Annotated in this window: 53 protein-coding genes and 4 tRNA genes (1 of these 57 cut by a window edge); 15 read left to right on the forward strand and 42 right to left on the reverse strand. The window is 67.8% G+C overall.

Annotated elements, in window-relative coordinates:
• Positions 1-474: 474 nt before the first annotated feature.
• The 20 genes from EAD98_RS18870 to EAD98_RS18960 form a co-directional block, all read right to left on the reverse strand.
• Positions 475-843 carry a hypothetical protein gene (locus EAD98_RS18870; protein ID WP_121655375.1) on the reverse strand — a complete coding sequence of 123 codons (369 nt, stop codon included), beginning with the start codon at positions 841-843 and terminating at the stop codon, positions 475-477.
• Positions 844-937: 94 nt separating this feature from the next.
• The gene (locus EAD98_RS18875; RefSeq protein WP_121655376.1) at positions 938-4,828 is read right to left on the reverse strand and encodes a DNA-directed RNA polymerase subunit beta'; all 3,891 of its coding nucleotides are present in this window, start codon (positions 4,826-4,828) and stop codon (positions 938-940) included.
• A gap of 80 nt (positions 4,829-4,908) precedes the next feature.
• Positions 4,909-8,340, reverse strand: coding sequence for a DNA-directed RNA polymerase subunit beta (locus EAD98_RS18880; RefSeq protein WP_121655377.1), 3,432 nt, complete (start codon positions 8,338-8,340; stop codon positions 4,909-4,911).
• Between the two features lie 570 nt (positions 8,341-8,910).
• Positions 8,911-9,294 (reverse strand): 50S ribosomal protein L7/L12, encoded by a 384-nt coding sequence (gene rplL, locus EAD98_RS18885; RefSeq protein ID WP_007465324.1) that lies wholly within the window; start codon positions 9,292-9,294, stop codon positions 8,911-8,913.
• Positions 9,295-9,349: 55 nt separating this feature from the next.
• Entirely contained in the window at positions 9,350-9,895 is a 546-nt protein-coding gene (gene rplJ / locus EAD98_RS18890; protein ID WP_074314622.1) for a 50S ribosomal protein L10, read from the reverse strand.
• A 344-nt stretch (positions 9,896-10,239) separates the two neighbouring features.
• Positions 10,240-10,929, reverse strand: a complete 690-nt coding sequence (locus EAD98_RS18895) for a hypothetical protein (RefSeq protein ID WP_121655378.1) — start codon at positions 10,927-10,929, stop codon at positions 10,240-10,242.
• Positions 10,926-11,771, reverse strand: coding sequence for an ATP-binding cassette domain-containing protein (locus EAD98_RS18900; RefSeq protein WP_121655379.1), 846 nt, complete (start codon positions 11,769-11,771; stop codon positions 10,926-10,928). Before EAD98_RS18900 ends, EAD98_RS18895 begins: the two co-directional genes overlap by 4 nt.
• 85 nt (positions 11,772-11,856) lie before the next feature.
• Entirely contained in the window at positions 11,857-12,573 is a 717-nt protein-coding gene (rplA, locus tag EAD98_RS18905) for a 50S ribosomal protein L1 (protein WP_121655380.1), read from the reverse strand.
• Between the two features lie 77 nt (positions 12,574-12,650).
• Positions 12,651-13,082: a 50S ribosomal protein L11 gene (gene rplK, locus EAD98_RS18910; RefSeq protein ID WP_053653970.1), complete on the reverse strand. Its 432-nt coding sequence runs from the start codon at positions 13,080-13,082 to the stop codon at positions 12,651-12,653.
• Between the two features lie 188 nt (positions 13,083-13,270).
• Complete coding sequence (gene nusG / locus EAD98_RS18915; protein WP_121655381.1) at positions 13,271-13,993, reverse strand: transcription termination/antitermination protein NusG; 723 nt, start codon at positions 13,991-13,993, stop codon at positions 13,271-13,273.
• A 41-nt stretch (positions 13,994-14,034) separates the two neighbouring features.
• Positions 14,035-14,427 (reverse strand): preprotein translocase subunit SecE, encoded by a 393-nt coding sequence (gene secE / locus EAD98_RS18920; protein ID WP_121655382.1) that lies wholly within the window; start codon positions 14,425-14,427, stop codon positions 14,035-14,037.
• A gap of 211 nt (positions 14,428-14,638) precedes the next feature.
• Positions 14,639-14,711, reverse strand: a tRNA-Trp gene (locus EAD98_RS18925).
• Between the two features lie 128 nt (positions 14,712-14,839).
• On the reverse strand, positions 14,840-15,232 hold the full coding sequence (locus tag EAD98_RS18930; protein WP_121655383.1) for a MaoC family dehydratase: 393 nt from the start codon (positions 15,230-15,232) through the stop codon (positions 14,840-14,842).
• Position 15,233: 1 nt separating this feature from the next.
• On the reverse strand, positions 15,234-15,680 hold the full coding sequence (locus tag EAD98_RS18935; RefSeq protein ID WP_121655384.1) for a MaoC family dehydratase N-terminal domain-containing protein: 447 nt from the start codon (positions 15,678-15,680) through the stop codon (positions 15,234-15,236).
• 126 nt (positions 15,681-15,806) lie between these two features.
• Complete coding sequence (gene rpmG / locus EAD98_RS18940; RefSeq protein ID WP_007073056.1) at positions 15,807-15,974, reverse strand: 50S ribosomal protein L33; 168 nt, start codon at positions 15,972-15,974, stop codon at positions 15,807-15,809.
• A 132-nt stretch (positions 15,975-16,106) separates the two neighbouring features.
• A tRNA-Met gene (locus EAD98_RS18945) sits at positions 16,107-16,179 on the reverse strand.
• Between the two features lie 24 nt (positions 16,180-16,203).
• Positions 16,204-16,276 (reverse strand) — tRNA-Thr (locus tag EAD98_RS18950).
• A 93-nt stretch (positions 16,277-16,369) separates the two neighbouring features.
• Positions 16,370-18,898 carry a bifunctional diguanylate cyclase/phosphodiesterase gene (locus EAD98_RS18955; RefSeq protein WP_121655385.1) on the reverse strand — a complete coding sequence of 843 codons (2,529 nt, stop codon included), beginning with the start codon at positions 18,896-18,898 and terminating at the stop codon, positions 16,370-16,372.
• Between the two features lie 61 nt (positions 18,899-18,959).
• The gene (locus EAD98_RS31795; RefSeq protein WP_255421233.1) at positions 18,960-19,088 is read right to left on the reverse strand and encodes a hypothetical protein; all 129 of its coding nucleotides are present in this window, start codon (positions 19,086-19,088) and stop codon (positions 18,960-18,962) included.
• A gap of 693 nt (positions 19,089-19,781) precedes the next feature.
• The gene (locus tag EAD98_RS18960) at positions 19,782-20,972 is read right to left on the reverse strand and encodes an epoxide hydrolase family protein (protein WP_121655386.1); all 1,191 of its coding nucleotides are present in this window, start codon (positions 20,970-20,972) and stop codon (positions 19,782-19,784) included.
• Between the two features lie 212 nt (positions 20,973-21,184).
• Between EAD98_RS18960 and EAD98_RS18965 the strand changes: the two genes are divergently transcribed.
• Together EAD98_RS18965 and EAD98_RS18970 are read left to right on the forward strand one after the other, a co-directional pair.
• Positions 21,185-21,505 (forward strand): hypothetical protein, encoded by a 321-nt coding sequence (locus EAD98_RS18965; RefSeq protein WP_121655387.1) that lies wholly within the window; start codon positions 21,185-21,187, stop codon positions 21,503-21,505.
• Between the two features lie 182 nt (positions 21,506-21,687).
• Positions 21,688-22,161, forward strand: a complete 474-nt coding sequence (locus EAD98_RS18970; protein WP_121655388.1) for a hypothetical protein — start codon at positions 21,688-21,690, stop codon at positions 22,159-22,161.
• A gap of 368 nt (positions 22,162-22,529) precedes the next feature.
• On the opposite strand, the gene EAD98_RS18975 is transcribed toward EAD98_RS18970, so the two are convergent.
• A complete protein-coding gene (locus tag EAD98_RS18975) occupies positions 22,530-24,386 on the reverse strand; it encodes a DUF2075 domain-containing protein (RefSeq protein ID WP_121655389.1) in 1,857 nt (618 codons plus the stop codon).
• Positions 24,387-24,574: 188 nt separating this feature from the next.
• Here EAD98_RS18975 and EAD98_RS18980 point away from each other — a divergent pair, with 188 nt between their 5' ends.
• Positions 24,575-24,937, forward strand: a complete 363-nt coding sequence (locus EAD98_RS18980; RefSeq protein ID WP_121655390.1) for a nucleotide pyrophosphohydrolase — start codon at positions 24,575-24,577, stop codon at positions 24,935-24,937.
• A 17-nt stretch (positions 24,938-24,954) separates the two neighbouring features.
• Here EAD98_RS18980 and EAD98_RS18985 read toward each other — a convergent pair whose 3' ends face one another.
• The 8 genes from EAD98_RS18985 to EAD98_RS19020 form a co-directional block, all read right to left on the reverse strand.
• On the reverse strand, positions 24,955-26,391 hold the full coding sequence (locus EAD98_RS18985; protein WP_121655391.1) for a tyrosine-type recombinase/integrase: 1,437 nt from the start codon (positions 26,389-26,391) through the stop codon (positions 24,955-24,957).
• The gene (locus tag EAD98_RS18990; protein ID WP_030329852.1) at positions 26,388-26,573 is read right to left on the reverse strand and encodes an AlpA family transcriptional regulator; all 186 of its coding nucleotides are present in this window, start codon (positions 26,571-26,573) and stop codon (positions 26,388-26,390) included. The genes EAD98_RS18985 and EAD98_RS18990 overlap by 4 nt, the downstream gene beginning before the upstream one ends.
• Positions 26,570-28,324: a replication initiator gene (locus EAD98_RS18995; RefSeq protein WP_121655392.1), complete on the reverse strand. Its 1,755-nt coding sequence runs from the start codon at positions 28,322-28,324 to the stop codon at positions 26,570-26,572. The genes EAD98_RS18990 and EAD98_RS18995 overlap by 4 nt, the downstream gene beginning before the upstream one ends.
• Positions 28,321-28,863, reverse strand: coding sequence for a DUF2637 domain-containing protein (locus EAD98_RS19000; RefSeq protein WP_121655393.1), 543 nt, complete (start codon positions 28,861-28,863; stop codon positions 28,321-28,323). Before EAD98_RS19000 ends, EAD98_RS18995 begins: the two co-directional genes overlap by 4 nt.
• The gene (locus EAD98_RS19005; protein ID WP_121655394.1) at positions 28,860-29,048 is read right to left on the reverse strand and encodes a hypothetical protein; all 189 of its coding nucleotides are present in this window, start codon (positions 29,046-29,048) and stop codon (positions 28,860-28,862) included. The genes EAD98_RS19000 and EAD98_RS19005 overlap by 4 nt, the downstream gene beginning before the upstream one ends.
• 3 nt (positions 29,049-29,051) lie before the next feature.
• A complete protein-coding gene (locus EAD98_RS19010; RefSeq protein ID WP_121655395.1) occupies positions 29,052-29,318 on the reverse strand; it encodes a hypothetical protein in 267 nt (88 codons plus the stop codon).
• Positions 29,315-30,910 carry an FtsK/SpoIIIE domain-containing protein gene (locus tag EAD98_RS19015; RefSeq protein ID WP_121655418.1) on the reverse strand — a complete coding sequence of 532 codons (1,596 nt, stop codon included), beginning with the start codon at positions 30,908-30,910 and terminating at the stop codon, positions 29,315-29,317. Before EAD98_RS19015 ends, EAD98_RS19010 begins: the two co-directional genes overlap by 4 nt.
• Positions 30,911-31,085: 175 nt before the next feature.
• Entirely contained in the window at positions 31,086-31,481 is a 396-nt protein-coding gene (locus EAD98_RS19020; protein WP_091402451.1) for a transcriptional regulator, read from the reverse strand.
• A 153-nt stretch (positions 31,482-31,634) separates the two neighbouring features.
• Here EAD98_RS19020 and EAD98_RS19025 point away from each other — a divergent pair, with 153 nt between their 5' ends.
• Genes EAD98_RS19025 through EAD98_RS19045 form a run of 5 tightly spaced genes read left to right on the forward strand, consistent with a single transcriptional unit; the run spans position 31,635 to position 34,536 of the window.
• Positions 31,635-32,420, forward strand: coding sequence for a hypothetical protein (locus tag EAD98_RS19025; RefSeq protein WP_121655396.1), 786 nt, complete (start codon positions 31,635-31,637; stop codon positions 32,418-32,420).
• A gap of 32 nt (positions 32,421-32,452) precedes the next feature.
• The gene (locus tag EAD98_RS19030; RefSeq protein WP_147457441.1) at positions 32,453-32,746 is read left to right on the forward strand and encodes a hypothetical protein; all 294 of its coding nucleotides are present in this window, start codon (positions 32,453-32,455) and stop codon (positions 32,744-32,746) included.
• A gap of 11 nt (positions 32,747-32,757) precedes the next feature.
• Positions 32,758-33,567: a hypothetical protein gene (locus EAD98_RS19035; RefSeq protein ID WP_121655398.1), complete on the forward strand. Its 810-nt coding sequence runs from the start codon at positions 32,758-32,760 to the stop codon at positions 33,565-33,567.
• Positions 33,568-33,581: 14 nt separating this feature from the next.
• A complete protein-coding gene (locus EAD98_RS19040) occupies positions 33,582-34,067 on the forward strand; it encodes a hypothetical protein (protein ID WP_121655399.1) in 486 nt (161 codons plus the stop codon).
• 28 nt (positions 34,068-34,095) lie between these two features.
• Positions 34,096-34,536, forward strand: a complete 441-nt coding sequence (locus EAD98_RS19045) for a hypothetical protein (protein ID WP_121655400.1) — start codon at positions 34,096-34,098, stop codon at positions 34,534-34,536.
• Here the strand turns inward: EAD98_RS19045 and EAD98_RS19050 are convergent.
• The 4 genes from EAD98_RS19050 to EAD98_RS31615 form a co-directional block, all read right to left on the reverse strand.
• Positions 34,520-35,296, reverse strand: a complete 777-nt coding sequence (locus EAD98_RS19050; RefSeq protein WP_233583884.1) for a glycosyltransferase — start codon at positions 35,294-35,296, stop codon at positions 34,520-34,522. The two genes, EAD98_RS19045 and EAD98_RS19050, sit on opposite strands and share 17 nt — an antisense overlap.
• On the reverse strand, positions 35,284-36,096 hold the full coding sequence (locus tag EAD98_RS19055; protein ID WP_233583885.1) for a GntR family transcriptional regulator: 813 nt from the start codon (positions 36,094-36,096) through the stop codon (positions 35,284-35,286). Before EAD98_RS19055 ends, EAD98_RS19050 begins: the two co-directional genes overlap by 13 nt.
• 158 nt (positions 36,097-36,254) lie before the next feature.
• Complete coding sequence (locus EAD98_RS19060) at positions 36,255-36,500, reverse strand: precorrin-4 C11-methyltransferase (RefSeq protein WP_121655403.1); 246 nt, start codon at positions 36,498-36,500, stop codon at positions 36,255-36,257.
• Between the two features lie 91 nt (positions 36,501-36,591).
• A complete protein-coding gene (locus tag EAD98_RS31615) occupies positions 36,592-36,927 on the reverse strand; it encodes a hypothetical protein (RefSeq protein WP_233583886.1) in 336 nt (111 codons plus the stop codon).
• 549 nt (positions 36,928-37,476) lie between these two features.
• Between EAD98_RS31615 and EAD98_RS19070 the strand changes: the two genes are divergently transcribed.
• The 4 genes from EAD98_RS19070 to EAD98_RS30735 all read left to right on the forward strand — a co-directional run bounded on the left by EAD98_RS19070 (position 37,477) and on the right by EAD98_RS30735 (position 43,293).
• Positions 37,477-37,899, forward strand: a complete 423-nt coding sequence (locus EAD98_RS19070) for a GntR family transcriptional regulator (RefSeq protein WP_121655405.1) — start codon at positions 37,477-37,479, stop codon at positions 37,897-37,899.
• Positions 37,900-38,165: 266 nt separating this feature from the next.
• Positions 38,166-38,894, forward strand: a complete 729-nt coding sequence (locus EAD98_RS19075) for a hypothetical protein (protein WP_147457442.1) — start codon at positions 38,166-38,168, stop codon at positions 38,892-38,894.
• Positions 38,891-41,092 carry an ATP-binding protein gene (locus tag EAD98_RS19080; RefSeq protein ID WP_121655407.1) on the forward strand — a complete coding sequence of 734 codons (2,202 nt, stop codon included), beginning with the start codon at positions 38,891-38,893 and terminating at the stop codon, positions 41,090-41,092. Before EAD98_RS19075 ends, EAD98_RS19080 begins: the two co-directional genes overlap by 4 nt.
• Positions 41,093-41,172: 80 nt before the next feature.
• Positions 41,173-43,293: a hypothetical protein gene (locus EAD98_RS30735; RefSeq protein WP_147457443.1), complete on the forward strand. Its 2,121-nt coding sequence runs from the start codon at positions 41,173-41,175 to the stop codon at positions 43,291-43,293.
• Between the two features lie 261 nt (positions 43,294-43,554).
• On the opposite strand, the gene fxsT is transcribed toward EAD98_RS30735, so the two are convergent.
• The 4 genes from fxsT to EAD98_RS19105 all read right to left on the reverse strand — a co-directional run bounded on the left by fxsT (position 43,555) and on the right by EAD98_RS19105 (position 49,030).
• Positions 43,555-46,281, reverse strand: coding sequence for an FxSxx-COOH system tetratricopeptide repeat protein (fxsT, locus tag EAD98_RS19090; RefSeq protein ID WP_121655409.1), 2,727 nt, complete (start codon positions 46,279-46,281; stop codon positions 43,555-43,557).
• The gene (locus tag EAD98_RS19095) at positions 46,278-47,471 is read right to left on the reverse strand and encodes a trypsin-like peptidase domain-containing protein (protein WP_121655410.1); all 1,194 of its coding nucleotides are present in this window, start codon (positions 47,469-47,471) and stop codon (positions 46,278-46,280) included. The genes fxsT and EAD98_RS19095 overlap by 4 nt, the downstream gene beginning before the upstream one ends.
• 3 nt (positions 47,472-47,474) lie before the next feature.
• Positions 47,475-47,777 (reverse strand): CU044_2847 family protein, encoded by a 303-nt coding sequence (locus EAD98_RS19100; protein WP_121655411.1) that lies wholly within the window; start codon positions 47,775-47,777, stop codon positions 47,475-47,477.
• Positions 47,778-48,946: 1,169 nt separating this feature from the next.
• A tRNA-Tyr gene (locus EAD98_RS19105) sits at positions 48,947-49,030 on the reverse strand.
• A gap of 147 nt (positions 49,031-49,177) precedes the next feature.
• Here EAD98_RS19105 and EAD98_RS19110 point away from each other — a divergent pair.
• Both EAD98_RS19110 and EAD98_RS19115 read left to right on the forward strand, forming a co-directional pair.
• On the forward strand, positions 49,178-49,672 hold the full coding sequence (locus EAD98_RS19110) for a YajQ family cyclic di-GMP-binding protein (RefSeq protein ID WP_089018926.1): 495 nt from the start codon (positions 49,178-49,180) through the stop codon (positions 49,670-49,672).
• Positions 49,673-49,781: 109 nt separating this feature from the next.
• Positions 49,782-50,423, forward strand: a complete 642-nt coding sequence (locus tag EAD98_RS19115; RefSeq protein ID WP_121655412.1) for an SAM-dependent methyltransferase — start codon at positions 49,782-49,784, stop codon at positions 50,421-50,423.
• On the opposite strand, the gene EAD98_RS19120 is transcribed toward EAD98_RS19115, so the two are convergent.
• Positions 50,417-50,944 carry a dihydrofolate reductase family protein gene (locus tag EAD98_RS19120; RefSeq protein WP_121655413.1) on the reverse strand — a complete coding sequence of 176 codons (528 nt, stop codon included), beginning with the start codon at positions 50,942-50,944 and terminating at the stop codon, positions 50,417-50,419. The genes EAD98_RS19115 and EAD98_RS19120 overlap by 7 nt on opposite strands.
• A gap of 95 nt (positions 50,945-51,039) precedes the next feature.
• Between EAD98_RS19120 and EAD98_RS31620 the strand changes: the two genes are divergently transcribed.
• On the forward strand, positions 51,040-51,801 hold the full coding sequence (locus tag EAD98_RS31620) for a MerR family transcriptional regulator (protein WP_233583887.1): 762 nt from the start codon (positions 51,040-51,042) through the stop codon (positions 51,799-51,801).
• Between the two features lie 49 nt (positions 51,802-51,850).
• Here EAD98_RS31620 and EAD98_RS19135 read toward each other — a convergent pair whose 3' ends face one another.
• The 4 genes from EAD98_RS19135 to EAD98_RS19150 all read right to left on the reverse strand — a co-directional run.
• Positions 51,851-53,110 (reverse strand): MFS transporter, encoded by a 1,260-nt coding sequence (locus EAD98_RS19135; protein WP_121655414.1) that lies wholly within the window; start codon positions 53,108-53,110, stop codon positions 51,851-51,853.
• 142 nt (positions 53,111-53,252) lie between these two features.
• Positions 53,253-54,128: a zinc metalloprotease HtpX gene (gene htpX, locus EAD98_RS19140; RefSeq protein WP_121655420.1), complete on the reverse strand. Its 876-nt coding sequence runs from the start codon at positions 54,126-54,128 to the stop codon at positions 53,253-53,255.
• Between the two features lie 133 nt (positions 54,129-54,261).
• Positions 54,262-55,752, reverse strand: a complete 1,491-nt coding sequence (locus EAD98_RS19145) for an NADH-quinone oxidoreductase subunit N (protein WP_121655415.1) — start codon at positions 55,750-55,752, stop codon at positions 54,262-54,264.
• A protein-coding gene (locus tag EAD98_RS19150; protein WP_121655416.1) for a NuoM family protein crosses the window boundary here: on the reverse strand, positions 55,749-56,941 show its 3' portion. Its footprint extends 316 nt past the window's final position; 1,193 of the gene's 1,509 nt are visible here — the last part of the coding sequence; the start codon falls outside the window, past its right edge; it ends in the stop codon at positions 55,749-55,751. The genes EAD98_RS19145 and EAD98_RS19150 overlap by 4 nt, the downstream gene beginning before the upstream one ends.

Here is a 56,941-nt window from a genome sequence, read left to right on the forward strand (position 1 = left end):
CCGGCCCCCAGCCGGGGCCGTGCCCCGGCATCGGCTGCCCCCATCCCGCCGGCGCACCGTGTCCACCCGCCGGGCCGGACGACGGCTGACCCCAGCCGTGCGACACGGGGTACGGCTGACCGGACCCGGGCGGAGGCGCACCCCAGCCGGGGGGCGACGCGTCCCAACCGGGAGCGGTCGTCTGCGGGTTGCCCCAGTCGGGCGGGGACGCCGGCGGCGGCGTACCCGGGGCAGGGGAGGCCGCGGGCGAGCCGGGCTGCGCGCTCGGGTCGGGTCGCGCCCACCCGCTCGGCTCGGACGCGCCCGGACCGGGGGCCGGCGCGCCAGGATGCCCGGCCGGATCATCCGCCGGGGGGCGCGCCGGTTCCGTCACGAGGTCCTCCTGTCGACAGGGCCGCCAGCCGCCACGCGGCGACAACCGCCAGGCTACCGCCGGGGGCGCAGCCGCCCCCGCTGGGCGCGTACGCGGGCAACTCAGTCCATGTTCGAGGGGTAGTCGTGGCCGAACGGCGCGCCCGCCAGCCGGACCACCCCGATCACCACCGCCGCCACCACGGTGACCGCGACCAGAGCGAGACCGGCCCAGGCCAGCCGCTCCCCCCGCCGCAGCCAGGCGCCACCGGTCAGGAAACCCCCTGAGGCGTACGCCTCCCGGCGCGCCTGCCGCGCCAGGTGGAGTGCCACCGTGGCGGGCACCACCCCGCCGATGAACAGGCCGGTCAGCATGCCGAGCAGCCCCAGCGCGAAGACCGCCCGCGCCTTGGTGGCACGGACCGGGTCGGGATCGAGCGGGTGGCGCAGGCCGTGCTGCGCGACGGACACCTGCCCGGGTGCGGTCGTCATGCCTCCATCATGCCGAACCCGGTCCGCGGGTGGGCCGCTCCGGACGCGACGAGGCCCCCGGCGGATGCCGGGGGCCTCGTCGTGTGGTTGGTGCTTAGCGGTACGACCCGAAGTCGAAGTCGTCCAGCGGCACAGCCTGCCCGCTGGCCGGCCCGAAACCGTAGTCGGTCTCCGGGTACCCGGTCATCGAGTAGACCTTGGCCTTGGCCTCCTCGGTCGGCTCCACCCGGACGTTGCGGTACTTGCTGATGCCGGTACCAGCCGGGATGAGCTTGCCGATGATCACGTTCTCCTTGAGGCCGACCAGCGAGTCGCTGCGCGAGTTGATCGCAGCGTCGGTCAGCACCCGGGTGGTCTCCTGGAAGGAGGCCGCCGAGAGCCAGGAGTCCGTGGCCAGCGAGGCCTTGGTGATACCCATCAGCACCGGACGACCGGCGGCGGGCTCGCCGCCCTCCGAGACGAGCCGGCGGTTCTCCGACTCGAACAGCGCCCGGTCGACCAGCACACCCGGCAGGAACTCGGTCGAGCCGGAGTCGATGACCGTCACCCGCTTGAGCATCTGGCGGATGATGATCTCGATGTGCTTGTCGTGGATGAGCACGCCCTGCGAGCGGTAGACCTCCTGGACCTCCTGGGTCAGGTGGACCTGGACCGCGCGCGGACCGAGGATGCGCAGCAGCTCGTGCGGGTCGATGGTGCCCTCGGTGAGCTTCTCGCCGACCTCGACGTGACCGCCGTCGTGGGTCCGCAGCCGAACCCGCTTGGAGATCTTGTCGTAGACGATCTCGTCGCTGCCGTCGTCCGGCACCACGATGATCTTCCGCGAGCGCTCGCCGTCCTCGATCCGGATCCGGCCGGGGGTGTCGGCGATGGGCGCCTTACCCTTCGGGACCCGGGCCTCGAAGATTTCCTGGACACGCGGCAGACCCTGGGTGATGTCCTCACCCGCGACACCACCGGTGTGGAAGGTACGCATCGTCAGCTGCGTACCCGGCTCACCGATCGACTGGGCGGCGATGATGCCGACCGCCTCGCCGACGTCCACGGTCTTGCCGGTCGGCAGCGAGCGCCCGTAGCAGGCACCGCAGACACCCAGCTTCGACTCGCAGGTGAGCACGCTGCGCACCCGGACCGTCTCCACACCAGCGGCGACGATCTTGTCGACCCCGATGGAGTTGATGTCCTGACCCCGCTCGGCGACGACGGTGCCGTCCGGCCCCTTGATGTCGTCGGCCAGGGTACGGGCGTGCACGCTGGTCTCGGCGTGCTCGTGCACGACCAGCCTGCCGTCCTCCAGGCGCTCGCCGATCTGCATCGGGATCGCCCGGTCGGTGCCGCAGTCCTCCTCGCGGATGATCACGTCCTGCGAGACGTCCACCAGACGACGGGTCAGGTAACCCGAGTCGGCGGTCCGCAGCGCGGTGTCGGCGAGACCCTTACGGGCACCGTGCGTGGAGATGAAGTACTCCAGCACGGACAGACCCTCCCGGTAGCTGGCCTTGATCGGCCGCGGGATGATCTCGCCCTTGGGGTTGGCCACCAGACCACGGATCGCCGCGATCTGCCGGAGCTGGAGCAGGTTACCGCGGGCACCCGAGTTGATCATCTTCCACAGTGGGTTCTCCTGCGGCAGCGCGGTGTCCATCTCCTTGGCGACCTCGTTGGTCGCCTTGGTCCAGATTTCGATGAGTTCGCCGCGACGCTCCTCGGCGGTCATCAGACCACGCTGGTACTGCTTGTCGATCCGGTCGGCTTCCTTCTCGTACTTCGCCAGGATCTCCGCCTTGCGCGGCGGAGCGATGACGTCCTCCATGCCGATCGTCACGCCGGACCAGGTGGCCCAGTGGAAACCGGCCTCCTTGAGCCCGTCCAGGGTGGCGGCCAGCGCCACCTTGGGGAAGCGCTCGGCGAGGTCGTTGACGATCGCGGAGAGCTGACCCTTGCGGATCTCGTAGTTCACGAAGCGGTAGCCCTGCGGCAGCGTCTCGTTGAACAGCACCCGACCGAGGGTCGTCTCCACGGTCAGCGACTCACCCTCGACCCAGCCCTCCGGGGCGGTCCACGGCTCGGCGCCGGCGCCGTTGTCGACACCGATCACGTCGCGCAGACGGATCCGCACCGGCGCCTGCAGGTGCAGCTCGCCGTTGTCGAACGCCATCCGCGCCTCGGCGTCCGAGCTGAACGCCCGGCCCTCGCCCTTCTCACCGGCGGTGAGGTGGGTGAGGTGGTAGAGGCCGATGACCATGTCCTGGGTGGGCATGGTGACCGGCTTGCCGTCGGCCGGCTTGAGGATGTTGTTCGACGACAGCATCAGGATCCGCGCCTCGGCCTGGGCCTCGGCGGACAGCGGCACGTGCACCGCCATCTGGTCACCGTCGAAGTCGGCGTTGAACGCGGTGCAGACCAGCGGGTGGATCTGGATCGCCTTGCCCTCGACCAGCTGCGGCTCGAAGGCCTGGATGCCCAGGCGGTGCAGGGTCGGCGCCCGGTTGAGCAGCACCGGGTGCTCGCCGATGACCTCTTCCAGCACGTCCCACACGACCGGGCGCTGGCGCTCGACCATCCGCTTGGCGGACTTGATGTTCTGCGCGTGGTTGAGGTCGACCAGCCGCTTCATCACGAACGGCTTGAACAGCTCCAGCGCCATCTGCTTGGGCAGGCCGCACTGGTGCAGCTTGAGCTTCGGGCCGACCACGATGACCGAACGGCCGGAGTAGTCGACGCGCTTGCCCAGCAGGTTCTGGCGGAACCGGCCCTGCTTGCCCTTGAGCATGTCGGACAGCGACTTGAGCGGGCGGTTACCCGGACCGGTGACCGGCCGGCCGCGGCGGCCGTTGTCGAACAGCGCGTCGACGGCCTCCTGGAGCATCCGCTTCTCGTTGTTGACGATGATCTCGGGCGCGCCGAGGTCGATCAGCCGCTTGAGGCGGTTGTTCCGGTTGATCACGCGGCGGTACAGGTCGTTCAGGTCCGAGGTGGCGAAGCGGCCACCGTCGAGCTGCACCATCGGGCGCAGGTCCGGCGGGATGACCGGGACGCAGTCCAGCACCATGCCGAGCGGCGAGTTGCGGGTGTTCAGGAACGCCGCCACGACCTTGAGCCGCTTGAGCGCCCGGATCTTCCGCTGGCCCTTGCCGGACCGGATGGTCTCCCGCAGGCTCTCGGCCTCGGCGTCGAGGTCCATGTTCTGGACCAGCGCCTTGATCGCCTCGGCGCCCATGGAACCGGTGAAGTACTCACCGAACCGGTCGCGCAGCTCGCGGTAGAGCAGCTCGTCGGTGACCAGCTGCTTCGGCTCCAGCTTGCGGAAGGTGTCCAGCACCTCGTCCAGGCGGTCGATCTCGCGCTGGGCCCGGTCGCGGATCTGGCGCATCTCGCGCTCTCCGCCCTCCTTGACCTTGCGCCGGACGTCCGCCTTGGCACCCTCGGCCTCCAGCTCGGCCAGGTCGGCCTCGAGCTTGGCGGCCCGCTTCTCGATCTCGGAGTCGCGGCTGTTCTCGGACTGCCGCTTCTCGGCCAGGATCTCGTTCTCGATCGTCGAGAGGTCACGGTGACGCGACTCCGCGTCAACGCTCGTCACGACGTACGAGGCGAAGTAGATGATCTTCTCGAGGTCCTTGGGGGCGAGGTCCAGCAGGTAACCCAGCCGGCTCGGCACGCCCTTGAAGTACCAGATGTGGGTCACCGGAGCGGCGAGCTCGATGTGCCCCATCCGCTCACGACGGACCTTGGAACGGGTCACCTCGACGCCGCAGCGCTCACAGATGATGCCCTTGAACCGGACGCGCTTGTACTTACCGCAGTAGCACTCCCAGTCCCGCTGCGGACCGAAGATCTTCTCGCAGAAGAGCCCGTCCTTCTCCGGCTTCAGGGTGCGGTAGTTGATCGTCTCAGGCTTCTTGACCTCGCCGTGCGACCACTGACGGATGTCGTCGGCCGTGGCGAGACCAATGCGCAGCTCGTCGAAGAAGTTGACGTCGAGCACTATGTCCCCTATGTCGTCGTCTGTACTGCTAATACTCGGGCGAGGTCGGGGGCCGGCGAGCCGGCCCCCGACCGCTCACCTCAGACCTCTTCGACCGAGCTCGGCTCGCGCCGGGACAGGTCGATGCCCAGCTCCTCAGCGGCCCGGAACACCTCGTCGTCGGTCTCGCGCATCTCCAGGGCCACGCCGTCGCTGGACAGCACCTCAACGTTGAGGCACAGCGACTGCAGCTCCTTGAGCAGCACCTTGAACGACTCCGGGATGCCCGGCTCCGGGATGTTCTCGCCCTTGACGATGGCCTCGTAGACCTTCACCCGGCCGAGGACGTCGTCGGACTTGATCGTGAGCAGCTCCTGCAGGGCGTACGCGGCGCCGTACGCCTGCATCGCCCAGCACTCCATCTCACCGAAGCGCTGACCACCGAACTGCGCCTTACCACCCAGCGGCTGCTGCGTGATCATCGAGTACGGGCCGGTCGACCGTGCGTGGATCTTGTCGTCGACCAGGTGGTTGAGCTTCAGGATGTAGATGTAGCCGACCGCGATCGGGTCCGGCAGTGGCTCGCCGGAGCGACCGTCGAACAGCTGTGCCTTGCCGCTGGCGCCGATCAGCTGGTTGCCGTCCCGGTTGGGCAGCGTCGACGAGAGCAGACCGGAGATCTCCTCCTCGCGGGCACCGTCGAAGACCGGGGTGGCCACGTTCGTGTCCCCCTCGGACTCGTCGGCGCCGATCGAGCGCAGCTGCTTCTTCCAGGCCGCGTCGTCGCCCTCGACCTTCCAGCCGGTCTTGGCCACCCACCCGAGGTGGGTCTCCAGCACCTGGCCGATGTTCATCCGGCTCGGTACGCCCAGCGGGTTCAGCACGATGTCGACGGGCGTGCCGTCCTCAAGGAACGGCATGTCCTCGATCGGCAGGATCTTGGAGATGACGCCCTTGTTGCCGTGCCGGCCGGCGAGCTTGTCGCCGTCCTGGATCTTCCGCTTCTGGGCGACGTAGACCCGGACCAGCTCGTTGACGCCCGGAGGCAGCTCGTCGCCGTCCTCGCGGGAGAAGGTACGCACACCGATGACCGTGCCGGTCTCGCCGTGCGGCACCTTCAGCGAGGTGTCCCGGACCTCGCGCGCCTTCTCACCGAAGATCGCGCGGAGCAGCCGCTCCTCCGGGGTCAGCTCGGTCTCGCCCTTCGGCGTGACCTTGCCGACCAGGATGTCGCCGGGGACGACCTCGGCGCCGATCCGGATGATGCCGCGCTCGTCGAGGTCGGCGAGCATTTCCTCGCTGACGTTCGGGATGTCGCGGGTGATCTCCTCCGGGCCGAGCTTGGTGTCCCGGGCGTCGACCTCGTGCTCCTCGATGTGGATCGAGGTGAGCACGTCCTGCTGCACGAGGCGCTGCGACAGGATGATCGCGTCCTCGTAGTTGTGGCCCTCCCAGCACATGAACGCCACGAGCAGGTTGCGCCCGAGCGCCATCTCGCCCTCGTCGGTGCAGGGACCGTCGGCGATGACCTGACCGGCCTCGACGCGGTCGCCCTCGAAGACGACCGGCTTCTGGTTGACGCAGGAGCCGGCGTTGGAGCGGCGGAACTTGTGCAGCAGGTACGTCCGGCGGTGGCCGTCGTCCTGGTGGATGGTGACGTAGTCGGCGCAGAGATCCTCGATCACACCGCCGACCTCGGCGACAACCACGTCGCCGGCGTCGACCGCGGCCCGGTACTCCATGCCCGTACCCACCAGCGGCGCCTCGGCCTTGACCAGCGGCACCGCCTGGCGCTGCATGTTCGCGCCCATCAGTGCCCGGTTGGCGTCGTCGTGCTCGAGGAACGGGATCATGGCGGTCGCGACCGAGGTCATCTGCCGCGGCGACACGTCCATGTAGTCGACGGCGGCGGGGACCACGTCCTCGGTCTCGCCACCCTTACGACGACACAGGACCCGGTCCTCGGCGAACGTGCCGTCAGCCTTGAGCGGCGCGTTGGCCTGGGCCTTGACGAACCGGTCCTCCTCGTCCGCGGTCAGGTAGTCGATCTGGTCGGTGACCCGACCGTCGACGACCTTCCGGTACGGCGTCTCGATGAAGCCGAACGGGTTGACCCGGGCGAAGGTGGACAGCGCGCCGATCAGGCCGATGTTCGGGCCTTCCGGCGTCTCGATCGGGCACATCCGGCCGTAGTGGGACGGGTGCACGTCGCGGACCTCGAAGCCGGCCCGCTCCCGGGACAGACCACCCGGGCCGAGCGCGCTCAGCCGGCGCCGGTGGGTCAGGCCCGCCAGCGGGTTGGTCTGGTCCATGAACTGGGACAGCTGCGACGTCCCGAAGAACTCCTTGATCGCCGCCACCACCGGGCGGATGTTGATCAGGGTCTGCGGGGTGATCGCCTCGACGTCCTGCGTGGTCATCCGCTCGCGGACGACCCGCTCCATCCGGGACAGGCCGACCCGAACCTGGTTCTGGATCAGCTCACCCACGGTGCGCAGGCGCCGGTTGCCGAAGTGGTCGATGTCGTCGGCCTCGTAGCCCTCCTCACCGGCGTGCAGCCGGCAGAGGTATTCCACGGTGGCGACGATGTCGTCCTCGGTCAGCGTGCCGGTGGTGATCGGCACGTCGACTTCGAGCTTCTTGTTGAACTTGTAGCGCCCGACCTTGGCGACGTCGTACCTCTTCGGGTTGAAGAAGAGGTTGTCGAGCAGGGTCTGGGCGTTCTCGCGCGTCGGCGGCTCGCCAGGGCGGAGCTTGCGGTAGATGTCGAGCAGGGCCTCGTCCTGGCCGGCGATGTGGTCCTTCTCGAGCGTGGTCATCATCAGCTCGGACCAGCCGAACCGCTCACGGATCCGCTCGGCCGACCATCCGATGGCCTTGAGCAGGACCGTGACGGCCTGCCGACGCTTGCGGTCGATGCGTACGCCGACCGTGTCGCGCTTGTCGATGTCAAACTCCAGCCAGGCACCCCGACTCGGGATGACCTTGACGCTGGAGAGGTCGCGGTCGGAGGTCTTGTCCGGCTGCTTGTCGAAGTACACGCCCGGGGACCGGACGAGCTGGCTGACCACGACGCGCTCGGTGCCGTTGATGACGAAGGTGCCCTTGGGCGTCATCATCGGGAAGTCACCCATGAACACCGTCTGGCTCTTGATCTCGCCAGTGGTGTTGTTGGTGAACTCCGCGGTCACGAAGAGCGGAGCGCAGTAGGTCAGGTCCTTCTCCTTGCACTCCTCGATCGAGGCCTTGACCTCGTCGAAGCGCGGTGCCGAGAAGGAGAGTGACATGGTGCCGGAGAAGTCCTCAATGGGACTGATCTCTTCAAGGATCTCCGCGAGACCCGAGCGTGCGTGCGGGTCGTCCGCCGACCGGCCCTGCCAACCCTCGTTGCCGACGAGCCAGTCGAAGGACTCGTTCTGAATGGCGAGGAGGTTGGGGACCTCGAGGTGTTCGGTGATCCTGCCGAATGAAACTCGGCGGGGCGCGAATGCGCTCGACGTACGACTGGTCTTCGCAGGGCGGGAAGCTGCCAAGATGCGTCCTTCCGAGGACCGGTGCTGCAGAACGGCTGGTACGCGTGCACTCCAATGACCCCACCGGAATTATCCGTAAACGGACATTTCCGAGCAGGGGTCAAGTCGGAAGGCAGCGCAAACTAGCAGTGTAGCCGAGAGGCTAACCGCTGTCCAGCCCACCCCGCAGGTCGTCGCGGAACGTGCCTCGGCCCCCGTGAACCGGGGTCTGCCGGGCCGCTCGGAACGCAACGTTCCCGCTGGGCCGCTCGGGTTGCTGCGGCCGATGGTGCCGCCGCTGTCATACCCACGTCGTGGCCGTCGCAAGCGCGGTGTCTTGCTGGTGTCAGCGTGCCTGGCAGCCCGGGGCCGCGTCAAGGGCCGGTATCCGGGTCGGCCGGTCTTTCCCACCGAAGGGCGACCCGCCGCGCTCGTTCGGGTCCCCGGGAGGGGGCGTCGGCGCCCAGCTCAGGACGGCTGCCGACGGGGTTCACCAACACGGCGGGCGACGATCCGTGTCGGATCGCCGCCCGCCGCGACGCGATCGTGTCCCAGCTCACCGAGCCGGGTACGCGCTGGTGGAGCGTCAGGTCACTTGAGGGTGACCTTGGCGCCCTCGCCCTCGAGCTTGGCCTTCGCCTTCTCGGCGGTCTCCTTGTTGACCTTCTCCAGGATGGCCTTCGGCGCGGACTCGACCGCGTCCTTGGCCTCCTTGAGGCCCAGGCCGGTCAGCTCACGCACGACCTTGATGACCTGGATCTTCTTGCCACCGTCAGCCTCGAGGACGACGTCGAACTCGTCCTTCTCCGGCTCGGCCTCGGCGGCGGCCGGAGCCCCACCGGCGGCGGCCACGGCGACCGGAGCCGCAGCGGTGACCTCGAAGGTGTCCTCGAACTGCTTCACGAACTCGGAGAGCTCGATCAGCGTCATCTCCTTGAACGCGTCGAGCAGCTCGTCGGTGCTGAGCTTCGCCATGTCTGGCGTCCTTTCCTGAATCTGTTAAGTAAGAACGTGGTGCGCCGGGAGACCGTCAGGCCGCCTCGGCGCTCTCCTTCTCGCGCTTGTCCTGCAGTGCGGCCGCCAGACGGGCGGTCTTCGACAGCGGGGCCTGGAACAGGGCCGCGGCCTTGCTCAGGTTGCCCTTCATCGCGCCGGCCAGCTTGGCCAGCAGCACCTCGCGGGACTCCAGGTCGGCGAGCTTCGTGACCTCGGCCGCGGAAATGGCCTTGCCCTCGAAGACACCGCCCTTGATGACGAGCTTCGGGTTGGCCTTCGCGAAGTCGCGAAGCCCCTTCGCCGCCTCGACGACGTCGCCCGAAACGAAAGTCAGCGCGGTAGGACCGGTGAACAGCTCGTCGAGGCCGTTGATGCCCGCGTCCGTCGCAGCACGCTTCGCCAGCGTGTTCTTCGCGACCGTGTAGCTGGTCTCGGCGCCGAGCGAGCGCCGGAGCTGGGTGAGCTGGGAAACCGTCAGACCGCGGTACTCGGTCAGCACGGTGGCGCCCGCGTTGCGGAAGCTCTCGGTCAGCTCAGCGACGGCCGTGGCCTTGTCGGCCCGGATCGGCTTGTCCGCCATGTCCCTCCTCTCTCGTTACTCGAGGCTGGTCCCCGTCGCGGCCGGAGCCGGAACGGGGGCGGAGGCAGCACGACAACGAAAAAGCCCCGGCGCAGGGCGCACGGGGCGAGGGCCGGCGGATCACGGTCGGCGGACCATGCTCACTGCCGAGTTACGCTTGCCGCCCTACGCGGGTCGCCCGTTGTCGCGGGACCTTCGACCGTGCCGAAGCACGGTGACCAGCGGTCTCTGGGTGGTTCCTCATCCGTGAGAACACGGATGACGTCTGAAGAGTACGCGACCCCGTGACCAGCACCAAATCGTTCCGTGTGAGCCGGGCCACCGCCGTCTCGGCTCCGGGCGCCTCAACCCCGGGCCCGCCGCCGCACGAGGTAGCCGCAGACCGCCGCGGCGCTCCACATCAGCGCCCAGGCGGTGAGGCCGACCATGGTGAGGGCTGCGGCGTCGCCCGCGGTGGTCCGGGCCGCGGCCATGATCGGCGGCGCCAACCAGGGGGCCACCGACCCGGTCAGGCCGAGCACCACCGCGCCGACGCCGCCGAGGGCCAGCACCGCGACGCCGTACCCGGCGCCGCCCACGGACGCCCGGCTGGCCAGCGCCCCGAGGGCCACCGCGGCGGGTACGACCAGCAGATGCGCCCACAGCCCCAGCGCGACGCCGACCGGCACCGACCGGTCCGCGGGGTCGACCGGGCCGGTGACCCCGCCGACCAACCACGGGAAGGCCAGCGCGACGGCCACCGTGACCAGCGCCGCCCCGCCGGCGGCGAGCAGCCCCGCCAGGCGTTCCCGGGCCACCCCCACCGTCACCTGGGCGAGCCGGCGCTGCACGTCCGGTTCGACGTCCAGCATGATCTTGGTCTGCCAGGCGAGCACCGGGAAGAGCACCACCGCGGAGACGCCGTACGCCTCCGCCGGCTGGGCCCGGCCGCCGCCGTACAGGATGCCGAGCGCGACGAGGCCGACGAGCAGCGGCGCGACCGCCCGCCCGGTCCGCAGGAAACCGGCCAGTCGCAGCCGGATCAGGGCGGTCATCGGGCCTCCCCCGCGGCGCGGTCGACCGCCAGGCCGGCGCCGTCCACCGCCACCGGCTCGTCCGGCGTCCGGTCGGCACCGCCCGGTCCGGTCGGCGGTGGGGCGGGCCGGGCGTCGGGGCGTACCCGCAGCACCTGGTGGCCCTCGGCGCGCAACCGGGCGACGGTGCCGGCGACCCGCGCGGCCGGCACCGCGACCTCGATCACCGCGACCGTCCCGTCGGGCAGCGGGGTCTCCTCGGTCACCGTGCCGTCGGCCACCGCCCAGTGGCGCGCGCCCGGCAGCCGGACCGTCTCGCCACGGTGGTCGCTGACCAGGACCGACCCGCCGGCGGCCAGGACCTCGTCGATCAGCTCGGGAACCAGCTCCCGGGTGGAGGCGTCCAGCCCCTCCCACGGCTCGTCGAGCACCAGCAGGCCCGGCGGGCGCAGCATCGCCTGGGCGAGGCCGACCTTCTGCGCGGTGCCCTTCGACAGCTCCGGCAGCCGGACCGCGCGGAACGCGGCCAGCCCCAGCCGGTCGGTCCAGCCCGCGACGGCCTCGTCGGCCGCCGCGCGGCCCAGCCCGGCCATCCGGGCCATCCCGGTCAGGTAGCGCGCCACGGTGAACGGCTGGTCGGCCGGGAAGCGCTCCGGCACCCAGCCCACCCGCCCCGGCCGGTCGATGACCCGGCCCCGAGCTGGCCGGAGGACCCCGGCCGCCACCTGAAGCAGGGTCGACTTGCCCACCCCGTTGCGGCCCAGCACGACCGCCACCTCACCCGGACCGATCCGCACATCCACGCCGCGCAGCACCCACGGACCACGCCGGTGGTACCGCAACCAGACGTTCTCCAGCCGCATGGGGTCGAGCGTGTCACACCGCAGACGCGGCGGGGCGCCGCCACGGTGGTGGCGGCGCCCCGGTGGAGCGAAGTGTCGGCTCGGCTCAGGCCTCGACCGAGTCCTCAGTCAGGTTCTTCACCAGGTTGGGGTCGACCGGGACGCCCGGGCCCATCGTGGTGGTCAGGATGACCTTGCGGAGGTACTTGCCCTTCGCCGCGGACGGCTTGGCGCGCAGCACCTCGTCGAGCACCGCGGCGTAGTTGTCCACCAGCTGGCTCTCCGAGAAGGAGGCCTTGCCGATGATCAGGTGCAGGTTGGAGTGCTTGTCCACCCGGAAGGTGATCTTGCCGCCCTTGATGTCCTGCACCGCCTTGGTGACGTCCATGGTCACCGTGCCGGTCTTCGGGTTCGGCATGAGACCGCGCGGGCCCAGGATCCGCGCGATCCGGCCGATCTTGGCCATCTGGTCCGGCGTGGCGATCGCCGCGTCGAAGTCGAGCCAACCACCCTGGATCCGGGCGACCAGCTCGTCGGTGCCCACCTCGTCCGCACCCGCCGCGGCGGCCTCATCGGCCTTCGCGCCAGCGGCGAAGACGATCACGCGGGCGGTCTTACCGGTGCCGTGCGGCAGGTTGACCGTGCCGCGGACCATCTGGTCCGCCTTGCGGGGGTCGACGCCGAGGCGCATGGCGACCTCGACCGTGGCGTCGAACTTGACGTTGGTGGTCTCCTTGGCCAGCTTCACGGCCTCGGCGGGGGTGTAGAGCTTGGACCGGTCGATGACGTCGGCGGCCTTGCGGTAGCTCTTGCTGCGCTGCATTGCTGATTACTCCTGTGGTCTCTGGCGGGCCGCTCGGCGCGGGCCCTCCCACGATGGGTCGTCGGCCGGGGCCGAGGTCAGTCGTTGACGGTGATGCCCATCGACCGGGCGGTGCCGGCGATGATCTTCTCGGCCTGGTCCAGGTCGTTGGCGTTGAGGTCGGCCATCTTCTTCTCGGCGATCTCACGCAGCTGGGCGCGGCTGACCGAGCCGACCTTCTCGCTCTGCGGAACGCCCGAGCCCTTCTGCACACCGGCGGCCTTGATCAGCAGCCGGGCAGCGGGCGGGGTCTTCAGCACGAAGGTGAAGGACCGGTCCTCGTACACGCTGATCTCGGCGGGGACGATGTCGCCCCGCTGGGACTCGGTCTGCGCGTTGTAGGACTTGCAGAACTCCATGATGTTCACGCCGTGCTGGCCGAGCGCGGGGCCGACCGGCGGCGCCGGCGTGGCCTGGCCCGCCGGCAGCTGAAGCGTGAACGTCTTGACGAGCTTCTTCTTCGGAGGCATGTCACTTCCTGGGGCTTGGAGCTGGGAAAATGCGGCTGACGCCGCCCTGGCGGGCGCGCACGGTCAGCGCGGTGCGACAGCGGCGACGTTCAAGAGTAGCGCAGGCCGCAGCCCGCTCGTCCGCCGAGGTCGAGCGGGAGGGCGTACGCCGACGCCAGCGGCGGGCCGGGCCCGCCGCCGACGACCGGTCAGATCTTGGCGACCTGGTTGAAGTTGAGCTCCACCGGGGTCTCCCGGCCGAAGATCGACACCAGCACCTTGAGCTTCTGCTGGTCGGCGTTGATCTCGCTGATCGTGGCCGGCAGCGACGCGAACGCGCCGTCGGTGACGGTGACCGAGTCGCCGACCTCGAAGTCGAGGACCTTGATCTCGGGCTTCGCCTTCTTCTGCTCGGTCTCGATGGCCGGCGCCAGCCACTTCAGCACCTCGTCGAGGGAGAGCGGCGCGGGCCGGTCGGCCCGGTCGGTCGCGCCGACGAAGCCGGTCACACCCGGGGTGTTACGGACACAGGAGTAGGACTCGGCGGTCAACTCCATCCGAACCAGGATGTAGCCCGGGAAGACCTTCGCCTGGACCTGCGAACGCTTGCCGTTCTTGACCTCGACCTCTTCCCGGGTCGGCACCTCGACCTGGTAGATGAAGTCTTCCATGTCGAGGCTCGTGATCCGGGTCTCGAGGTTGGTCTTGACCTTGTTCTCGTAGCCGGCGTAGGAGTGCACCACGTACCAGTCGCCCGGTGCGTAACGCAGCTTCTGGCGCAGCTCGGCGACCGGGTCGTACTCCTCGTCCGGCTCGGGCTCGGTGGTTGGGAACTCCGGCTCGCTGGCGGCCTCAACCGACTCGTCACCAGCCGCCGTCGCGACCGTGGACTGCTCGTCCACCGGTCCGGCGGTCTCGTCGTACTCAGGCACGCTCGCTCACTTCCGTCACTATCGGCTCTGGAGGCAGCCGGTCAGCTCGAGTTGCCGAAGACAAACAGCACGACCTTGGCGAAGCCGAAGTCCAGCACTCCCACGATCGTCAGCATCACCGCGACGAACGCCACCACCACGGCGGTGTATGTCAGCAACTCCTTGCGCGTCGGCCAGATGACCTTACGCAGCTCGGCCACTACCTCGCGGAAAAACCGGGCGATGCGGCCGAACACGCCCACCCGACCGGTCTCCGACCGGGTGGTCGGCCGGCTGTCCGCCGACTCCGCCCGGGCGCGGGACCGCGTCGCGGTGCCTCCCCGGGAGACCGGCTCGTCCGCGCTGGTGGCGTCGTCGTCGGCTACGTCGTCGACGAGCTCGTCGTCCAGACGATCGTCGCCGGCGTCCTCGCCGTGCCGCTTGTTGTCGGCCACTTCGCCCTCCGTCGCGGAATCTCGGGTCGCACGCCGGGAGGCGTGCGCGGCGCTGGTCACGCCGGCCGGACCAACCGTCCCGCGACGGGCCGCGGCCGGTGGATCAACCGGGGGGCCCGATGCCTCGGAGCCACCCCGCCAATGCCACCACCACGGGCCGGACGCCGCCATGTCGGCGACGCGACCCACGGGAACGGTCAGGCCTGAGGCGCAGGGGTGACAGGACTTGAACCTGCAGCCTGCGGTTTTGGAGACCGCTGCTCTGCCAATTGAGCTACACCCCTGTGCGGCAACTCTCGCCCCACGCGGCCACAGACGACCGAGCAGGGGTCACTTGCCCCACGGCGGACCAGTGTACGGGTAGCCGCCCGACTTTCCCAACCGGTCTCCCCGCCACGCGTGGCGGGGAGATTCAGCGCGCCGTCCGGATGGTCGCCCGGGCCTGCGAGAGCACCTTCTCTCCCAGGCAGGTGGCGGTCACGTCGAGCCGGGTCAGGCCATCCTCGGTCACCTCGCGGACCACCGCGGTGACCTCGATCTCGGTCCCCTGGTCGTCGTCGGGGACCACGACCGGCCGGGTGAACCGGACGCCGTAGTCGACCACCGAGTCGGGCGCCCCGGCCCACTCGGTGATGGCCCGGCTGACCAGCGCCATGGTGAACATGCCGTGCGCGATCACCCCGGGCAGGCCGACCTTGGTGGCGAACCGGTCGCTCCAGTGGATCGGATTGAAGTCGCCCGAGGCGCCGGCGTAGCGGACCAGGTCCGCTCGGGTCACCTGGAACGTCTTGGCTGGCAGCTCCATCTCACGCCTCCCCGCGTACGACGATCTTGGACCAGACGGCGACCACCGGCTCGCCGGCGACGGTGCTCACGTCGGTGCGGGTGGTCAGGAAGCCGTGCCCACCCCGGGTGGTGACGTCCTCGATGGTGCTCGCGCAGATCAGCTCGTCGCCGGCGACCACCGGCCGGGTGTACGCGAACCGCTGGTCGCCGTGCACCACGCGGCTGTAGTCGACGCCCAGCGCCGGGTCCTCGACGATCTGGCGGCTCGCGGCCATCGTGACGACCACCGGGAAGGTCGGCGGGGCGACCACGTCCGGGTGGCCCAGCGCCCGGGCCGCCGCGGGGTCGTGGTGGGCCGGGTCGGTGGCGCCGATGGCGGTGGCGAACTCACGGATCTTTTCTCGGCCCACCTGGTAGGGGGCGGTCGGCGGATAGGTCCGGCCGACGAAGGAAGGGTCCAGAGACATGCCGCGAACCTACACGGAAAACACAATCGCCGATCTGCTCGGTCGGCGGCGGCGGAGCCGCGCCGGCCCGGTCAGATCGGCGATCGGGAAAGCGTCAACAATGGCCGGCGCAGGGCCGGCCGCAGGTCAGCGGGTCTCGCGGTGAACCGTGTGCCGACCGTCGCGCGGGCAGAACTTCTTCAGCTCGATGCGGTCGGGGTCGTTACGGCGGTTCTTGCGCGTGATGTAGTTGCGCTCCTTGCACTCCACACACGCCAAAGTGATCTTCGGCCGGACATCGGTAGCCTTCGCCACGGCGGAGTGCCTTCCTCGCTAACGGAAACAACTACGACGCGTCAGCCTAGTCGCTGACAGCGCGGACATGCAAAGTGGGCGCCAGTGGCGCCCATCCCCACGACCACCGGGACCTGGCCCGGAAGACGAGAGTAGCGGTGGCCGGACTTGAACCGGCGACACAGCGATTATGAGCCGCTTGCTCTGCCATCTGAGCTACACCGCCGCGGTGGGTCCAGCTGAACCCTCGAGCCCCCTTACGGAATCGAACCGTAGACCTTCTCCTTACCATGGAGACGCTCTGCCGACTGAGCTAAGGGGGCCTGCGCGATCTCCCCTGGAGGCGCGCAGAAGTAAGAGTACACGGCCCGGCTCGACAGGTGAAATCGGATCCCCGGTGATCGTCCGCGCCCAGCTCAGGGCACGACACGAAGGCGCGGGAGCTCTCCGCTGGAGATCGTTTCCGGGTCGACCTGGGCACCGAACCAGGCGGCCAACCGCTCGTACGGCAGCGGCCGGCTGAACAGGAAGCCCTGACCGATCTCGCACCCGATGTCCTGGAGCAGCTCCAGGGTCAGCTCGCTCTCCACGCCCTCGGCGACCACGGTCAGACCGAACTGCTGGGACAGGGTCACCACCGCGTTGACGATCGCCAGGTCACCCGGATCGGTCGCCATGCCCTGCACGAAGGAGCGGTCGACCTTCACCTCGTGCACCGGCAGCCGGCGGAGGTGGGCCAGGGACGAGTCGCCGGTCCCGAAGTCGTCCACCGACAGGCGGACGCCGAGGTCGCGCAGCCGGCGCAGGGTCGGGATGGGCCGGTCCGTGCCGTCCAGCACCCCCGCCTCGGTGATCTCCAGCGTGAGGCGCTGCGCCGGCACCCCGTACTCGGTCAGCAGCTCGTGCACCCGGTCCGGGAAATGCTGGTCGTTGAGCGTACGGGCGGCGAGGTTGACCGCGATGGAGAGCGGCTGGTCGGCCTGGGCCCAGTCGCGGCTGCGCCGCAGCCCCTCGCGGAGCACCACCTCGGTGAGCCGGCTCAACTGACCGGTGTGCTCGGCTACCGCGACGAAATCCTCCGGGGCGACGGTGCCGTGCGTCGGGTCCTCCCACCGGGCCAGGCACTCGACACCGACCAGGCGGCGGTCCCGCAATGTCACCTTCGGCTGGAAGTAGACCTCGATCTCGTCCTGGTCCAGCGCCCGGCGCAGGTCGCCGGCGAGGCCCAGCCGGCGCAGCGACCGGGACTCCAGGGCCGGGTTGAACAGCTGCACGCTGCCCGGCACCGACTTGGCGGCGGTGGCGGCGAGGTCGACCCGGAGCAGCAGGGTCGCCGCGTCGCTGCCGTGATCCGGATGTACGGCCACCCCGACGGCCGTGTCCACGTCGAGGGTGAGCGCGTCGAAGACCATCTCGTCACGGATCTGGTCGCGCAACTGGCCGGCCAGCTCCAGTGCCGCGTCGGCGCTCTCCAACCGCAGCGTCACCAGGAACTCGTCCCCACCGGCCCGGCCGACCAGGGCCGACGACGGCGCGCTGGCCCGCAACCGGTTGGCGACCTCGGCGAGGACCTTGTCCCCGGCCGCGTGGCCGAGGGACTCGTTGACCTGGCGCAGCCCGTCGACGTCGAAGAGCAGCAGCGCCACCACTTCGCCGGGCGCGCGGATCTTGACCGACTCCTCCAGCGCTCCGGTGATCCGCCGCCGGTTGGGCAGCCGGGTCAGCGCGTCGTGGTACGCGTCGTGCCGCAACCGGTCCACCAGTCGCGAGTTCTCCAACGCCACCGCCGCGTGCGCGGCCACCGTCTCGAAGACGGAGATGTCGCGCTGGGTGAAGTAGAGCGTGTCGGCGAGCCGGTTGGTGACCTCAAGGGTCCCGATCACCACACCACCGGACCGCAGGGGAACAACGACGGTGTCCTTGACCCCCCGCTCGGCGAGGCTGGCCCGGAACTCGGGATCAGTGGTCACTCCACGGCCGACCGTGACGGGGCGAGCGGTCTCCAGCACCTTCTCCCGCAGCGCCGACGGGGTCAGGGACAGATCCAGCAGGCCGGAATCCTCGACCCGCGCGGTGAGCAGGATCTCGGGGTGTCGTCCCTGCGCCGGCAGCCAGAGGGTGGCGTACTCGGCCTGCATGAGCGCGCGCACCCGCCCGAGCAGGGCGTCGACGAGGGTCCCGTCCTGACCGCTGGCCGCCACCGCCCGACTCAGCTCGTACATGTCGGTGAGCGTGCGGTGCTGGCGGAAGAACTGGGTGTACGAGCGGTAGACCAGCGCCAACCCGGCCGCCAACGCGCCCAGGGGCACCAGCGACCACCAGGACTCCCGGATCAAGATCAGGACGATCAGACCCGCTGCCACGTTGATGCCCGCGGTCAGGAACAGGGACGGCACCGCACGGAGCGTCTCCCGGCCGGCCTGCCATCCCTGTAGGAGGGTGTGCACCGACGCGACGGCGGTGAGGCTGACCAGGATCACCACGCCGATCGCGCAGCAGAGACTCACCCAGGTCGCCGGGCCGACACCCGACCTCGGTGGCAACGCCTGAAGAACCAGGGTGGCGAGCGACGTTCCGGCGGCAGCCCGCGCGACGTTGAACCAGACCTTGGGCGCCGTGATCCGGTGCCGTAGCTGCGTGACCAGGGACGCGAGCGTGTAGATGACCACGACCGTCAACGGCGGCAGAAAGTAGAGCGCGAGCACGAGCGGCAGCTCGGTGAGCGTCATGGCCACCGACTGTCGACGGACGACCAGCACCAGCAGCGGAAGCCCCGCGGCGATCATCGCCGCGAGAAGAAGCGCTGCCCAGTGCCAGTCGCCGAACGGCCGGTCGGCGACCAGACCCGTGAGAGTCGCGCAGACGACCGCGAGGAGTATCAGCGGCGCCGTGATGATCCAGGCGTCCTCCGACGACCTACGCCTCAACTGGTCGCGCGCGATCATCCCGCTCCCTGTCGGTCTGACGTATGTCCGAAGTGGATCGACAGCCCGTCAGGCGGAGTTGTCAGACCCAGATGATGTCCGCCATGTGCAGTTCCGCCGGGACGCCACCGTGGTTGGCAACGACGACGCTGGCGACGGCAGCGAGGATGAAGAGTGAGCCAAACAGCCGGCCCAACCTACGACCAGACATGATTGCTCCTGTCGGAAAGTGTCGTGGGGATGGTGAAGATTCCACGATCGTGCCACAGTGCGGGCAGCGAGAGAAGTGGCGGAGGCCCCGACTGGCCCCACCGTCCGTGACTTCCCGCCGTTCGGCCCACCCCGTCATCACACTGGGCCAGATGACGAGCTTGCGGGCCCCGCACCGCTTCGTACAGCGTTGATTACGACCTTCAAGGCAATTCGGTCCAGCCGTGAGGCAGTCACCTAATTGGTGCGACGGCCACTGTGCGTAACGTTTCGAGCTGGCGCCAACGCCTCCACTCCCCGCCCGGCCATCGACCACCATACCGGTTCGTCGCAATCGCGCCAGCCCCTCGGCGGGCACCGTTCCGGGTACGAGCGTCGACGCGGCAGCCGCACCCGGAGAGACCTCGGCACAGCTCAACAGAGTCGACGCATCGATGGCGGCGGCTGGATGACTTCAACCCGTACAGCTTCCGGGACGGCCGTCCACAGTCGCGGCCTTCCCACGCGCAGAGCCGATCCCGGGCCGGCCGGTCCGTGCCACCATCCGCCCGACGCCGCCGTGCGGAAGCGGCGGAGCCGGCCGGATCAACCTTGTCCGCGGAAGACGTGCCGCCGCCGAGTCCGACCCCCGAACTGCTCCCCTACGCGTACGGCGGCAGTGACCAGGATCACCCGAGGTCGGGACGACTCGCGATCATCGGAGCGGCCGGAACACCGCCCGCACCTCGGTGGCGAAGAGCTCCGGTTCCTCCCAGGCGGCGAAGTGGCCGCCGCGGTCGACCTCGTTGAAGTACGCGAGGCCGGGGTAGACCGTCTCGGCCCAGCTGCGCGGGGCGGCCCAGATCTCGTCGGGGAACGTCGTGAAGCCGACCGGAACCGTAACCGGTGGAGGCGCCTGGCCGGCAGCGGTGGCCGCGGCGACGAACCGCCCGAACTCCCAGTACCACCGGGCGGACGAGGCTCCGGTGCCCGTCAACCAGTACAGCGTGATGTTGTCGACGATGCTCTCCCGGGTGAGGTTGCCGACCGGCTTGCCGTCGACGAACGCGCGGGAGATCTTGTAGTAGCTGTCCGTGTCGTGGTCGAGCATCCAGGCCGCCAGCCCGACAGGTGAATCCAGCAGGGAGTAGCCGATCGTCTGCGGCCGGGTCGTCTGCTCCAGGAAGTAGCCGAAGCCGTCCATCGTGAACGTGTTGAGCGCGTCGAGCGCCGCGCGTTCCTGCTCGGACTTCGCCGGCAGCTTGTCCTTGATACCGATCGCCCCGGCGAGCAGGTTGACGTGGATGCCGAGCAGTCCTCCGGGTCCCTGGCGCCCCATCGCGTCCGTGACGCTGGCGCCCACGTCACCCCCCTGCGCGACGTAGCGCGTGTAGCCGAGACGGCTCATCAGCTGCGCCCACGCGCCGGCCATACGGTTGGAGTCCCAGCCGAGCTCGACCGGCTCGCCCGAGAATCCGTAGCCGGGCAGGGACGGCAGCACCAGGTGGAACGCGTCCTCGGCGGTGCCGCCGTGCGCGGTCGGGTCGGTGAGCGGGCCGACGACCCCGAGCAGCTCGACGACCGAGCCTGGCCAGCCGTGCGTCATGATCAACGGCAGGGCGTTCTCGTGCTGCGACCGTACGTGAATGAAGTGGATCTCGACGCCGTCGATGACGGTCGTGTACTGCGGCAGGGCGTTCAGCTTCGCCTCGCACGCGCGCCAGTCGTAGTCGTTCGTCCAGTAGCGGGCCAGCTCCTGGATCGTCGCCAGCTGCACGCCCTGGGAGCGGTCCTTGACCAACTCCCGGTTGGGCCAACGCGTGGCCGCGATCCGGCGACGCATGTCGTCGATCACTTCTTCCGGCGTGTCGAGCCGGAAGGGACGGATTTCGCTGTCGTCAGACATGTTCTCCACCTACCGGGTCGGGACGACCGGCGCCGGAACGCCGGCGGAGCTGGCACGGGCCCAGTCTCCCAGCGGCCCCGGGGCCGGCGGATCGAAATGCGAATACACACTCGGACCGGCCCGGGGAGAGTTCGCTGGCCACGGAGCCGACGCAGGCTGCCGTGCGATCTGTGCTGCGACGGCGACCTTGACGCGCCGCCGATGCTGGGCGCATGAGCATGGACGACCCGGTCACGATCGCTCTGCGCGTGGTGGCCGTGGTCCTCGGGCTGGGCTCGGTCGTACTCGGGGTTCGTGTGGCCGTGTCACGACGGTTTCCCGCAGCCTGGGTTCGGCTCGCACGCCTGGGACCGCGAGAGCGGTCCCAGCCCGTGCGGACGGGCAGCGCTCAGGCCATGATCGGCGCGGGCCTGCTGATCCAACAGGCGCCGTTCCTCATCCCCATGCCCTATTCGGCGGGAGTCGCCCTGCTCGCGGTGTCACTGCTGTTACTGGTGACGGCGGCGGGATCGTTCGCGCTGATCCGTCGCTAGCTGAGCATGGTGAGGTGCCGGTGCGCGGTACCCGCAACCGCCGTGCGGCACGATTACTCATGCAGCACGCTCGTCGGCTGGAGGGTCGACATCACCAACCGCCGCCGCCGTAACTGGTGATCAGCCGGCGCGGTTGTTCAAGCATCAGCGGGAGCGATCGCGGGGACTTCAGGAGCGGGACAGTGGGCAGCGGCGAAGCCGGCTGGCGCCCGTACCCGGGCGCCTATCGCGCTCCCCACGATCTCCCCCCGGTCAAGCCCGGCCGTGTTGTCGGCCTGGGTGCCGTCTGCGATCTCGCAGGGGCGTATCCCGAGGATGCGAGCACGCGGAGCTTCATTGTCAGTGAGTTCGCGATGCTGCACGACGGCCGGCGCGTGCTTCTCCACGCCGAACGTGGGTTCACTGTCACTGCCAGATCAACCGGCGCCGCGGGCAATGGCGCTGTTCCGCTCCGCGAGACTCGGGACAGCATTACCCAGCACGTTCTGAATGCCGTGCTTCCCGACGACGAGGAGTGCGCAGAGGAACATCTTTGGTCATGGCTGGCCGAGCTGGCTCAGGCTCGCGGCCTGGCGGTGACCGCGGAAGACCTCCGAGCGCTTCCGTACAGGGTGGTGCTGACCGACGCGGTCTCCCGCTGGCTCGCGCCTGCCTGAGCCGCTCCGGCCGCACGACGAGTTTTCGCCAGCAAGATCGACCTGCCCACAACCAGTCGCCATCGGCTGGACTCAGCCGGACTTGGCCAGACAAACGACAACGGCCCCTGATCAGCATCTCTGCTGGTCAGGGACCGCTGTTGCACCTGGTGGCGGGTAGAGGATTCGAACCTCTGTAGCTTTCGCGACGGATTTACAGGGCATCAGCGTTGCAAGCCGGGTGCCGCGGCTGACCTGCAGCTTCTCCCCTGCGTGCTCGGATCAGCCACTAGGTCGCCCACCATGTGCCCACGCCCACGGCGAACCCCACCACCGGCTCCCGACCCGGCCGATGGCCGGGTGCAGGCACCGCACCCGGCCATCAACGTTCAGATCTTCGGAATGCCCAGGCTCGCGAGCTTGGCTCTGGTCTCGGGGTCGACCGAGTAAAGCACTGCTCCGCGCATGCCACGCGTGGCGAGCACCCTGTAGGTGTTGCGGACAAGCTCGCCGATGTTCAATGCACCCTTGACCTTTGCGTCATGACTCGCCCTCGGGTTGACAACCCATGCTTCCCCACGCCAGACGAGGTCGGGACCGAGGATGACGCCGGCATAGTCATACTCCAGCCCTTGGGCGGTGTATACACAGCCGATCTGACCGAAGCCGCCGTCGTCAGTAGCCCACAGGTCGGAAGGCGGGATCCCGTTGAGCATGCGAGTAGCCCGCGAGTTCCATGGACGTTTCCACCCGTCGATCACGACGTCATCGACGAGGCTGCCGTCCGCAGCAGCATCGCTCCAGGGCCAGCAATAGCCAGCGGCGATCCTCGCCTTGAGCCCCTGCTCCTGCTTCTCCTCGAGGTACCGCTCCATCGTCTCTGGCGAGTCCGCGAGGCAAAGATCGAAGCTCTCCAGCGGTTCCCATTGCCGTGGACCGTCGCCAGCCAGGCCTAGTAGCTCCTCAACCCAGTCGACGTACTCCTGACAGCTGCCGCAGCGGAACTGGTCATGCAGGTGGACCGGCGTCACCTGGATGCCGAGATTGAGCGCCGCTTGCTCAATCAGCTCGATCGAGCCCACTTCACCACGTCGCACGATCTGGTTCTCATCGAGGAGGAATACCGGAACGTTGGCGGCCCGGATAAGCTCCTCAACTTGACTAATCGTGGACTTGCGGTCGCGGGGTGTAAAGCGATGGTTGGAGGTCTGGCGAATCCGGTGCGCCTCGTCCGCGATGAGGACGTCGATGTCATTTGGCGTCAGGTGCCCGTAGTTGTTGAAGTAGGTGAAGACCTGCTTCGCCCGCCGATTTGTCACTCCCAGTTGCTCACGCAAGGTGGTGGTGAAGGACTTACTCCCGGTCGCGTGAACGGTCCTCGTCCCCATGCGGCTGAGCGCGCCGAGCAACTCGATGGCAATCACACTTTTGCCCGTGCCGGGGCCACCGACCACCAGGATGATCTCCTTGTGATTGCCAGCGTGACTCTCCTGCACGGCGCGCAGCACGTGGTCGTAGGCCAGGCGCTGATCATCGAGCAGGGTGAAGACGCTGCGACGCAGGACGCTGTCGCTGACTGCCGACATGAGTGCCTGCGTAGGCCGAACCGGCGACTTCAGGAGGTAGTCGGCGTTTTCAGCGGCACCCGTCCCGGCGAGGACTGTACGTAGAAAGGTTTGCAGCTCCGCCCGCTGGTCCTCGCCGTAGATCCGCACATGCCTTCGCACCTCCTCGTCGAGCCGCTGCACCCCAGGCTGGATCGTCGTGAGGTCACGGCTAGAGGCATTGTGCATATTGACCACGCCGTAGACGTGGGCACACTCCAGCGCCGACAGGTAGTTGGTGAGGGTTGTGCAGTACGCCCACACCTGGTTGGCCGGGTGCACGTGCACCCCAAAGCCAGGCACATCAACCAGCTCGGAGTGCGGTACCGCCTGAACCTTGGACCACTGCTTGTTCTCGATCACGACGACGCTCGGCCGGCCATCGCGTGGATGAGAGCCAACCAAGACCATGTCTATCCGGGTGTTGTTCAGCGGGCTGCGCAGCTCGACGAGAACCTCGACCTGGTCAAGTCCCACGGCTGCCAGCGCGCTGGTGATGGTGGGGATGCTCCTCACCCAGGAATCGACCTCACTGGCACTCGGGTGGGAGCCGATCTGTGTAAGGAACGCCTTCCTCAACTCCGGCTGGAACGTGCCATTGGCGTCAGCCTGGCGGATCTCAGCGACGGTACGGCGCAGCAAACTTCGGGAGCCCAAAATGCTCCCCTCCTCTTCGGTGGGCGGCGCAAGGCCGGACGGTTACCAAAGGCGGTACAGAGTGGACTGTAGGCCAGGCTCCTGACATGTTCGGCTGGATCGCTAACAGACTCGCCGGGATCAAGAGCCAGAGACAGTGCCGTTACGGAGAGTATTGATGGTATCCAAGGCCCATGAACCTGCAGGAGCTGCAAGAACAGGTGCGCCTCTTCGCCCAAGAGCGTGACTGGGAGAAGTTCCATGACCCGAAGAACCTCGCGATGGCGCTGGCCGGCGAGGCCGGGGAACTGCTTGAGATTTTTCAGTGGCTCACCCCGGAGCAGTCTTCTTCGGTCATGGACGATCCTGGACACGCCGAGGCGGTACGTCACGAGCTGGCGGACGTGCTTGCCTACCTGCTTCGACTTGCGGATGTCCTTCAGGTCGACCTCTCGACAGCGCTGCTCGCCAAGATGCAGCTCAATGCCCTGCGCTACCCCGTCGACCGGGTACGTGGGCGGAGCGACAAGTACAGCGCGTACGACGACCAACGCTGACGCTCTGGCTTCCACCCTCACCTCAGCGCGTCTGCGATCTTGTCGTTCATGGTGTCGTCTCCTCCGTCGATGCAATTGGCGTAGACCCGGAGCAGAACGGCGACGCCATGGCCCAGGCGCCGGGCGACCTCGGTCGGCGGGACGCCGGCATTCAGCCAGAGCGAGGCCGCCGCATGCCGCAGGTCGTAGGGCCGGCGGACGAGCGGCGAGGCGACCTGCGACTCGGTCAGCGCCTTCTCGCGGGCGAGCTTCCACCACCGGTCGTAGACCGATTCGGAGAGCGGCCCACCATGCAGGCCCCGGAAGAACCGGCCGTCCGGGCCGACCCCGTGATTCTCGACGTGCGCGCACAGCAGCTCGACGAGCCGGGGCGGGATGGGAATTGTCCGAGTCTCAGCCCTCCCCCGGTGCTTGAGGCCGCGCCGCTCGTGGGAGCCGCCGTCATCGGTCCAGTGCGACCCGGCGCGCGGCGAGGTGCCGGCGAGCACCAAGCGGCCCCAGCGATATTCGATCTTCTCGTGGTCGCAGAACCGGGAAGGCTTGACCACTGCCAGGTCGTCGAAGTCGGCCCCGCAGTCGGCGCACCGGCCGGCAAGGTCGCAGTCCTCCCGCCGTAGATCCGCCGCTTCCGAGGGCCGCATGCCCGCGTAGTAGAGGCAGCCGAAGAACGCGGTGACCTTGTCGGCACGTCTGCCGAGAGATTTCACCGCCTCCAGCAGCGTGGCGACCTGGGCTGGGTTCGCCACCACCCGCCGGTCGATGGACTGTGCGACCTCTGGGGCGGTCCACTGGACCCGGTCGACCGGGTTGGAGGCGATCAGCTCCAGCTCGACGGCGTACCCGAGCACGTTGTAGAACGTGGCCCGCTTCCGCTGAACGGTGGAGGCCGCCGCGGGCTTGCCGTCGAGACGTACACACAGGCTGTCGAGGACGCGGCGGACCATCGCGGGTGAGTCGAGTTCGACTACCGGGAGGGACGCCGTCTCCAGCCAGGCCAGCGCCGCCGCGTGCTCGGGCGGGATCTCGTTGGACCAGCGACGCGGGTTAAGGCCGTAGAGGTACAGCGCCTCACGGAGCAGGGCGTCCTCCGGTCGGCCCCTCTTCGCCGAGCGGGTCAGGGTCACCGTGACGGGGGTCAGTGCCTCGACGATCGAGCGCCGGGTCTTGGCTGCCGCCCGCGGCCACTTCATCTCGACGTACGCGCGGCTGTGTGCGTACCAGGTGGTGGGGTTCTTGGTTCTGGCCTCGGAGACCGGGCGGCCGGTGGACGGGTCGAAGGGCTCCCCCGCGTTGGCCGCCTGGACCAGCTCGGCGCGGAACGAGTGCGCCAACGCCTTGGTACGGAACATGTCCTCGAAGCGTTGCCCGCTCACCGCCCAGCGGACCCGCCACGGTCGACCTTTCCGGTCGGCGCGCTTACCGATCTCCCAGATCTGGACCTCGTAGCTCTTCACGCGGCGTCCTGCTCAAGGTCGCCGAGCCAGCGACCGAGCGCCGACCGACGGACCCGCAGCTGCCCGTTCGGGAGCTTGATCACCCGTGGTCCCTTGCCGGTCTGCCGCCAGTAGAACCAGGTCGAGCGCGGTACGCGCAGCTCGGCGAGCACTTCCGGCACGGTCAACAACTCCTCGTTCACTGCGTCTCCTCCCCGTTGTGCTGTGCGCTGTGCTGAGTTGCCGAGAGATCTGTGAACCTCTGCGCGGCCCGGTCTTTGGCGGCGAGCAGTTCGGAGCGCCAGCGGGCGCGTTCGCTGATCGACCGCATGAGCCGGTGGGTCATCGGGCCGACGTCGGGATCGTCGGGTCGGGCAAGCTCCCAGGCGTGCCGGACCCGTTCGGTGGTGTCGCCCCGGTCGTCGATGAGCTGCGTGCCGTCGGTGGTGACGCCGAGCAGTGCCCGGACCCAGGCCCGCGCGTCGTGCTTGTGGTCGGCGAGGGTCTTGCCGGACCAGTCGCGGGAGATGAGGATGCGCCGGCCGCCGATGCCGAGGGTGTCGCGCTGGTGGACCTTGCCCTTGCAGCGGCCGGGCTTGAGCTTGGCATGTGCCTTCTTGGGCTGGACGCCGTAGAGCAGCCAGTTGGCGCACCGGTCGGTGCACGGGGTGACCTGGAGTTGCTGCCAGAGCCGGTCGAGGTGCTTGCGTTGCCGGTCGGTGGTTGCCTTGTGGCAGTCGCCGGTGTGCTTGGTGATGTATTTCGTGACGTACCGGATGGTCCGTTCGGCGTCCTCGGTGCCGGGCATGACGCCGCAGGCGTCGACCTGGGCGCCGAAGCGGGCGACGTGCACCGGTTCCGCGTCCGGGTCTTCGTCGATGGTGTCGAGGGCTTCCGTCCAGGTGGTCAGCGGCTCGCGGGTGTCCGGGTCTGCCCAAGCCGTCGCCTGCTCGTCCCATATCGGGAGCCGGTCGAGCGTGTAGCGCTGGACGTCGACCGAGGGCCACCACACCTGGTGGTAGGTGGCCGCCGCCACGGTGCGGAGCACTTCCCGAGGGATGGTGCCCCGGATGGCGAAGTGGGCGTGCGGAGCGAGACGGCGTTGCGGCTCGACGCAGCCGGCGTACTGGACGTTCCAGCCCTCGCAACGGCGGAGGTTCTGCCAGAACCGGTCCAGCAGTCGAGGGAAGTGGACCGCGTCCCAGGCGGCGCGGCGGTAGTCGTACCGAGCGGGGTTGACCGGGGTGCCATCGGGGCGGACCGGGCCGTAGGAGTCGAGGGTGAGGGTGAGCCACATCGACGGTTGGTAGGTGGAGCCGTCCGGGGCTGTGTAGGTCTTGCCGACCGTGCGTCGCTCGACCTTGCGCCGAGGCAGCTCGGGAGCGTCCTGGCGCCGCTTGGTGGAACGCTTTCGCCGTGGGCCGGGCTCGTCGTCCTGGTCCTCGTCGTCGGTGGCGTGGGCTGGTCCGACGCGCCCGCGCAGGCCCTCAGCGCCGATGGCTTCCTCTACCTCGCGGATTGCCGCGTCGAGGTCGGTCACCTGGTCCCACTGGGCTGCGCGTACGGCCTCGTCGCGGGAGAACTCCAGGTGTGCGCGGAACAGGATCAGGGACTTCTGTGCTTCGGTGGCGGGTTCCGGGCCCGGTAGCGGTTCGTCGTCGCGGTGCCAGCCCTCGCGGATCTGGGCTTGCCGTAGCCGGCGGTTCTTCTTGGCGCACGGCGCGCACTTGTCCTCACGGGTCGCGCCGCAGGGCAGGTCGATGACTTCGGTCAGGCCGGTGTCGAGGTCGGTGCGACGCATGGCGAGCGGACGCACGCAGACGCCGTACTCGATGGCGATGTCCTTGAGGACGTCGATCGAGCGGGGCAGCGCCATGCGCGCCGCCCGCGACCCCGGCCGAGGAGCAACCGAGGTCGGGGCGGGTTCGAGACCGGGCAGGGTCGGAGCCGTCATCGGATGATCCCGACGACCTGGGGCCGGTTGGACTGGACGACCCCGACCGAAGGCAGTACCGCGACTGATGCCGGCGGCATCACCGGAGCCGGCGGCGCGGGTTCGACGGGCTGCGGCTCGTCGTACCAATCGCCTTGCGGCTGGTCGGGCTCCGGTGCCGGCGCGGTGGTGGGTGCGCTGGACAGGACGACCTTCACCAGGGCGAGGAAGGCCAGCGACGGCACCGCCGCGACGATCCAGCCCCAGACGGACGGTTCGGCTTCGGCGACCTGGGCGGCGAGGGAGAGCAGCGCGAACGCGACCAGGAGGACGCCGACCAGGCCGACGGATCGACCATCGCGGCGGCGGGCGCGGATCTCCAGGCCGAGGTAGATGGCCATCAGCTCGACGGCTACGGCGTTGGCCCAGCCGATCCAGTCGGGTTGGCCGTGGGCGACGGTCAGGTCGTGTACGTGGGTGAAGGCGGCGGCGCCGGCCATGGTGCCGATGGCGAGCAGGATCAGCACCCGAACGCCGGACTCGGCGCGTTCGCGGATCATCGGCCGCTGCCGTTGTTGCGGACGGTCAGGGTGATGCAGATCTGTTGGCCGTTGAGGTCGCGGCGGCGGTTGACCATGTGCGCGAGGCCGTGCAGGGCACCGGCGAGCCGGTCCGGGGAGCCGTTGAGTTCGATGTGCAGCGGCTTGAGGCGGTGGGTGCCGAGGAAGAAGCTCTTGAGGGACATCGGTTACCTCCGGGCCGGGGCGACGCGGGTACGGATGTGGTCGGGCGGCTCGCCGAGGGAGGCCACCGCTTCGGAGAGGCAGCGCCACAGCGCCCACGCCTCGTCGGGGGTCAGGTACATGCGGCGCCGACCGCCGCCGACGGCGAGATAGACCGGGTACGGATCGGGCCGGGCGGGTTCGACGCGGACGGACACCGCTGTGCTGGTGGCGCCGTCGGTGCCGGGGGCGCGGAGCCGGTAGAAGGTTCGGCCGTCGGTCGGGGCGGTCACCGCGGCTCACCCCCGTCGGTGTCCCGGTCGAGGATGTTCAGCAGCGAGTCGGGCAGCAGTGGTCCGCGACGCTGCCGGGGCAGTGGCGGGCGGGCCGGTTCGGTGGCGGTTTCCCGACCGACCTGGGCGAGGATGTCCGCCGCGTCGGCCGGCGCCGGGTACTCGGCGGCCAGCTCCCGGATGTGGTCGTCGGAGATGTAGGAGAAGCGGACCCGAGCCGGCTCGGGGGTGCCGTCGAGGATCACGTAGCCGACGCCCTTGGCCCAGCGGGGCATCTGGTCGGCGAGGGCACCCCGGTTGCGGGCACCGTCGCCCAACACGAGGTCGACCTGAGCGGCCTCGGTCAGGCCGAGCGCGATCCGGGTCGGGAACAGGTCCCGGAACGGCAGTACCTCCTTGCGGGGGTCCTGCAACGCGGCCACCACCAGGACACCGACGCCGGCACCCTGCGACAGCAGCAACCCGAGCGAGCCGGCGATGCGCTTGCGCAGGTCGACGTCCTGGAGGTACGCGGTCAGTGCGGCCATCTCGTCGATGACCACCACGACCAGGGGGTCAGCCTCGGTCGGGGTGTGCACCCGCACCGCACCAGCAAGCCGAGCCTGCCGCTCCCGCATCACCGCCACGGCCTCGTCGAGTAGGTCGGCCATGGCCTCGAACGACTTGCAGGCGAACCGGGCGAACAGCGGCCGGCCCATCGCGAACTCCATGCCGCCCTTCGGGTCGATCACCCACAGCCGAACCAGCCCGGAGGAGACCCCGCCAGCGAGAACGCGGACCAGGGACCACAGCACGGAGCCCTTCCCGGAACGGGTGGCGCCGCCGATGAGTACGTGTGTGGCGAGCAGGTGCAGGCACCAGTGCCGCAGGTCTTCCCGTCGGGCCAGCGGGAGTGCGGTGAAGTCGGGCACCGAGGGGACGTCGAACGGGTCAACCAGGGTGCGCAGCGCGTCCGTGCGGACCACCACCAGGTAGACCACTGACGGCCGGTCCCGGAACCGCAGCCGATCCACCGCGCCCAGGACCAGCGCCCAGTAGCCGGACCGGATCGGCGGGTCATCGGGGCGTTCGGAGTAGACCCGGGCGTGCCGCCGGCCGAAGGCGTACGCCAGGTTCGCCGTTGCCTTCTGGAACTCCTCCGGTGTCTGGCCGCGGACCATGCAGATGGTCAGCACGTCGAGCGCCTGGTCCGAGCGGACCCGCAGCAGCTCCGGCAGGACCGTGCGGTGGTCGTACACCTTGGTCAGGCCACAGAGGGTCATTGCCTCACGCCAGGCCCGCCGGTAGACGAACAGCTGACGGAATCGGCCGAGGATCGGGCCGGCGCACCAGGTCCACCAGGACGACTCGTGCCGCCACCGCCACACCGCCGACACAGCGGCGGCCAGGACCACGGGCACGATCACGCCGGTCCGGCCGAACTCGCGGTAGAGGATCACCCCGGCCACGACCAGGCCGACGGCGACCGGATGGCGAAGACACCACCACAGTCCCCGCCACAGCCACCGCAGCACCAGGCCGACGGCGATGAGCCAGACGGGCAGTTCCAGGCGACGCGGCCGGATCACCATCAGGTCCCCGGCAGTGGTCATCACGACCTCGCCACGCGGCCGGCGCATCATCGGACACCCGCCACTGTGGGCCGCCGCAGGACGGCGGGCATACGCTTGGACATGTCACTACCTCTCTCGACAGAGCAGGGGAAAGAGACAGAGGGCGGGGCTGCCGTCCGCCAAGACCTGACAGCCCCGCCCCCACCAGATGCGGCTACTGCGCCGCCTTCGTGGCCACGCCCGCCGGGGCACGCATCCCGGTCGCCCGCAGCGAATACGCCATCCGACCGTTGTTGCCCACGTACGGCGTGACGGTCATGCCGTCGAACTCCACCGCCTCGAACAGGCCACCCGTCGGCGGCACCGGCTGGTAGTCCGCCGAGATCTTCACCGTCGTCTCCCGCGACCGCTTGCCCAACTCCGGGTCGAGGTCCATCACCCGGACCTGCCACACCCGCTGGCCGGTCAACTTGTCCTTCGCCGGGCTTCGCCGACCGGTCTTCTCGTCGTAGTCCTCCACCTCGCCCAGGGACTCGGGCACCAACGCGCATCCCGCCGGGAACACGTCCTCACACCGCACCGCGAACCTCGTGCCGCCTCGCAGAGCCATCGCTCAACCTCCAACTTGTTAACTTGTCTGCCAAGTTGCGTCCAAGGTAGACGGCACTTGGCAGACAAGTCAACAAGCTTCTGAGGGCATCTGAACGCAAGGGAACGCCGGAATGGAGGGACAGCGGTAGCGGGGCGAGCACGTTAGGTTGTAATGACCAGCGACAACCTGATCGATGGGGAGCGATTCATGGGAGATCCGCTGGACGACATCGCGGAACTCGAAGAGCTCCGCCACCAGGCGCAGGATCTAGCGCGGCGCTTCGCGGCTGGCGAGCGGGAAGCAGCCGAGGTTTCCGCCCGGGATTCACACGAGGTCGTGCGCGTTGTGTTGGCCGCGGACGGCCGAATCAGTGAGGCCACCGTCTTCTTCCACTGGCACCGAAGGATCAGCAGTGACCAGTTGGGCGCAGCGATCGTGGAGGCCGCCGATGAGGCAGCCCGTCTGCGAATTGAGGCGTGGTCGCACGGCATCAGCCAAGCGACGGGAAACGAACCGGATGCACCTGGGCCGGCTACGTCCCCGTCAGGGAGTGGCCTGACTGAGCCAGGAGACGAGTCGGCAGTCAACTTCGCGCGCGGACTGTTCCACGTGCTGACCGACTCGTTCGCCCGTCTCGACGACCTCGCTGCGGAAGCGGAGCGGGCAGCACTCACCACCTCGACCAGCGCCGACCCAGAGGACCGCGCACGAGTGACGCTCAGCGGTGAACGGCTGTCGGCTGTAGTCATCGACGAGGCGTGGTTGCGATCCGCACACGCCGATCAGGTGGGAGCTGCGGTCACCCAAGCTCTACAGCAGGCATACGCGGACCGCAAGCAAGCCAGCCCGCTGCGGAACTCTTGGCCGTACGACGAGCTGGAGCGGATGACCGGCGATCCGGCTCAGCTCCTCGCCAACCTCGGTTTGGCGCCGCGACAAGCGCGAAGGAGTGACTGAGCATGCCACCTCCCGGTCCAGAGAAGCTGAAGGTGTCGATCGAGATGCTGCGAAAGGACGCGGCTGTCTGGGACGACTCCGGCGACATCCTGAGGGACGCAGCCCAGGTCGCCGCCCGTCTTGAGCTCGCTGCGCTGCACTTCTCCTACATTGGTGACCAGATCGGGCTGGTCGACGTATACCAGCAAATCCAGGACCGCATGATTCGGCTTCTCAACGAGGGCAGCAACACCTTCGAGACGATCGCGACATCGCTGCGTCATGTCGCCGACGGTTACGAGCGCGACGAGGCAGACGGCGTGCACCGGCTCAACAAGATCTACTGAGAGGCCGGCTGGTGACTTTCCCCTTTCCCCGCCCGCTGCCGTTATCCGAGGCTGAGTTCGATCAACTCATCAGCACTATCGAAGGCGCCATGCGCCACATCGAACGGCTCGTCAACCAGCTCATTGAGCGGGTGAACCGCGCACTTGCCTGGCTCGGGCCACTCGCTCAAGACGCGCTGGACCTGCTGTTGCGCTTCCGGGATCTTGTCATTCGCTTCTATTCCGAGGTGGGTAAGTTCTTTACCCGCTGGGGCGTGCCCTGGACGCTGTACTCACACGGGGAGACGTGGACTCGTCACGTCGGCGGGCCGGCGCACGAGCAGGCCGCTAGGGTCGACGCAGGGCAACTACAGGTCGATGAGTACTGGACCGGGGTTGCCGCCACCGCGTATACCGGGCTACTCCCGCTTCAAGGCAAGGCGCTCGCCAGCATTAAGGCTGCAACCGATGAACTCGATGACGCGCTCTGGAAGGTCGCTGCGGGAATCATCGCCTTCTGGCTCGGCATTGCTGCGGCGTTCGCGCCGTACATCCTGGAGTTGATCGCGGAGACGGCTACTGCCTCAACCGTTGTCGGAGCGCCCCCAGCCGCAGCCGCAGCGGGTGTTTCCACCGCCAAGGTCGTCGCTGTGACCGTCGCAGTCGTCACGGCAGCCATCACCTACCTGACGACCCTCTGGACGCAGATGCGGGACCTGGACCAGCGCCTACATAACAGCGACGGGCTTCCAGGCGGCAACTGGCCGACGTTGGTCTCCGACATCTCGAACGGACGCGTCCACGACGGCGGCAAGACCCTGGACTGGAACATCAAGAGTTGATGGAGACCTGACCCATGGACGTACGCAACGACCGCGTGCCCCTCGTCGACCCGACCGCCGCCCGGCGCAGCGCTCGTAGAAGCATCCGGATAGGCACGCTCGTGTTCATTGGTCTGACCGGCTTCACCGCGAGCGGTACAGCCATGGTGACCGCCGGCGAGTTGCCCGGACTGCCCTTCGCCGTCGGTGGCGCCGCCGCGCAGGTTGCCGTCGCCGTCCTCGTCGGGACCCTCATCTACGCCCGCTCGGGATCGCGAGAGGGGCTACTCAGGAACAGGCTGGCCACCGCCGCCCGGGTCTTCCGCCAGCTTCAGTGGGCTCTACTAGCGGTGCTCGTAGTCCTGGCCGGATACGCACTGACGCGCCTGATCATGGGCGACCCCTGGACCCTGCTTACCGCCGGCATCATCGGCGTCCTTCTTGCTCTGCTGCTCCGCGGCGCCGCCCTACTCAGCCGGCGGATGAGCGAGGCGGCTAGGCATGAAGCGGGCCACGAGTAGCAGGGCCGCCAGTGGGTAGGGGGACGTCATGGACAGCGGGGATTCGACCGACGAACAGCACTCACGCGTGCCAGGGCTGGATGACACCACCGTCGAAGCCCTGGGTGAACTGAGCAAGGCGCTGGAGACGATTCATCGGGTACGCGGCCACCTGTATTCGGCGCACCAGCTCGTGGGCGGGGCCGACCTCACCCTTGATCGCGTGGTCAAGCTACTGAGGCAGGCGGGGCATGACGAGGCCGCTGACCGGGTGGAGCGGGAACTCCTGGGCCGGAACGTTCTGCCTGGCCGTTGGACCTTCCAAATCATGGAAGAGTTCGATGACGGTTACTACGCGGCGTTCCAGGAGATCGAGCGGTACGCCCGCGAAAAGCTAGCCGGCGGCCGGCGACACATCTACGAAGCTGAGATGAAGGAACGGCGCCGGACACACGGTATGCCGGGCCACGAGGCTACGCCAGAGGCGTGAGCGGTAAACCGTTCGGCAGCATCGAGGCCAGGGCGCCGGCTCTGGCCCCGATGATCCTCATCCGAGCCTGATACTCGGCCGGTTCCCGATGCGCGGCCTGGCTGGTGACCTGGCCGGGCCACTTGCGGTAGAGAAGACCGTATTCACGGGTGAAGTAGCCCGCGCTGACCGCGTTGGCGGCGAGCAGGAGGCCGGTGTCCTCAGAGGCCGGCAGCGCCATCCAGCCGCCCAGGGCGAAAACGAGATCCCGCCGCAGGCACAGGGTCGCGGGGTGCACCGATGCCCGGTAGTCGTTGGCCTGCCAGAACGACAGGACCGAACCGCGGTCGATGACCCCGCCGGCCGGGTCCTTGTCCCAACCGGCGGTCGATCCGTCGGGCAGCAGGTCGAGTACCCGCGAGGTGGTCCAGCCGATCTGCGGGTGCACGTCGAACGCGGCGACGTCGCGGGCGAGCGCGCCGGGGGTCAACTGGTCGTCGGCGTCCAAGACCTTGATGAGTTGCCCGGATACTCGGGAAAGAGCGAGGGTACGGGCAACACCAGGCCCACCGGGACGGCCGGTGCCCAGACTGATCCGGGGATCATCTGGCAGCGCGTCGACCAGGGCGCCGCTCTGCCCGTCCTCCTGGACGAGCCATTCCCAGTCCCACCCGGCCGGCATCTCCTGCTTGGCCAACGACTCGTAGGCGCCAGCCAGGTACTCGATGCTGGGCGCGTGGACCGGGGTGATGACCGAGACGAGCTGCGTCAAGTTTTCCACCGCTGGAGTTTGTGGGAGTAGACAAGCTCGGTGCGGTCGCCCGGCATTACCACGTCGGCGACCTCGACGACGCGACCTGTGGTGTCGACCGAGGTCTTCCGCACGGTGAGCACGGAGACGCCGGGGTCGATGTCCAGCAACTCCGCTTCGTCGGGCGACGGCGGGCGGGCGCGGATCTCGTCGTCGATCCGATCCAACTCAATGCCGAGCGTGTAAAGCTGATGCTGCGTGCCGCCCGGCCACGGCTCCTTGCCCTCGTCGAGCAGGTCCGGGTTCGCGGCCACCAGGTCGTAAGGCAGGTACGAGTACGACACCGTCAGCGGCGCGTTCTCGTGGCGGGAGGACGTCCAGTAGACCCGGCGCAGCAGCGGCGTACCTGGCCCGACCTGTAAGGCCGCCGCCATCTCCGCATCTGCCTCCACCCGGGAGTACTCGGCGTGGAACTTCAGATCGTCGACGGTCAGGCCGGTGTCGTGCTCGGTGGCACCAGTCTTCAGCCGCTCGGCCTCGTCCAGCAGGACGCGATCTTTCTCCCACTGGTACCGCTCTGTGTTGCGGCGGCGTACCCGCTGGCGGGGTGCCCGTACGTAGGTCCCGCGCCCCTGCTCCGCGCGGACCAGGCCCCATTCCCGGAGCTGCCGGATGGCGTTGCGGACGCTTGTGCGCGACAGGCCCGAGGTGTCGGCCAACTCGGTCTCACTAGGCATCAGGGTGCCGGGGGCCAGCTCACCGCTCACGATCTTTGCCCGCAACTCCTCCGCGAGTTGCAGGTAGCGAGGGCGCCAGTCCCGGCCATGCACACCGGTCACCGTACCCCCTAGACGTTCCAACGTCTGCCAGGTGGTCCCGCCGGCGGGCCGCTCGGGAACCGCAGGCACCGCCACCGCTGCTCGCGTTGACCGCGCAGGGCGTGGGCCGGTAGTACGAGGAACGGCTACGCCCCGACGGCTGCTGGCGTTCACCGTGTCTCTCCGGCCCGCTCGCCGCCATCTGCCGGTGTCAGCATCTCCAGGTGGGCGTACGCCAACTCATCGATGAGCCGGTCCACCTGCGCGGGCGACAACAGCACGGTCTGCGTCGCGCCGTAACGGGTCGCGTCGAGCTTCACGGCCAGGTCCCGGCGGGCGAACCGGTCAACGACCAGCTGGACGGTGACCCAGCCGGTCCGCTCCCGCCCAATCGTGCTGAGAAGCCCGCGGTGCATCGGGTCGTTCGGGCCACAGCCGCGACACCAGACCGGGCACACGACTGGTGCGATCGACGACGGCGACGGCCTTTCTGGGATGGCAGCACCCTCACTCATCGCCGGCCCCCTGCTGCCCGGTGGCCTGCGCCAGCGATTCGCGAAGTTGCTCGACCAGTTGGGCTGCCTGCGGCAAGGACAGCTCCGCCCAGGCGTTCCCGGCCCGGCATGTCACGTGAACACCGACCATGGGACCGCCCAGAGCCTCACTGCTGATGAGGTAAGTGACGACAAGCCCGCCCGCCCGACTGTCGCCGGCCCGCTGCATTGGGCCGCGATGACGCCGGGCCATATGGGTCATCACCGGCGGTACCAAGTAGCCACAGCGATCCGGGGCGCACCAGTCCGGATGGCTGGTGACGGCGGCCGGCTTGTTGGTGCGACTCATCGCGGCCACCGCCCGCCGTTGCCTCGGTAGAGCTGGGCCCGCGTCATCAAGGGTGCGTGCCGGAACGCAGGCAATTCACGGGTGGCGCCTGTCGACCACCGCGGCGAGGAGGTCGTAGAAGCCGCGCGCGGACTCGACTGACCGATGCTGGCACCCCGGGCAGATGGGCGCCTTCGAGACCACCAGGATGAGAGCCAATGGTGCCGACGATGAGAGCCGGGCATCGCACCTCCACAGGTAGGCGGGGACCGGTGGCCAGCCACGGGGGAATGCGGCCGGCCACCGGCCCGGATGAAGGCACGGCGTACCGTCCGACGCCGGACGGGTCGGGTATCGCCGAGCCGACTTGTCCGCGCGGCTACCGCAACCGGTCCGACAGGACGCCGCGCATCACGTGCGACCAGAGCCCGGCTCGACACCGCCCCTGATACGAACCGTCATCTCGGCCGCACACCAAGAAGCGTATCTACAAGTGGACGAGTTGTCTAGGCGTCGACATGGGCCGCTTGGTGGGCAGTTGGTAAGACAAGTGCCAGGTACGGTGAGCAGGTGCCCACCCCGCACTACGGACAGCCCCGCTACCGCGTCATCGCCGATGAACTGAGGGAACGTATCGAGCACGGCGTCATCCCGCCGGGCACCCTCTTGCCAACCGAGAGCGCGCTCACCGCAGAGTTCCGAGCAAGCCGCGGCACAATCCGCCAGGCCGTAGCGGTCCTACGGGAGGAGCGGCTAGTCGCCACTGAACACGGCCGCGGTACTTACGCAAATCCCTGCTGGCACAAGAGCGGGCGGGATGAGGGATCCGAGACGGAAACACGACAGCGCCAGGTCGCCGCCGACCCAGAGCTTGCAGCCCTCTTCGCTGTCGAGGTCGGTACAGCCCTGGTTGAACAACAGCGCATCACCCGGACAGATGGAACCGTCGGAATAGTCGTCAAAACCTACCGGCTGTTTCCGACGAAGCAGTAAGGCCCCCCTGTTTGCATCGAACCGAACCGTCGCACTCTGGCAGGCTGTGATGGTGAGCGGGAGACCCACTCCGGGCGCTTCGCGAAGACCACCCGCACCCAGACATCATCAGCGACCAACCTCAAGGGACAGTGATCGCGCTTGCGAGACGCGCCTTAGCTGCGCAGGTTGCAGTTGCGTCCATGTGGCGGATCGCCGTCGGCGCCCGGTGGCCGGTATCGTGCCAATCGGTCACGTTGACATCACCGTGGGAAGTGGGTGCTGGTATGACCGAGGCCACGGGTGCCATCCACGCCGAGGGACGACCAGCGGCGACCAGAACGCAGCACGCCATCCGTGTGCTGGTTCTGCTTGCTGAGTGTGGAGAACCCGTACGGGACGGCGATCCAACGAACGCTGCGAAGGCCATCCGTAGCGAACTGAGACTGCAAGCCATGGACTTCTGGATGCGTAACCCGGACTACCTCGCCGACGAACTGGTGACGATGGTCGACGCAGGCAAGATCCACGACGGATACCTCGACGTCGCATGGTCGTTGCTGAACGACCCGGAGCCAGACCTGCGCTGGTACCCGATGCCGCGTTGGTTCTTCGGTGCCTACGAGCAGCTCGACGACGCATTCGCCATGCTGGAGACGTACGGTCTCGCAACGCTCAAGCGAACTGGGCAGCCAGGCAAAAAGAGTCAGCGCAACCAATTCTTCCTGACGCAGGCAGGTGCCGAGGCAGCAGTCGAGTTGGCAGAGGAGCCCGTGCTCGGCTGGTACGCCAAACAGGTGAAGCGGGTGAAGCTGGTTGCCGGCGACGATGTAGGCCAACGTCTGAAAGACCGGCAGTACCAGCAAGCCACCTACGCGGGCACCGAACTGGGTCTCGACATCGCCCCAATCGCCCCACGAGTACAGCAACGTCTTGCCGCCCTGCGGGCTTCTGCGCCGGCCCAATCAATAACGAGTGTCGCTGCCGGCGCAGACAGCACCGGAGGTTATGCGTGAGCACCCTTGCCGAAGAGATCCTCGGGACCCTCGCCAAGCGGCGTGGCGACAGGCGGCACCTGCTGGTTTCGGACGAGGTCGACACGATCCTGGAAGACCTCAGGATCCCCACCTCGGCGACCAAAGCGATTCCAGTGCCGCTTCGCGTCACGCGCATCCATTTCAACGGAACAAAGCTGCTCAAGCCGACGCACCCCGATGCTGCTGGCCATCAGGCCATCGAGATCACCGAAGGCGCTTCCCATAAGCCGACCAGCATCATCACAGCGGCCCACGATGATGTCTCCACCCTGTTCGGCGAGACGTCAGACGGGGTGCAGCCCACCGAGGACGAGGACGAGGCGCCCATCCATCTCGTCCCCGTGCCCTTCAGTTTCCAGTGGCGCCCCCAGGCCGGCGTCAATGGAATCGGCTCAGGTCGCAACTTTCGTGGCAAGTCAACGGTTCTCAACGTCCTCATGTGGTCGCTGACCGGTAGGTGCGCACGGTTTCAGCCCGACATCAAGCAATGGATTCAGCACGTCGAAGTCGACTGGACCGTCGGCCCCGAACGGCTGCAGGTCGCCTTCGACGCCCGAGACGGCCACGCCGCAGGGCAGGTAGTCAAACTAGGCGACGTCGGCGCACCCGACAAGCCCATCGTTCTGGGCGAGTTCGACGGCGACGACTTTGAGCGGGTCATGGGCTCGCTCATGATGCCGCGCCTCCACCTCGAACACATCCCCGTTTGGACCGACACACAAGCGCGCGTACACGCCTGGCCGGCCTACTCAAGCGCCTTCGTCGTCCGCGCTAACCAACTAGATCCCATCGTCGGAAACGAACAGACCCTTGGCATCCGAATGATGCAAATGTTCGTTGGTACCGAATGGGCACCTGCCCAAGCCACTGCAACGACCGCCAAACGGGGGATGGAAGCCGAAAAGTCCTCCGCGACGGCGAAAGCGAAAGCTGCTGGCGACGCAGTGCGTCAGAACCGCGAGAACGCCCAGCAAGCCGTCAACGCAGTAAGAAAGAAGATCGCCGAACTCCCGGCAGAAGGCTCCGACCTCAAGACGGTACTGAGCCTTTCGACTCGGGCCTCGGACCTTGCTCGGCAAGTGCATCTGCTCGAAAGCAAGCTCATAGCACAAGCAGAACTCGCCGACACCGCACGTCAGCAACTCAGAGCCGCAAAAGCCCGCATCCACACCAAACACGAAACCGCGCTCGCAACCAAGTTCTTCCACCGCATGCGCCCCAGCGTCTGCCCCCGCTGCACCGCCGAAGTAACAGCCGAGCGACAGGCGGCGGAGCCCACCAAACACCAATGCTCGGTCTGCACAAGCAGCCTCAACCTCGAGGCATTTGAAGCGGACGTCATCGTCGCCGCATCCGTACCCGCGGTCATCACCTCGGCGCTCATGTCGGAGGCCACAACGCCTGATGCCGGCGACGACACGGTCGATGTCCGTCCGACGGACGAGATTGAGGCAGCCGCAGCAGCGCTCACCGCAGCAGAACAACGAGCCGCCGATCTGCAGCAGCAAATCCGCGACCTGACCAGCCGACGTGACACCGCTGCAACCGAAGCCGAATCCAGCCGCAGAATGCTGACTGCAGCCGAAGGCCGCCGAGCTTTGGAACTCGAACTGGCGCACGCTGAAGGCGCGCTCGCGGCACTCACTCAGTCAAGCGACCCCAGCGCCATCGACCCGGTCGACCCCGTACGCGCAGCCGTGGCAGACGCCGCAGAACAGGTGCTGCAGAAGTGGGTGAAGGACGAACAAGATCCACTACTAAGGATGATTTCCGCCGATGTCGAGCGCCTAGCCGACAGCTTCGGGGCTGGCAACCTCAGCCGCATCAAACTCAATGGCGCGGCGAGCATGTCGATGCTCAAGGGTGCCCGGAAAGTCACGTACACCGACCTTACCGAAGGCGAGAAGCTACGCGTTAAGATCGCCACCGCCATCGCCCTCATTAAGCATGGCTACGTGAACAACATCGGCCGACACCCCGGCCTGCTCGTCCTCGACTCCCCGGCAGCAGAGGAAATGCCCGAAGCAGACCTCGCGACAATGGTCGAAGCGCTCCAGGCAGTCGCGCAAGAGGCTGAGATGCAGATCTTCGTCGCCACCCGCAACGCCGGTCCTCTCGTGGCGCTCCTCCCGGCCGCCAGCAGGGTGGTAGCCGAAGGCGACAACTACGTATGGTGACTGACGGGAAACTGGCCCCGCGGCAATCCGGGATCCCACACTAGGCTTCGCACCAGACGCCAGGCTCAAGGAGGGGACGCATGACAAGCCCATCGTCCACCAACCTTGCCCACGACCTCATGATCCTGCTTGCTACGACGCCGGGCCGCCCTCCGGACGTCAACGCGCTTACCAGCCTCGGTGGCTGGGACCGCGTCGCCTCTGACGGCGCCGCAATGGCCGACAGCCCCGTACTCGCCCCGCTCGTCGCGCTGGTCGTACGGGACACAGCCAATCCCAACAACCGAACATGCGCCTACACCGCTGCAATCAGCGCCATCACCACGGCCATAACGCAAACCAAAAGCCCCGCCGTCTTCGCCGACAGCCTTAACACCCTACTGAGCTGCCCTGCGGCCCTTGCCGAGTCCCGAACCGATTTGACAACGGAACTCGATGAGATAGTCAGAAACTTCTGCAAACTGCCCACTCCGAACACTCGAGCGGCGCAACGAGCGGCAGACGCCCTCGAAGCGCTCACCCGGCTGAACCTCGCCAACGACGACCCGCCATTCGACCTGCTTGCACTCCTGAAGAAGTTCGACGCACCGGTCCCTAAGCCGCTCGCAACAGCGGTTATCCGGGCCGTTGGCACGGTCGTAGACCACTGGCCGCACGCAGCGTCCCTCGCCGATGTCATTCGGCTAGTCGCCGGCATGGACAAGCCGCCAGCCAAAGTTCAGCCCGGCCTAGACCCGGAAGACGTCGCATCCGATGCTGCGTGGGCATTGGCCGGTATTGAGCTGGTCGACGCGCTCCGCGCATCCGACCTAGCGGCGATGGCCACGCACCTAGAGGCATCCGCAGCGTACCTAGACACCGCCCGAGACAACTACGAGCGCGAAGACGCGAACGTGCTCCTCGCTGTCGTCCAACTCCTGCTTTCTCTACTTCAGGAATCAGGGGTGTCACCCACCGTCACATCCCTGGCAACGCCGCGCCTTGCGCCGGAAGCTCTAGACGACCTGGGTGAACGCGTCCGCAGGATCAATGTTGCCTCGGTCGGCTTGAATCACTGGTACGGCGACCCAAAACGAGCAGCACTTGCCGCCTGGAGCCGATTCGCAGACGACCTAGGGAGGCTCCGAAAGGAGTTCGACCGAAACAGCTTCTACAAGGCCGCAGTAGTTGTGGACCACCTTCTGCAGATCTACATGGGTTCGCGCTCAGTAGAAGTCGTACGCCACGAAGACGACGTCGACGGCCTCCTGAGCCTCGTTCAGCCAATCATCGAAACAGGCTTCGCCAGAACCGCCGGCCTGCTGAGCAACCTCGAAGATCACACCGAGGAGCTTGAACAACAAGTCGGCGCGGCCACGACCGCCGACCAGCGTTTCATCCTTTCCGAGCAACTCGAAGCGGCTCGCGCAGTCCTGGCTGCTGCTCGATTACACGCACTCGGAGGAGCCGGTCAGGGAAAAGGCGACGGCGGTACGGCAGACACGCCGCTGCCGCCGCCAATTAGCCAACTCGTTCCAGCCGGATCAGATGCGGCCAACCACCTAGGAACGCTACCTCAAGTCACCCTAGGCGAACTAGCCCGAGCGATCGACAACCGAACTATCGGCCGGCGCAGTCTCAACCTGATCGAGACCCAAGTCTTCTCGAGAATCCGAGCCGCCCTCGCTCTAAGCCCCGACTACCGCGGCGACGTAGCGACCACAGTCGACGAACTCTTACGAATTATCATCCGATTCGTCACGACGCGAACCAATAGGCAATCTGATCGATTTCCATACCTATTTGACCCAGCGGCCAAAGAAGATAGTATCCACCACGACCTCGATGGCTACCTCACGCTAAGCGACCTCGGATCAACCGTCGAATACGAGGTCCAGCACGTTGCTGGCGGACGTATCGACCTGCGGCTGAGGTTCGACGACTTCGCGATCCATATCGAGATGAAAGTCGACTCAACCAAAGTCCCCATGAGCGACAAGACTGCCTACCTCAAACAGGCCGCAGCCTATCAGGGTACCGACATCCGCATCGGGTTCCTCGTTGCCCTACGACACAAGGCGTTCGACCCGACAGGGCCAGCGCCCCACCTGAGCGAGCTGATTGGCCACACCACGTTCGACATCGAGGGAGACCGCACCCCGAGGCACATCATCACGGTTCAGGTGCCAGGCAGTCGTACCAAGCCCTCGGACATGAGGTAGCTGTAAAGGCGCACTTCGCAGTTACGGGCCGTACACGCCGCCGCCAGGCGCGGGCCTGCGCGCCGCTGTCTCCGCTCCAGCCCGCCTCTGCCCGGCGGTTGGCGCTTAACGTGCACAGCCCGCAAAGCCACCGCAAAACAACCGACCGTTGACGGCGCTGCTGTGGGCTGGCAACCGCGCGGCCAGGAGCGAGCATGGCCTGATCCCCAGTGGTGCACCTGCCCTGTTGGAACGCGACAAGGGAGGACAAGGGCTCCCTAGCTAATCCAGCACCTCCACCTGATCCAGGAAGAGACGCCGTCGCGTGGATGAGAGCGCTGGATCATCATCATCGTGAGAGCGCATGGTCTCCACCAGACGCCGGGTTCGGCTCATAACTCGATAGGCGCCTTCGTCACGAAGAAGGGCTAGTTCTCGGACCGCCCCTACGGTCTTCGGATGCTTAGGCCCGAGTGATTCTCGAAGAAGCTCCACTAAGTGTTCGAACAGGTTCTCGGCCCGGCCGACATCGCCTGCCCGGCGCGTTATGCCAGCAAGGATATAGAGCGCCTCTATTGTCGATGGGTGCTGAGCCCCAACAGCGTCTCGACGTCTGCCGTAAGCACGCTCAGCGAACACAAAAGACGCCGCTGCATCACCCATATCATCACTCACCGCAGCCAGTACGTCGAGGGCGCTCACCGTCAGGGGATGGTATTCACCCAAGGCACGTCCGGCACCTGCGAAGGCGTTCTCAGCTAAAGAAAGGGCACCCGTGCAATCACCCCGCCTCCGCAATACCTGGGCCAGCCCCAAGAGACTCACTATGGTCTCGGGATGAGCTGAGCCGTATACCAGGTGCTTGTCATTCAACACCTCGCGATAGACCGATTCAGCGTTATCCAGCTTGCCCAGCTCATCAAGCACCGTAGCCCAGTTATGGCGAGCCGTCACCAACGCAGCAAACACCTCGGGGCTCATTGCTGTAGCTACCTTGAGGGTAGAGTGCAGACTCTGGTAGAGGCTGTCGGCGTCGCCCAAGCGCCCGGAATCCGCTAGAGCGGCAGCCAAGTTATTGGCAAACGCCACTAGCGGACCATCGATTGTTGTACTAGAAACCCGACTAAGCCTTCGCTGGAATATATCGACCCCGACCTGAACTGCCTGAGCCCAGTCGCCTTCGTCTGCCCACACGACCGCAAGGTCGTTCAGTAGGACGTCGCTAATATCTCGCGGCGAAGAATCAGATTGGAGGACGGCAGAAGCAGCACGCTGCAGATACAGAAGCGAAGAACGAGTGTCGCCCCGAGAAAAAAGATACTTGCCAAGCCGGTGCAGTACAAGCTGAGCAGTCAGGCTGTCATCTCCGGTCGTCTGCTGCAGAATAGATGCAGCATGCGGCGCCAGACTTCCGCAGGTCCTCCAGTACCTACGGTCATCGGCCTGCTCAGGGAAACTAAGCTCCATCCAGTGCAGCAGATGGCGCCGAACGAGATCTTGGCGCTCGGCAGACATCTGAGACCGGACGACTTGTTGCACCAGGGGATGGACGACAACGCTCTCGTCCGCGGCAAACTCAATGAGCGCGTATCGTGACAACGAACGTAATGGACCTGCCGATATATTGAGCGCCGGCTCCAGCTCTCGCAGGAGGTCGAGTTCGATTGGGCTTGTCTCTAGGAAGACAAAGTATTCGAGGAGATTCCTCGACCAAGGGTCTCGCTCCATAACTGCGTCGACCGAGAGCGTGCACGCGGCGAGCAAAACGACACTGGCGCGTTGCTCGTCGGACAACCGCCGAAGCCGCGGGTGCTGGGCAAGCTGCCGGCTGGAGCGACGACGGTAAGTCCCGACCCGCTTGAGGTAGTCCTCGAAGCTAACCCCCGTGGCCGAGATGTATGCGGACGCCTGCTCTAGGGCTAATGCTAAATTGCCCAACTCCCGCGCAACCTTGTGCGCTCCTGTGCCGTCCTCGCTCCCGGTCCTAGCAAGCAAGAAGTCCACAGCTGCCTTGTCGGGAAGAACGTCCACATAGACGCGTCGAGCGTTTGCTGGAACCTTCGACGGGTTCCGTGCCGTTATCAGAACGTGGCCGTGCCCTTTGGAGGGAAGCGCTCGCTGTACAGAGGCTGGCTCGTCAACGTCATCAAAAACCAAAAGCCATCGACTGTCTGTTGTCTCAAGCCATTCGCGAACCCTGGGGCCGGCGTCTCTCCAACTACTATCATGGGGCGCCCAAACACCGAGTTCTTGACCTAGTTGGGCGATATCTTCGTTCATTGATGATTGAGCCGAGGACCGTATCCACCAAACCACGTCGTAATCTTGACGGAAACGATGAGCATACTCCGCAGCTAGACGACTCTTGCCAACACCGCCTTGACCCGTTAAGCCGTGAGTGAGAATCGCCGACTTGCTGTTCGCGGCCTCTCGATAAAGTATGTCGAGTAAATCTCCGCGACCTGTAAAGTACGTCTTCGAGTCGAGGGGAACGCGCCATATAGCAGGGTGCTCTAGCGCCGTCCTGGGATTCTCTTGCTCGTCAGCGGCGCCGATTGCCAAGCGTGAAATCCACGTGCTAATGCTGGGCTTAGTCACCCCTCGCGCTGGAGGAACACGTCGGATAACCCGGTCGATAAGATCAGGGGACAGCATGTCGACGCTGAGGGTTTCGAACGGCCCCAGGTAGTAAGCTGCATCGACGTCGTCCAGGATGACTGGCACGATGGGAGTAGTACGCCCGACCGTACACGTGATCCAGTCATTCCGGCTGAATGCTCCTGCAGCAACGTAAGATCGACTAATAAGGATGACGACGGCGTCCGAGTTCGCGACTGCTTGGTCGAAGATTGCCAGAAAGTCCTGACCCGGTCGAATATGAGTCGATTCGAGCCGAACCTCGCAACCAGCCACACGAAGCCGCCGGCCAACCTCAGCTGCTCGTGCAGCATCCCCAGGCGCATAACTCAGGAAGACCCTGGTGAGCGCGCTGCCCTCGATGCGAGTCATGCACCACCCTCGATCCGTTGGCTGTTCCTTAGGGTAACTTGCGGTAGCCGCGAGCGCGATAGCGTTGTCGGCTTCTTGTGTATCAGGCGTTCGGGGAACCTAGGAGCTGGCAGCTTAGGCCGTCGCGTCGCCGCAGCAAGCCCTTCGATCAGCGCCTCGCTGACCTCGTCCTCGGTGCCGCAGCCCCGTAGATCGATCGGCTCGATGTCATAAATAAAATTCGGAATCTTTCCTGGGTCGACGCGGACCGGAATGATCTCTCCGGCAATCTCCCCGTTCGCCATCCAGTCGATCTCGGTCTGATGCGAAGGAGAATCGCACTTCAGCGTCGAGGGGGACAGGATCAGCAGGACGTTAGGGTATTTCTGATGCGCGTCTCTGAGCGACGGTAAATAGTTAGTACCTGGCACGACGTATTCACCCCGGACGCGAGCCCCGATACCCTCTCGGCGCAATACGGTCCCGATCCACCGCGCGACGTCCAGGTCGGCATTGCTGTGACTGATGCAGTACCCATCTTCGGGCTCACCGTCGATGGTTATTTCTAGCTGGCCCTGGTCGAGAGATTGCAAGTACGTGGATTGGCTGAGGACGGCAGAAATGGGGGTGGCATAAATCGTCCCCCCGATGGCGAAATCTGGCGCTTCCAAACGCTCCGGATTCCATCGGATCAAGCCAACCGCTGCCCGGTCAATCCCATTTATGAGTACTGGCGCCCCACTATATCCGTGCAAGGACAGGGTGGCCGACTGGACGCAGTGCAGTTGCAGAGCGGGAGCGCCCTCAAATATCCTTCCATTCACGTCGACAATATGACCGGACACAGCGAAGTAATGCGGCGAGAAGGGCCTTTCAAGAGGCCACCCGATACTGGTAAAGGGAGCCTGCACCCGCGCGTCATTCACTATCTTGAGTGGCGCCAAATCATCTGGCAGGTCCTTCTCAAGCTCAAGCACTGCCACGTCTAGCTCGGGTATCGGCTCGACTACCTCCGCCGGAATGAACCGGTCATGAAACCAGATGCTCACCCGGCTGTGCCGGACGGTTTTCGATTCCCTATCACCGACACAATGGAACGCAGTCAGTGCAGCTGTCGCTGATACCGCGAACGCACTGCCTACTAGTGCCTCAACAGAAGGGTTGTCTGCATCTTGACATAACCCACCTATTGCAGGAGATGCATCTGCCATCAGCTACTCGCGGCTCCAGCTCAACGAGACTTCGAAGCTCGCTCCAGCCGACGTTCGTGAAACAATCACGCCGGCTTCGGTTTCAAGATCGAGTGAGAACGATATCTGAGCCTCGGTCAAGCGCCAGGCCCCGTCTTGCGTGTCGCTCTCGGCTGTGGCCAAACGATCTTGAAGTCGCCCCGAGACCTCGATGATCGAGTCGCCCAACTCGTTGATTCGATCTTTAAGCTTCTCGACCAGCCTCCCTCCGGAGAGATCCCCTCGTGCGCCCACCCTTGGCACCACCTGGACATGAATCTCGGTCACGATTGATCGACCCCCCAGCGTCATTGCCGCAGGCCGGAGTTTACCAATCGGTTTCAGGTACGCAACCCACGACTCTTCTTATCCGTCAAGATCCGTAGCATCCCTTGTATGAACTGTATTGATTTGGTCCGTTTTGGCTCAGGTACTAGCGAGTAGCCTTGGTGTGCATGACGGCCAAACGGGGGTCAAAGCGGATCTTGTGTTTAGGCATCTCGGAGGGATGCCAGGTCCATGTCGGCCATTCAGGAGTCGATAATCTCTCATGCGATTGCTTAACAGGCCGAAGTAGGGACACTTGTCAAACCGCTAGTCAGCGACACTTTCGTGTGCGGGCCAGGACGAGCGCAGAGCTGCACGTTCGGTGTTATCGGCGTCTGTCGCTAGCCAATTTGTCGCCCTGAGTCACTGCCGATTTCGCCTGTTCTGAATCAAGGCACCGCGCTCCGCGCGGTGCGGGGCGGCAATCCCGGCCGGCGGCAAGCCGCCTCGGCCGCCTCCGGCGCCGAGGCGGTGAGCCACCGACAGCCGCCGGGACACCGCCCCCGTCAAAGGCAGGACCGAGCCCCAGCGAGGCCGTGACGGAAGCCGACAGGGCTCGCCTGGTCGTGTGGTCCGGGCTTCCGGCTGCCGCGCCAGTCCGACCCCGGGACTGGCTTGCCACCGTGTCACCGGGCCGCGGAAGCAGCTCCACCACCAGGATGTCCCCGGCATCACAAAGCTGCGGCGCCCGCGCCGGCAGAATGATGGCGTGATGACCGAGCCCGTCACCGCAGGCCGAGCGGCACTGGTGGACGACCTGGAAGGGCTGCCCGGTAGCTCTGGCGGCTGTCGTCTTGCCCTGGCGTTGGATGCTCCGGTCTTCCTTCGTACCGGCGACGTCTGGTGGGTTGAGGATGAGGTGCTGTACGTCCAACGCGGAGACGCTCCGGCCGTGGCGCATCCAGGGCGCCTCGAATGGCGCCGGAAGTGGTAGCACGCGTGGTGCCTCGGGCACCGAGGGCCACAAGACACGCCGTTCCCCGCTGATGACGGCGCACGAGCAGCAAGATCGACCCGCCCACGATCTGCCCACAACCAGTCGTCAACGGCTGGACTCGGCCGGACTCGGCCGGACAAACGACAACGGCCCCTGATCAGCATCTCTGCTGGTCAGGGGCCGTGTCTGCACCTGGTGGCGGGTAGAGGATTCGAACCTCTGTAGCTTTCGCGACGGATTTACAGTCCGCTCCCATTGGCCGCTCGGGCAACCCGCCAGGGCACCCCACCGCGTCGCAACGCGGCGGCGGAAGCAAGGATAGCGGCTCCACCCGGCACCGACGCAACCGGGTACGGTCAGGGGGTCGTGCCGCCGGTAGGGCGGCCGACGGCAGGCCCAGACCGCCGGACAGCAGGAGCAGAGCATGGCAGCGAACCCGTCGTTCGACATCGTGAGCAAGGTCGACCGCCAGGAGGTCGACAACGCCCTCCGCCAGGCGGAGAAGGAGCTCTCGACGCGGTTCGACTTCCGCGGCACCGGTGCGGAGATCTCGTGGTCGGGCGAGGAGGCGATCGGCCTCCAGGCGGAGACCGAGGAGCGGGTGCGTGCCGCGCTGGACGTGTTCAAGGAGAAGCTGGTCAAGCGGAACATCTCGCTGAAGTCGTTGGACGCCGGTGAGGCGCGCCCGTCGGGCAAGGTGTTCAAGATCGACTGCAAGGTGATCCAGGGCATCGAGACGGACAAGGCCAAGGCGATCAGCAAGAAGATCCGCGACGAGGGCCCCAAGGGCGTCCAGGCCCAGATCCAGGGCGACCAGCTCCGCGTCACCGGCAAGAAGAGGGACGACCTCCAGGCGGTCATCTCGCTGCTCAAGGGCGAGGACTTCGGCGTCGCGCTCCAGTTCACCAATTACCGGTAGGGCGGCGACAGCCCGGGTGGACGGATCGACCATGCCATGTGACCTGGGCACACATCGGGTCCCCCCGGCGGGGCATCGGTGTGAGCTTCGCTCTGACTAGGTAGCCCGGATGACCGCCCAGACGCACTGGCAGGCGTGGCATGAGCCCTACGCTGACGCGAGCTCTCCGCTGTCGCGTCGGCTGCGGCTGGTCCAGCAGCACATCGCCTCGTGGCTTGATGGGCGTCCCGACGGGCGGCTGACTGTGGTGAGCGCGTGTGCGGGGCAGGGTCATGACCTCATCGGTGCCCTCGCCTCAAGGTCTGATGCTCAGCGTGTACACGGGACCCTGCTTGAGTACGACGCTGGCAATGTGGCTGCCGCTCAGGCCGCCGCTGACCAGGCCGGGCTCGCCAAGATGGTGATCAGGCAGGCGGACGCGGGCCAGCTGTCTTCGTATGCGGGGGCGGTTCCGGCCGACCTGGTGCTCATGGTCGGGGTCTTCGGCAACATCTCGGACTCAGACGTCGAGCGAACCGTTGCCGCCCTGCCCCGGCTGTGTGCTGAGGGCGCCACCGTGATCTGGACCAGGACCCGGCGAGACCCGGACCTGACGCCAGCAGTACGGGAGTGGCTTCGGAATGCCGGCTTCGTGGAGCAGGCGTTCCACGCTCCGGACGAGGTTCGGTTCTCCGTCGGCGTTCACCGGTTCGAAGGTCCTCCGCGGCCGCTGGACCCACCGGGAACCGTTTTCACGTTCCTGGCTCAGTAGGTGACGCGGTACCAGTGCGCGGTCTCGCCGGGGATCGGCGCCAGCCGCACCGTGGTCCCTCCCGGCTGGTCGAACATGCGCACCCCGTCACCGAGCAGCACCGGGGCGAAGAACATCAGGATCTCGTCGAGCAGTCCGGCCTCGATGCACTGTTTGGCGACGTTCGCGCCGAGCATGTTCACATACTTGTCTCCGGCGGCTTCCTTGGCCCGCGCGACGGCGGTGTGCAGGTCGCCGGCGAACGTGACGTCCGGGACGGGCTCGGCCGGCGGCCGGTGGGTGAGCACGACGACCGGTCCGTGGTACTGGCCGCCGAAGGCGCCCTCGCTGTCGGTGCCGCGGTTCGGGTCGTCGCCGCCGAAGGTGTTGTTGCCGGCCAGGATCGCGCCGACGTTGGCCAACAGGTGGTCCGCCGTCGGGTTCTCGCCGACGAGGTGCTCGGTCAGCCAGGACATGTCACCGCCGGGGCCGGCGATGTAGCCGTCGAGCGATGCCGTCGCGGAGTACAGCAGCTTTGCCATGGGTCTCCTTCCACCGGTCGGTCCGGTAGACCGTCTGGAGCCGTACCGGGTGTGCGCTTGCATCCGGTACCCGGGTACGGGCTTACCGTCGAGTGGTGAGCGACCGACACCCCGCAACGGACGATACGTGGGTTCCCGACTCCTGCCGCCTGCCCACGGCCGAGCAACCCGTCCGCCTCGCCGAGTTCGACCGCTTCTTCGCCGACGTCGTCCGACGGCTCGACCGGCCGTCCGCGCAGCTCCTGCGGCTGCATCTGGTCGGCACGGCGGAGGCCGAGCGCCGCGCCCGGGATCTGACCGCCCGCGAGTCGGCGTGCTGCTCGTTCTTCACCTTCGACGTCACCCGGTCCGGCCCGGACGCGCTGACGCTCGACGTACGGGTGCCGGCCTCACAGGTGGGCGTCCTCGACGCCCTCGCGGAGCGGGCGCGGCCCGCCGGGGTGCCCGGGTCGTGGTTGCGCAGCGGTCAGCTGGCCAGCGCCGCGGGAGTGAACCCGCAGACGCTGCGCTACTACGAACGTCGCGGCCTGCTGGCGGCACCACGGCGCTCGCCCGGTGGGCACCGGCTGTACCCGGTGGAGGCGGTCACCCGGCTGCGGATCATCAAGACCGCGCAGCGGCTCGGCTTCACCCTCGGCGAGGTCGCCGACCTGCTCCACGCCGGTCAGCGCCAGCGCCGCCCGAGCAACGGCGGACTGCCGGCTCAGGCCACCGCGAAGCTGGCCGAGGTGGAACAACGGCTGGCCGACCTCACGGCCGTCCGGGACTCCCTGCGGGCGGCGATCTCGGCGGGCTGTGACGACCTGGTCGAATGCGCCGGCAGCTCCTGCTGCCCGCTGCCGTTCGAGCAGGCCTGACCGCGCGAGGCAGGCAGGGGGGTCAGGCGGTGACGGGCAGGCAGGTGGGTCAGGCGGCGACGGGCTCGTCGGTGCGTACCGTCGAGATTTCCGCGCGGGCGATGGGCCCGGCGGGCAGCGCGGCGACCGCGGCCCCGACGGCGACCGACGCCCCCGCGAACAGGAACGCCCACGGCACACCCCCGGCGTGGTCCACGATCAGGCCGGCCACCGCGCCGCCGGCGGCGCTCGCCGCCACCGACATGGTCACCACCCAGGTGTACGCCTCGTTCAGCATGCTGGCCGGCGCGATCCGGCCGACCAGGGTGTTCTCCAGGGTCAGCGCGGGCGCGATGGTGGCCCCGCCGACGACCAGGGCGACGCCCAGCGCCAGAGGCGTGGGCATGACCGCGAACACCACGAAGGTGCCGGCGAGCGCGGCGAGCAGCATGGCGAACTGCCGGGTCATGTTCGGTGACGGCCGGCGAACACCGAACCAGAATCCGCCGATCGCGCTGCCGATCCCCCAGACCGCCAGCAGGATCCCGGCCAGGCTCTCCGGGTCGTCGGCGGTGTAGTTGCCGGCGTACGCCGGAACGATCACGCCGGCGGCGCCGAACGCGATGCCGAGGCTGGCCACGCAGACCAGCAGGGCCGGGAAGCCACCCACCCGCAGCGGGCCGAGCCCACGAGCGTGGTGCTCGCGCGAGTGCGGACGCCAGCCACGCATCACCCGGCCGAGGGCCACGGCGGTGGTGCCGACCAGGGTGACCACGGCCGCTCCGATCAGCGCGGCCGCCGCGTCGGCGAACAGCACGAACCCGGCGACGAGCAGCGGGCCGAGCACGAAGACGATCTCGAACAACGAGGTCTCCGCGGCCAGGGCGGTGTTGCGCAGGTGGAACCGGTCGGAGCCGGGGCCGGTCAGGTCGTTCCACGCGCCACGGATCGCGGCGGTGAGCGGCGGGTAGGTCGCCCCGGCGACGCCGGCGGCCAGGTAGATGGCGGCAAGGGCGTCGTCGCCCGACCGGCTGGCCAGCAGCAGCCCGATCAGCGCCAGCGGGTGGGCCACGGCGGTGACCAGCAGAACCGGGCTCGGGCCGACCCGGTCGGCGATCCGACCGGCCACCGGGCTGAGCGCGGCACCGGCGACGGCGTAGATCCCGCCGGCCACGGCGGCGAGCGAGTATCGCCCGGTCACCTGCTCGACCACCAGCAGCAGCGCCAGCGGGGTCATACCGATCCCGAGCCGCCCGATGATGCCGGTGACCAGCAGCATCGGCGCGCCGGGGATCCGCCAGACACCCAGATACTGGCGCAGTGCGGACACCGTGAACCTCCGAGGAATGTAATGAGCGTGAGCCGTTAGGACCCTAACGCCGGCGATGGCCCAGAGGTACCGGATATCGCGGTCGACACAGCACTCCGCCCGCACCCGGAGTGGGTGCGGGCGGAGGTGGGCGATCAGCGGGTCAGCGCTGGAACTGCACCGGCCCCGCGTTGGCGGCCATCTGCTCCAGCCGGGCGACCCGGTCCTCCATCTTGGGGTGGGTGGAGAAGAGCGCAGCCACACCGCCGCCCCGGAACGGGTTGGCGATCATGAGGTGCGCGGTGCTGGTGAGCTGTCCCTGTGCCGGCAGCGGCCGCCGTCGGGCCACCGCATCGATCTTGCGAAGCGCGCTCGCGAGGGCCAGCGGGTCACGACTCAACTCAGCGCCCGAGGCGTCCGCCTGGAACTCGCGGCTCCGGCTGATCGCCAACTGGATGACGGTGGCCGCGATCGGCCCCAGGATCAGGGTCAGCAGCAGCACGGCCGGGTTCGGCCGGTCCTCGTCGTCCCCACCGCCCAACGGGATGAAGAAGGCGATGTTCGCCAGGAACGTGATGATGCCGGCCAGACCGGCCGCCACGCTGGAGATCAGGATGTCCCGGTTGTAGACGTGTGACAGCTCGTGCCCGATCACACCGCGCAGCTCGCGGTAGTCGAGGATCTCGGTGATGCCCTGGGTCACGCAGACCGCCGCGTGCTCCGGGTTGCGACCCGTGGCGAACGCGTTGGGCTGTGCGGTCGGGCTGACGTAGAGCCGTGGCATCGGCTTCTGCGCCTCGGTCGCCAGCTCCCGCACCATCCGGTACAACTCGGGGAACTCCGCCTCGCTGACCGGTTGCGCCCGCATCGAGCGCAGCGCGAGCTTGTCGGAGTAGAAGTAGGAAACGCCGTTCATGACCAACGACACGAGGACGGCGATGACCAAGCCGCCACTGCCGCCGAACCCGTAGCCCACCGCCAGGATCAGGGCGGTGAGCAGGCCGAGCAGCGCGGCGGTCTTCAGACGGTTGTGGTGCACGATCACTCCTTCGGTGCACGGATCGCCGGGATCCGCTGACCGGTGCAACAACCCGGTACCCGCCAACCATCCGTCTCAACGCTGAGAGTTGGCTGAGATCCGCCCGGTCGAGCCGCCGGACGGGTCGGACGGGTCAGCGGCCGGCCAGGTCCAGCACCAGTTGCGGGGCGACACCGAGCACCACGGCGGCCACCGTGGCCACCGCCAGCACCACGCCCACCACCCCCACCAGGGGTACGGCCGCCGCGCCACCGGGCAGCGTCGAGGCCGGCTCCGGCGTCGGCGCCCACAGGGCCGCGGTCACGCGCAGGTAGTAGGCCAGCCCGATCACCGCGTTCACCGCCACCACCAGCGCCAACCAGGCGGCGCCGCCGTCCAGCAGCGCCCGGACCACGGTCACCTTCGCGAACAGCCCGGCCAGCCCGGGAGGCAGACCGGCCAGGCCGACCAGCGCGAGACCAAGCGCCGCCGCCCGCCACGGGTGCCGGCGGGCAGCGCCGCGCAGGTCGTCCAGCGTGCCGCCGTCCGCACCCGCCGGACGCAGCGCGGTCACCCCGGCGAACGCGGCCAGCTCCAGGACCACGAAGAACACGGTGTACGCCACGGCGGCGGCGTACGCCGCATCCCGGGCCTCGACCGTACGGCCGGCGGCCAGCGCCAGCGCGCCCAGCGGGGCGAGGATGTAGCCGGCCTGGGCGACCGAGGACCAGGCGAGCAGCCGGACGGTACGCCGCTGGCGCAGGGCGACCAGGTTGCCGACGGTCATGGTGAGCACCGCGAGCAGCGCGAGCACCGGACCGGTCTGGTCGGCCGGCAACGCCCGCTGCACCACGGCGAGCAGCGCCACCACCCCGCCGAGCTTCGACGCCGTGGACAGGTACGCGGCCACCGGCAGCGGTGCGCCGTCGTAGGTGGCCGGCGCCCAGGCGTGGAACGGCACCGCCGCCACCTTGAAGGCCAGCCCGAGCAGCAGCAACGCCACCGCGGCGGTGGTCAGCGGCAGGTCCCGCAGCTCCGGCCGTTCGGCGAGCAGCGCGCCCAGCCGGTCCAGGTGCAGCCCGCCGGTCACCGCGTACAGCAGCGCGGCGCCGAGCAGGCTCAGCGTGGTGGCCACCACGCTGACCACGAAGAAGGTGACCGCCGCCTCGGCGCTGGCCAGGCTCCCCCGCCGCAGACCGACCAGCACGTACAGCGGCAGGGTCAGCGTCTCCAGGGCGACGATCAGGGTGATCAGATCACCGGCCGCACCGAGCACCACGCCGCCGGTCATCGAGCAGGCGAGCAGGAAGCAGAACTCCCCCACCGGCGACCGGCCGACCCGCAGCGCCGGCACGGACAACCCGAGCACGCCCAGAGTCAGCAGCGCCACCACCGCGCCGACCAGGGCGGCCCGGCCGCCGAAGATCCAGGAACAGTCGGCGCCGACGCAGAACGTCCGCCGCTCCCCACCCGCACCGACCAGGGCGGCACCGACGGCGGTGCCGAGCGCGCCGAGCGCGGCCACGACGACCGTGGCCCGCGGCCGGGCCAGCAGCAGGTCCGTGATGAGCACGAGCACGGCGGTGCCGGCCGCCAGGTAGGCCGGCAGCAGCGCCACGCTGTCCACGCTCTGCACGACGTTCACGGGAAGACCACCCCCACCAGGGCGTCGACCGGGGCCTCGGCGACCCCGAGGACCAACGCCGGGGCCAGCCCGATGGCCAGCGCGAGCAGCACCAGCGGCGCCCACGCGGTCAGCTCCGCCCCCGCGAGGGTGGGACCGACCCGGCCGACGGCGGTGCTCGGACGGCCATGGGTGACGCGGCGCAGCAGCCGCAGGAAGTACGCGGCGGTGAGCGCGCCACCGAACGCGGCCAGCACCCCGAGGGTGGTCCAGAGCGGGCCGCCCACCTGGATCGCCGCGATCACCGCGAACGCCTCCCCCCAGAAGCCGGCCAACCCGGGCAGGCCGAGTGACGCGACAGCCGCGAACGCGAGCAGGCCGGCCAGCCGGGGCGCGGTCTCCCGCAGCCCGGACAGCTCGGCCAGGCTGCCCGTGCCGGTACGGTCCTTCACCGCGCCGGCCAGGAAGAACAGCAGGCCGGTGATCACGCCGTGCGCGACGTTGCCGATCAGCGCCGCCTGGATGCCGGTCGTGGTCAGCGTGGCCACGCCCAGCAGCACGAAGCCCATGTGACCGACGCTGGAGTACGCGATCAGCCGCTTGATCTCGTCCTGCGCGAGGCAGACCAGCGAGCCGATCAGGATCGCGGCGACGGCCAGCACGCCGAGCACCGGCGCCGCCCAGCGGGCACCCTCCGGCGCCACCCCCACCGCCACCCGGATCAGGCCGTACGTGCCCATCTTGAGCAGCACCCCGGCCAGCACGACACTGCCCACCGTGGGTGCCTGGGTGTGCGCGTCGGGCAGCCAGGAGTGCAACGGCCAGAGCGGACTCTTCACCGCGAACGCGAGCGCGAGCAGGGTGAACGCGGCGATCTGGGCGCCCCGGGACAACCCGCCGCCACCGGTCAGCGCCACCACGTCGGCGGTGCCCGCGGCGGCGACCACGACGTACACGCCGACGAGCAGCAGCACCGAGCCGAGCAGGGTGTAGAGCGCGAACTTGCGGGCCGCCCGACGCCGGTCCGCGCCGCCCCAGCCGGCGATGATCGCGTACATCGGCAGCAGGACGACCTCGAAGAAGAGGAAGAACAGCACCAGGTCCAGGGCGAGGAAGGTGCCCAGGATGCCCACCTCGACCACCAGCAGCAGCGCCACCAGGGCCCGACCGCTGCCGCCGCCCGGCACCCGCCACAACGTGTACGCGCAGC

This window comes from Micromonospora sp. CV4 (assembly GCF_003667455.1).
Classification (GTDB): domain Bacteria; phylum Actinomycetota; class Actinomycetes; order Mycobacteriales; family Micromonosporaceae; genus Micromonospora.

What these genes read in the sequence shown, in the direction of transcription:
- EAD98_RS18870 (WP_121655375.1), bottom strand. Translation starts at nt 843, where the DNA reads ATGACGACCGCACCCGGGCAGGTGTCCGTCGCGCAGCACGGCCTGCGC.
- rplL (WP_007465324.1), bottom strand. Translation starts at nt 9,294, where the DNA reads ATGGCGAAGCTCAGCACCGACGAGCTGCTCGACGCGTTCAAGGAGATG.
- rplJ (WP_074314622.1), bottom strand. Translation starts at nt 9,895, where the DNA reads ATGGCGGACAAGCCGATCCGGGCCGACAAGGCCACGGCCGTCGCTGAG.
- EAD98_RS18895 (WP_121655378.1), bottom strand. Translation starts at nt 10,929, where the DNA reads ATGACCGCCCTGATCCGGCTGCGACTGGCCGGTTTCCTGCGGACCGGG.
- EAD98_RS18900 (WP_121655379.1), bottom strand. Translation starts at nt 11,771, where the DNA reads ATGCGGCTGGAGAACGTCTGGTTGCGGTACCACCGGCGTGGTCCGTGG.
- rplA (WP_121655380.1), bottom strand. Translation starts at nt 12,573, where the DNA reads ATGCAGCGCAGCAAGAGCTACCGCAAGGCCGCCGACGTCATCGACCGG.
- rplK (WP_053653970.1), bottom strand. Translation starts at nt 13,082, where the DNA reads ATGCCTCCGAAGAAGAAGCTCGTCAAGACGTTCACGCTTCAGCTGCCG.
- EAD98_RS18930 (WP_121655383.1), bottom strand. Translation starts at nt 15,232, where the DNA reads ATGGAGCTGCCAGCCAAGACGTTCCAGGTGACCCGAGCGGACCTGGTC.
- EAD98_RS18935 (WP_121655384.1), bottom strand. Translation starts at nt 15,680, where the DNA reads ATGTCTCTGGACCCTTCCTTCGTCGGCCGGACCTATCCGCCGACCGCC.
- EAD98_RS18955 (WP_121655385.1), bottom strand. Translation starts at nt 18,898, where the DNA reads ATGATCGCGCGCGACCAGTTGAGGCGTAGGTCGTCGGAGGACGCCTGG.
- EAD98_RS31795 (WP_255421233.1), bottom strand. Translation starts at nt 19,088, where the DNA reads ATGTCTGGTCGTAGGTTGGGCCGGCTGTTTGGCTCACTCTTCATCCTC.
- EAD98_RS18960 (WP_121655386.1), bottom strand. Translation starts at nt 20,972, where the DNA reads ATGTCTGACGACAGCGAAATCCGTCCCTTCCGGCTCGACACGCCGGAA.
- EAD98_RS18965 (WP_121655387.1), top strand. Translation starts at nt 21,185, where the DNA reads ATGAGCATGGACGACCCGGTCACGATCGCTCTGCGCGTGGTGGCCGTG.
- EAD98_RS18980 (WP_121655390.1), top strand. Translation starts at nt 24,575, where the DNA reads ATGAACCTGCAGGAGCTGCAAGAACAGGTGCGCCTCTTCGCCCAAGAG.
- EAD98_RS18995 (WP_121655392.1), bottom strand. Translation starts at nt 28,324, where the DNA reads ATGACGGCTCCGACCCTGCCCGGTCTCGAACCCGCCCCGACCTCGGTT.
- EAD98_RS19000 (WP_121655393.1), bottom strand. Translation starts at nt 28,863, where the DNA reads ATGATCCGCGAACGCGCCGAGTCCGGCGTTCGGGTGCTGATCCTGCTC.
- EAD98_RS19005 (WP_121655394.1), bottom strand. Translation starts at nt 29,048, where the DNA reads ATGTCCCTCAAGAGCTTCTTCCTCGGCACCCACCGCCTCAAGCCGCTG.
- EAD98_RS19015 (WP_121655418.1), bottom strand. Translation starts at nt 30,910, where the DNA reads ATGACCACTGCCGGGGACCTGATGGTGATCCGGCCGCGTCGCCTGGAA.
- EAD98_RS19020 (WP_091402451.1), bottom strand. Translation starts at nt 31,481, where the DNA reads ATGGCTCTGCGAGGCGGCACGAGGTTCGCGGTGCGGTGTGAGGACGTG.
- EAD98_RS19025 (WP_121655396.1), top strand. Translation starts at nt 31,635, where the DNA reads ATGACCAGCGACAACCTGATCGATGGGGAGCGATTCATGGGAGATCCG.
- EAD98_RS19040 (WP_121655399.1), top strand. Translation starts at nt 33,582, where the DNA reads ATGGACGTACGCAACGACCGCGTGCCCCTCGTCGACCCGACCGCCGCC.
- EAD98_RS19045 (WP_121655400.1), top strand. Translation starts at nt 34,096, where the DNA reads ATGGACAGCGGGGATTCGACCGACGAACAGCACTCACGCGTGCCAGGG.
- EAD98_RS19060 (WP_121655403.1), bottom strand. Translation starts at nt 36,500, where the DNA reads ATGCACCGCGGGCTTCTCAGCACGATTGGGCGGGAGCGGACCGGCTGG.
- EAD98_RS31615 (WP_233583886.1), bottom strand. Translation starts at nt 36,927, where the DNA reads ATGAGTCGCACCAACAAGCCGGCCGCCGTCACCAGCCATCCGGACTGG.
- EAD98_RS19075 (WP_147457442.1), top strand. Translation starts at nt 38,166, where the DNA reads ATGACCGAGGCCACGGGTGCCATCCACGCCGAGGGACGACCAGCGGCG.
- EAD98_RS30735 (WP_147457443.1), top strand. Translation starts at nt 41,173, where the DNA reads ATGACAAGCCCATCGTCCACCAACCTTGCCCACGACCTCATGATCCTG.
- fxsT (WP_121655409.1), bottom strand. Translation starts at nt 46,281, where the DNA reads ATGACTCGCATCGAGGGCAGCGCGCTCACCAGGGTCTTCCTGAGTTAT.
- EAD98_RS19095 (WP_121655410.1), bottom strand. Translation starts at nt 47,471, where the DNA reads ATGGCAGATGCATCTCCTGCAATAGGTGGGTTATGTCAAGATGCAGAC.
- EAD98_RS19110 (WP_089018926.1), top strand. Translation starts at nt 49,178, where the DNA reads ATGGCAGCGAACCCGTCGTTCGACATCGTGAGCAAGGTCGACCGCCAG.
- EAD98_RS19115 (WP_121655412.1), top strand. Translation starts at nt 49,782, where the DNA reads ATGACCGCCCAGACGCACTGGCAGGCGTGGCATGAGCCCTACGCTGAC.
- EAD98_RS19120 (WP_121655413.1), bottom strand. Translation starts at nt 50,944, where the DNA reads ATGGCAAAGCTGCTGTACTCCGCGACGGCATCGCTCGACGGCTACATC.